The sequence below is a fragment of the Pseudomonas frederiksbergensis genome (assembly GCF_001874645.1).
Classification (GTDB): Bacteria; Pseudomonadota; Gammaproteobacteria; order Pseudomonadales; family Pseudomonadaceae; genus Aquipseudomonas; species Aquipseudomonas frederiksbergensis_B.
The window spans coordinates 169,795-227,465 of sequence record NZ_CP017887.1; the positions used below are offsets into that span (position 1 = coordinate 169,795).

General features: G+C 55.6%; 46 protein-coding genes and 14 pseudogenes (1 of these 60 running past the window's edge). 38 read left to right on the plus strand and 22 right to left on the minus strand.

Annotation, left to right across the window (positions count from 1 at the left end):
* Positions 1–226, minus strand: partial view of a hypothetical protein gene (locus tag BLL42_RS28280; protein ID WP_071556019.1) — the 5' portion only. It extends 461 nt beyond the left edge of the window; only the first 226 of its 687 coding nucleotides appear in the window; it begins with the start codon at positions 224–226; the stop codon falls past the left edge of the window.
* Between the two features lie 115 nt (positions 227–341).
* On the opposite strand from BLL42_RS28280, the pseudogene BLL42_RS29950 reads away from it, so the two are divergent.
* A pseudogene (locus tag BLL42_RS29950) lies at positions 342–716 on the plus strand (IS4 family transposase); the annotation flags it as partial.
* Between the two features lie 22 nt (positions 717–738).
* Here the strand turns inward: BLL42_RS29950 and BLL42_RS28290 are convergent.
* The 3 genes and pseudogenes from BLL42_RS28290 to BLL42_RS28300 all read right to left on the minus strand — a co-directional run.
* Positions 739–960, minus strand: a pseudogene (locus BLL42_RS28290) (transposase domain-containing protein); the annotation flags it as partial.
* Between the two features lie 104 nt (positions 961–1,064).
* On the minus strand, positions 1,065–2,726 hold the full coding sequence (gene ltrA, locus BLL42_RS28295; RefSeq protein WP_071556021.1) for a group II intron reverse transcriptase/maturase: 1,662 nt from the start codon (positions 2,724–2,726) through the stop codon (positions 1,065–1,067).
* Positions 2,727–3,303: 577 nt separating this feature from the next.
* Positions 3,304–3,672 (minus strand): annotated as a pseudogene (locus tag BLL42_RS28300) (IS66 family transposase); the annotation flags it as partial.
* 156 nt (positions 3,673–3,828) lie between these two features.
* On the opposite strand from BLL42_RS28300, the gene BLL42_RS28305 reads away from it, so the two are divergent.
* From BLL42_RS28305 to BLL42_RS28315, 3 genes are all read left to right on the plus strand, one after another.
* The gene (locus BLL42_RS28305) at positions 3,829–5,052 is read left to right on the plus strand and encodes a tyrosine-type recombinase/integrase (RefSeq protein ID WP_071556022.1); all 1,224 of its coding nucleotides are present in this window, start codon (positions 3,829–3,831) and stop codon (positions 5,050–5,052) included.
* 137 nt (positions 5,053–5,189) lie between these two features.
* Positions 5,190–5,993: a tyrosine-type recombinase/integrase gene (locus tag BLL42_RS28310; protein WP_236722033.1), complete on the plus strand. Its 804-nt coding sequence runs from the start codon at positions 5,190–5,192 to the stop codon at positions 5,991–5,993.
* A complete protein-coding gene (locus BLL42_RS28315) occupies positions 5,986–6,984 on the plus strand; it encodes a tyrosine-type recombinase/integrase (RefSeq protein ID WP_071556024.1) in 999 nt (332 codons plus the stop codon). The genes BLL42_RS28310 and BLL42_RS28315 overlap by 8 nt, the downstream gene beginning before the upstream one ends.
* Positions 6,985–7,060: 76 nt before the next feature.
* On the opposite strand, the pseudogene tnpC (BLL42_RS28320) reads toward BLL42_RS28315, so the two are convergent.
* The 4 genes and pseudogenes from tnpC (BLL42_RS28320) to tnpA all read right to left on the minus strand — a co-directional run.
* A pseudogene (gene tnpC, locus BLL42_RS28320) lies at positions 7,061–8,014 on the minus strand (IS66 family transposase); the annotation flags it as partial.
* A gap of 181 nt (positions 8,015–8,195) precedes the next feature.
* Positions 8,196–9,724, minus strand: a protein-coding gene (locus tag BLL42_RS29370; RefSeq protein WP_129587038.1) for an IS3 family transposase whose coding sequence is annotated in 2 segments (ribosomal slippage) — positions 8,196–9,265 and positions 9,265–9,724 — 1,530 coding nt in all. Because the reading frame shifts where the segments join, the coding sequence is not laid out codon by codon here.
* The gene (tnpB, locus tag BLL42_RS28335; protein ID WP_150128050.1) at positions 9,721–10,077 is read right to left on the minus strand and encodes an IS66 family insertion sequence element accessory protein TnpB; all 357 of its coding nucleotides are present in this window, start codon (positions 10,075–10,077) and stop codon (positions 9,721–9,723) included. Before tnpB (BLL42_RS28335) ends, BLL42_RS29370 begins: the two co-directional genes overlap by 4 nt.
* Positions 10,074–10,406: an IS66-like element accessory protein TnpA gene (tnpA, locus tag BLL42_RS28340; protein WP_071556152.1), complete on the minus strand. Its 333-nt coding sequence runs from the start codon at positions 10,404–10,406 to the stop codon at positions 10,074–10,076. Before tnpA ends, tnpB (BLL42_RS28335) begins: the two co-directional genes overlap by 4 nt.
* 101 nt (positions 10,407–10,507) lie before the next feature.
* On the opposite strand from tnpA, the pseudogene BLL42_RS28345 reads away from it, so the two are divergent.
* Positions 10,508–10,939: pseudogene (locus tag BLL42_RS28345) on the plus strand (transposase); the annotation flags it as partial.
* A gap of 36 nt (positions 10,940–10,975) precedes the next feature.
* On the opposite strand, the pseudogene BLL42_RS31215 reads toward BLL42_RS28345, so the two are convergent.
* Together BLL42_RS31215 and BLL42_RS28355 are read right to left on the minus strand one after the other, a co-directional pair.
* Positions 10,976–11,736, minus strand: a pseudogene (locus tag BLL42_RS31215) (alpha-hydroxy-acid oxidizing protein).
* Between the two features lie 114 nt (positions 11,737–11,850).
* Positions 11,851–13,501, minus strand: a pseudogene (locus tag BLL42_RS28355) (L-lactate permease).
* 894 nt (positions 13,502–14,395) lie between these two features.
* Here BLL42_RS28355 and BLL42_RS28360 point away from each other — a divergent pair.
* Complete coding sequence (locus BLL42_RS28360; RefSeq protein ID WP_071556027.1) at positions 14,396–15,382, plus strand: LysR substrate-binding domain-containing protein; 987 nt, start codon at positions 14,396–14,398, stop codon at positions 15,380–15,382.
* A 212-nt stretch (positions 15,383–15,594) separates the two neighbouring features.
* A complete protein-coding gene (gene katG, locus BLL42_RS28365) occupies positions 15,595–17,829 on the plus strand; it encodes a catalase/peroxidase HPI (protein WP_071556028.1) in 2,235 nt (744 codons plus the stop codon).
* 275 nt (positions 17,830–18,104) lie between these two features.
* Here the strand turns inward: katG and BLL42_RS28370 are convergent, their stop codons facing one another.
* A complete protein-coding gene (locus tag BLL42_RS28370) occupies positions 18,105–19,328 on the minus strand; it encodes an OprD family porin (protein ID WP_129587039.1) in 1,224 nt (407 codons plus the stop codon).
* Positions 19,329–19,554: 226 nt separating this feature from the next.
* On the opposite strand from BLL42_RS28370, the gene BLL42_RS28375 reads away from it, so the two are divergent.
* From BLL42_RS28375 to BLL42_RS28385, 3 genes and pseudogenes are all read left to right on the plus strand, one after another.
* On the plus strand, positions 19,555–20,475 hold the full coding sequence (locus BLL42_RS28375; protein WP_071556029.1) for a LysR family transcriptional regulator: 921 nt from the start codon (positions 19,555–19,557) through the stop codon (positions 20,473–20,475).
* 106 nt (positions 20,476–20,581) lie between these two features.
* Positions 20,582–22,024 (plus strand): annotated as a pseudogene (locus tag BLL42_RS28380) (YfcC family protein).
* Positions 22,025–22,112: 88 nt separating this feature from the next.
* Positions 22,113–23,958 (plus strand): annotated as a pseudogene (locus BLL42_RS28385) (CocE/NonD family hydrolase).
* Here the strand turns inward: BLL42_RS28385 and BLL42_RS28390 are convergent.
* Both BLL42_RS28390 and BLL42_RS30650 read right to left on the minus strand, forming a co-directional pair.
* A pseudogene (locus BLL42_RS28390) lies at positions 23,937–24,197 on the minus strand (phosphatase PAP2 family protein); the annotation flags it as partial. The pseudogenes BLL42_RS28385 and BLL42_RS28390 overlap by 22 nt on opposite strands.
* Positions 24,198–24,426: 229 nt before the next feature.
* Positions 24,427–24,762 (minus strand): annotated as a pseudogene (locus BLL42_RS30650) (hypothetical protein); the annotation flags it as partial.
* Between BLL42_RS30650 and BLL42_RS28400 the strand changes: the two are divergent.
* The 5 genes and pseudogenes from BLL42_RS28400 to BLL42_RS29965 form a co-directional block, all read left to right on the plus strand.
* Positions 24,758–25,048: pseudogene (locus tag BLL42_RS28400) on the plus strand (integrase core domain-containing protein); the annotation flags it as partial. The pseudogenes BLL42_RS30650 and BLL42_RS28400 overlap by 5 nt on opposite strands.
* An 89-nt stretch (positions 25,049–25,137) precedes the next feature.
* Positions 25,138–25,575, plus strand: coding sequence for a hypothetical protein (locus tag BLL42_RS30655; protein WP_236722013.1), 438 nt, complete (start codon positions 25,138–25,140; stop codon positions 25,573–25,575).
* Positions 25,576–25,924: 349 nt separating this feature from the next.
* Positions 25,925–26,329, plus strand: a complete 405-nt coding sequence (gene tnpB / locus BLL42_RS28410; RefSeq protein ID WP_236722014.1) for an IS66 family insertion sequence element accessory protein TnpB — start codon at positions 25,925–25,927, stop codon at positions 26,327–26,329.
* 18 nt (positions 26,330–26,347) lie between these two features.
* A complete protein-coding gene (gene tnpC, locus BLL42_RS28415) occupies positions 26,348–27,880 on the plus strand; it encodes an IS66 family transposase (protein ID WP_071556030.1) in 1,533 nt (510 codons plus the stop codon).
* Positions 27,850–28,203, plus strand: a complete 354-nt coding sequence (locus BLL42_RS29965) for a DUF6429 family protein (protein ID WP_129587040.1) — start codon at positions 27,850–27,852, stop codon at positions 28,201–28,203. The genes tnpC (BLL42_RS28415) and BLL42_RS29965 overlap by 31 nt, the downstream gene beginning before the upstream one ends.
* On the opposite strand, the gene BLL42_RS28420 is transcribed toward BLL42_RS29965, so the two are convergent.
* From BLL42_RS28420 to tnpB (BLL42_RS28430), 3 genes are read right to left on the minus strand one after another with little or no spacing between them, the layout of a single operon-like run.
* Positions 28,170–28,550 (minus strand): DUF6429 family protein, encoded by a 381-nt coding sequence (locus BLL42_RS28420; RefSeq protein WP_236722015.1) that lies wholly within the window; start codon positions 28,548–28,550, stop codon positions 28,170–28,172. The two genes, BLL42_RS29965 and BLL42_RS28420, sit on opposite strands and share 34 nt — an antisense overlap.
* Positions 28,520–30,052, minus strand: coding sequence for an IS66 family transposase (gene tnpC / locus BLL42_RS28425; RefSeq protein WP_071556030.1), 1,533 nt, complete (start codon positions 30,050–30,052; stop codon positions 28,520–28,522). Before tnpC (BLL42_RS28425) ends, BLL42_RS28420 begins: the two co-directional genes overlap by 31 nt.
* Positions 30,053–30,070: 18 nt before the next feature.
* Positions 30,071–30,475 carry an IS66 family insertion sequence element accessory protein TnpB gene (tnpB, locus tag BLL42_RS28430; RefSeq protein WP_236722014.1) on the minus strand — a complete coding sequence of 135 codons (405 nt, stop codon included), beginning with the start codon at positions 30,473–30,475 and terminating at the stop codon, positions 30,071–30,073.
* Between tnpB (BLL42_RS28430) and BLL42_RS30660 the strand changes: the two genes are divergently transcribed.
* Both BLL42_RS30660 and BLL42_RS29380 read left to right on the plus strand, forming a co-directional pair.
* Entirely contained in the window at positions 30,436–30,666 is a 231-nt protein-coding gene (locus tag BLL42_RS30660) for a DUF6429 family protein (protein WP_236722016.1), read from the plus strand. The genes tnpB (BLL42_RS28430) and BLL42_RS30660 overlap by 40 nt on opposite strands.
* Before the next feature lie 94 nt (positions 30,667–30,760).
* Positions 30,761–30,916: a portal protein gene (locus BLL42_RS29380; RefSeq protein WP_236722017.1), complete on the plus strand. Its 156-nt coding sequence runs from the start codon at positions 30,761–30,763 to the stop codon at positions 30,914–30,916.
* A gap of 130 nt (positions 30,917–31,046) precedes the next feature.
* Here the strand turns inward: BLL42_RS29380 and BLL42_RS28435 are convergent, their stop codons facing one another.
* The 4 genes from BLL42_RS28435 to BLL42_RS28450 form a co-directional block, all read right to left on the minus strand.
* Positions 31,047–31,256: a hypothetical protein gene (locus BLL42_RS28435; RefSeq protein WP_071556032.1), complete on the minus strand. Its 210-nt coding sequence runs from the start codon at positions 31,254–31,256 to the stop codon at positions 31,047–31,049.
* A gap of 158 nt (positions 31,257–31,414) precedes the next feature.
* Positions 31,415–32,164: a hypothetical protein gene (locus BLL42_RS29970; protein ID WP_129587041.1), complete on the minus strand. Its 750-nt coding sequence runs from the start codon at positions 32,162–32,164 to the stop codon at positions 31,415–31,417.
* 8 nt (positions 32,165–32,172) lie between these two features.
* Positions 32,173–35,169, minus strand: coding sequence for an HsdM family class I SAM-dependent methyltransferase (locus BLL42_RS28445; protein ID WP_071556034.1), 2,997 nt, complete (start codon positions 35,167–35,169; stop codon positions 32,173–32,175).
* Positions 35,166–35,621, minus strand: a complete 456-nt coding sequence (locus BLL42_RS28450) for a hypothetical protein (RefSeq protein WP_071556035.1) — start codon at positions 35,619–35,621, stop codon at positions 35,166–35,168. The genes BLL42_RS28445 and BLL42_RS28450 overlap by 4 nt, the downstream gene beginning before the upstream one ends.
* A 180-nt stretch (positions 35,622–35,801) precedes the next feature.
* Here BLL42_RS28450 and BLL42_RS28455 point away from each other — a divergent pair, with 180 nt between their 5' ends.
* The 5 genes and pseudogenes from BLL42_RS28455 to BLL42_RS28475 all read left to right on the plus strand — a co-directional run bounded on the left by BLL42_RS28455 (position 35,802) and on the right by BLL42_RS28475 (position 39,631).
* Positions 35,802–36,131 carry a hypothetical protein gene (locus BLL42_RS28455; RefSeq protein ID WP_071556154.1) on the plus strand — a complete coding sequence of 110 codons (330 nt, stop codon included), beginning with the start codon at positions 35,802–35,804 and terminating at the stop codon, positions 36,129–36,131.
* Positions 36,132–36,222: 91 nt separating this feature from the next.
* Entirely contained in the window at positions 36,223–37,191 is a 969-nt protein-coding gene (locus BLL42_RS28460) for a DUF932 domain-containing protein (RefSeq protein WP_071556036.1), read from the plus strand.
* Between the two features lie 74 nt (positions 37,192–37,265).
* Positions 37,266–38,271, plus strand: a pseudogene (locus tag BLL42_RS28465) (YqaJ viral recombinase family nuclease).
* Between the two features lie 97 nt (positions 38,272–38,368).
* The gene (locus BLL42_RS28470; protein WP_071556037.1) at positions 38,369–39,277 is read left to right on the plus strand and encodes a recombination directionality factor; all 909 of its coding nucleotides are present in this window, start codon (positions 38,369–38,371) and stop codon (positions 39,275–39,277) included.
* Positions 39,278–39,298: 21 nt separating this feature from the next.
* Positions 39,299–39,631, plus strand: coding sequence for a hypothetical protein (locus BLL42_RS28475; protein ID WP_071556038.1), 333 nt, complete (start codon positions 39,299–39,301; stop codon positions 39,629–39,631).
* Between the two features lie 14 nt (positions 39,632–39,645).
* Here BLL42_RS28475 and BLL42_RS28480 read toward each other — a convergent pair whose 3' ends face one another.
* The gene (locus BLL42_RS28480; protein ID WP_071556039.1) at positions 39,646–39,993 is read right to left on the minus strand and encodes a helix-turn-helix domain-containing protein; all 348 of its coding nucleotides are present in this window, start codon (positions 39,991–39,993) and stop codon (positions 39,646–39,648) included.
* Positions 39,994–40,134: 141 nt separating this feature from the next.
* Between BLL42_RS28480 and BLL42_RS28485 the strand changes: the two genes are divergently transcribed.
* The 3 genes from BLL42_RS28485 to BLL42_RS28495 all read left to right on the plus strand — a co-directional run bounded on the left by BLL42_RS28485 (position 40,135) and on the right by BLL42_RS28495 (position 42,135).
* The gene (locus tag BLL42_RS28485) at positions 40,135–40,494 is read left to right on the plus strand and encodes a hypothetical protein (RefSeq protein WP_071556040.1); all 360 of its coding nucleotides are present in this window, start codon (positions 40,135–40,137) and stop codon (positions 40,492–40,494) included.
* Positions 40,495–40,614: 120 nt separating this feature from the next.
* Positions 40,615–41,241 (plus strand): lipopolysaccharide core heptose(II)-phosphate phosphatase PmrG, encoded by a 627-nt coding sequence (gene pmrG, locus BLL42_RS28490; protein ID WP_071556041.1) that lies wholly within the window; start codon positions 40,615–40,617, stop codon positions 41,239–41,241.
* Between the two features lie 198 nt (positions 41,242–41,439).
* The gene (locus BLL42_RS28495) at positions 41,440–42,135 is read left to right on the plus strand and encodes a hypothetical protein (protein WP_236722018.1); all 696 of its coding nucleotides are present in this window, start codon (positions 41,440–41,442) and stop codon (positions 42,133–42,135) included.
* Positions 42,136–42,643: 508 nt separating this feature from the next.
* Here the strand turns inward: BLL42_RS28495 and BLL42_RS28500 are convergent.
* A pseudogene (locus tag BLL42_RS28500) lies at positions 42,644–42,926 on the minus strand (transposase); the annotation flags it as partial.
* A 490-nt stretch (positions 42,927–43,416) separates the two neighbouring features.
* Between BLL42_RS28500 and BLL42_RS28505 the strand changes: the two are divergent.
* The 13 genes from BLL42_RS28505 (at position 43,417) to BLL42_RS30670 (ending at position 57,435) form a co-directional block, all read left to right on the plus strand.
* The gene (locus BLL42_RS28505; protein WP_071556042.1) at positions 43,417–43,935 is read left to right on the plus strand and encodes an Hcp family type VI secretion system effector; all 519 of its coding nucleotides are present in this window, start codon (positions 43,417–43,419) and stop codon (positions 43,933–43,935) included.
* A 97-nt stretch (positions 43,936–44,032) separates the two neighbouring features.
* Complete coding sequence (locus tag BLL42_RS28510; RefSeq protein WP_071556043.1) at positions 44,033–46,786, plus strand: type VI secretion system Vgr family protein; 2,754 nt, start codon at positions 44,033–44,035, stop codon at positions 46,784–46,786.
* Positions 46,779–47,393, plus strand: coding sequence for a hypothetical protein (locus tag BLL42_RS28515; RefSeq protein ID WP_071556044.1), 615 nt, complete (start codon positions 46,779–46,781; stop codon positions 47,391–47,393). The genes BLL42_RS28510 and BLL42_RS28515 overlap by 8 nt, the downstream gene beginning before the upstream one ends.
* Positions 47,390–48,127, plus strand: a complete 738-nt coding sequence (locus BLL42_RS28520) for a hypothetical protein (protein ID WP_071556045.1) — start codon at positions 47,390–47,392, stop codon at positions 48,125–48,127. Before BLL42_RS28515 ends, BLL42_RS28520 begins: the two co-directional genes overlap by 4 nt.
* 64 nt (positions 48,128–48,191) lie before the next feature.
* Positions 48,192–48,335, plus strand: coding sequence for a hypothetical protein (locus tag BLL42_RS30135; RefSeq protein ID WP_161492370.1), 144 nt, complete (start codon positions 48,192–48,194; stop codon positions 48,333–48,335).
* On the plus strand, positions 48,328–50,472 hold the full coding sequence (locus BLL42_RS28525) for an alpha/beta fold hydrolase (protein WP_071556046.1): 2,145 nt from the start codon (positions 48,328–48,330) through the stop codon (positions 50,470–50,472). Before BLL42_RS30135 ends, BLL42_RS28525 begins: the two co-directional genes overlap by 8 nt.
* Entirely contained in the window at positions 50,472–52,070 is a 1,599-nt protein-coding gene (locus tag BLL42_RS28530) for a type VI lipase adapter Tla3 domain-containing protein (protein ID WP_330220789.1), read from the plus strand. Before BLL42_RS28525 ends, BLL42_RS28530 begins: the two co-directional genes overlap by 1 nt.
* 116 nt (positions 52,071–52,186) lie before the next feature.
* Entirely contained in the window at positions 52,187–52,333 is a 147-nt protein-coding gene (locus tag BLL42_RS30140) for a hypothetical protein (RefSeq protein WP_161492371.1), read from the plus strand.
* Positions 52,330–54,477 carry a T6SS effector phospholipase Tle3 domain-containing protein gene (locus BLL42_RS28535; RefSeq protein WP_071556048.1) on the plus strand — a complete coding sequence of 716 codons (2,148 nt, stop codon included), beginning with the start codon at positions 52,330–52,332 and terminating at the stop codon, positions 54,475–54,477. The genes BLL42_RS30140 and BLL42_RS28535 overlap by 4 nt, the downstream gene beginning before the upstream one ends.
* Positions 54,477–56,075, plus strand: a complete 1,599-nt coding sequence (locus BLL42_RS28540) for a type VI lipase adapter Tla3 domain-containing protein (RefSeq protein ID WP_129587043.1) — start codon at positions 54,477–54,479, stop codon at positions 56,073–56,075. Before BLL42_RS28535 ends, BLL42_RS28540 begins: the two co-directional genes overlap by 1 nt.
* 72 nt (positions 56,076–56,147) lie before the next feature.
* Positions 56,148–56,408, plus strand: coding sequence for a PAAR domain-containing protein (locus BLL42_RS28545; protein WP_071556050.1), 261 nt, complete (start codon positions 56,148–56,150; stop codon positions 56,406–56,408).
* Positions 56,409–56,799: 391 nt separating this feature from the next.
* Positions 56,800–57,156, plus strand: a complete 357-nt coding sequence (locus BLL42_RS30665) for a hypothetical protein (RefSeq protein ID WP_236722019.1) — start codon at positions 56,800–56,802, stop codon at positions 57,154–57,156.
* 12 nt (positions 57,157–57,168) lie between these two features.
* A complete protein-coding gene (locus tag BLL42_RS30670) occupies positions 57,169–57,435 on the plus strand; it encodes a glycosyltransferase (RefSeq protein WP_236722020.1) in 267 nt (88 codons plus the stop codon).
* Positions 57,436–57,671: the final 236 nt, after the last annotated feature.

Consider the following 57,671-nt stretch of genomic DNA (forward strand, 5'->3'; position numbering starts at 1 on the left):
TGAAGTAGCCGAAATATTGATATGTCGTGGCGCTTAACCATGATGATGATCGAAGATCATCACTAGATACCGGGACTGCTCGGGCGAGCTTTATGCTGGAGTAAGCACACACACCGAGGTAAGTCCAAAGCGCTGCAACCCCAAAAATGAAGACGACAATCGGCAAAAGTGTCGTAATTGAACGGTCATGCGGGGGCGTTGTTTTGTCTACGTTTGAAAGGGACATCGCGTAAATCCTTTAGCTGTTACCAATGCCCTCATGCTGAATGGTCCATGCTGCATGACGTACTACAAATTACCCCCTCTCAAGGGGGCATATCCAACGATCACGCTTGCATTATGAGCAGACGCTCCTCAGATCGATGCTCGATACGCTCAAGCCAGGCGATATCCTTCTGGGTGATGCCTATTACGCCACTTATTTTCTGCTCTACGAATTACAGCGCAGAGGCGTGGACGGTGTGTTTGAGCAGTACGGTATACGTCGGCGCAGTACGGACTTTCGACTGGGCCAGAGTTTGGGTACAGAAGATCACCTGATCGAATATCAAAAACCTGTACGCCGACCTGTGTGGATGAGCCAGCAGTATTTTGAACAGGCCCCGCAGCGATTGCAGATTCGGGAACTTAGAGTGGGTGGAAAAACCTTGGCAACCACACTGAAGTGCCCCAAGCAGGTGCCCAAGATGGCGCTCAAGTCGCTGTACAGTAAGCGTCCGCTTAACACACCTTGCGTGATTAAACGGGCACCCACCTGTGCGGCAACAGCTCGGTAATCTCACTCGCCCGCTGCGTCGGCAGGCGTGTAAGAACATCCTTCAAATAAGCATACGGATCATGCCCGTTGAGCCGCGCCGACTGGATCAAACTCATGATCGCCGCCGCACGTTTACCGCTGCGTAATGAACCCGCGAATAGCCAGTTCGAGCGTCCAAGAGCCCACGGGCGGATTTGGTTGTCGGGTAGTCAGACGCGGTTACCCGCGTCCAACCCCCTAAGAACCGTGCATGCGAGTTTCCCAGCACACGGCTCAAGCCTCTACAAAGGCACTGTTAAGTACCCGGCTATACCTCTTTAACATTGGCGTACTGCTGATCTCTGGGGCAACGCAGATGATAGATCTCAAGATTGACTGCGGCGTCCGTTCCGCCGTCGGCCAACTTTACGATGTGACGGCTATGCCACGGCGTATCTTTGGTAACGGGCTTATGACAAACAGAACATAGGCCGCCTTGCTGTCGCCAGACGCGATACAGCTTCGCTCGTCCCTTCGTTGATTTGAGCATTTTCTTGCCCCATCGGAACTCAAAATACTCATCCCAATTGGGGTCGTGCGGGTTGGCAGCAGCCTTGATCTTGATGTGCCGCACTATCGGCGTGTCCGATTCCTTCAGTAAGGTGTATTCCCTTGCCTTACCGTCTGCGTATTTTTCAACGGTGGAGAACACCCACCGGCGCGATCCTCGGACTTTAAAATACCTGTCCTTGACCCACCGGATTCCTTTGCGCGGATGCCGCCTCACCGCCCAGCGCCAGAGCATTATCCAGACTTCGCTGTCTACCTGATTGAAGACTTTTTTGGCGACCACGTGGCTATGATAGTTCGCCCATCCCCGTAAAATCGGGTTGAGCAGCCCAATCAAATTGACCTGTTTAATCGACTTGTTGGTCTTGATCACTTCCCGGAGCTTGGCAAGGTGAGCCCTAATGTTCGCTTTCGATGGCTTGATCAGGAGCTTGCCGTTGTACTTGCGCAAGTTCCATCCGAGGAAGTCGAACCCGTCCCCTATGTGCGTTATTTTGGTTTTTTCCGGAGAGAGGACAAGTCCACGCTCTGCTAGAAAATCAACCACAGCGGGCCTGACTTCATTCTCCAGCCACTCTTTCGAACAGCCAGTGATGATGAAGTCATCTGCATAACGCACCATCTGCATTTTTCGGGCTGTCCACTTTGCATTGGGAAACCTCTTCGCCAGCATCGCTTCCAACCCGTCCAGCGCCATGTTCGCCAACACCGGGGATATGATGCCTCCCTGCGGGGTTCCGGCGTGGCTGGGGAATAGCTCATTCCGGTAGACGTAGCCGGCTTTGAGCCATTTCTGCAAAATCGCCTTATCCATAGGGATGTGGGCGATCAACCAGCCATGGCTGATATTGTCGAAACAGCCTTGAATGTCGCCCTCTAACACCCACTCCGCGTTTGCTTTTCGTGACAGCACACCAAAGCACTGTGCGGCGGCATCCGCAGTTGAGCGTTCCGGCCTGAATCCATAAGAGTTCGGATCGGCGGTGGTTTCCGCTATCGGTTCCAGAGCCAGCAAATGGAGCGCCTGCATGGCCCGGCATTTCATCGCGGGAATTCCGAGAGGTCTCGTCTTGCCGTTTTTCTTCGGAATAAGCACTCTCCGAAGCGGAAGCGGCGAGTAGCCTCGCCGCCTCAATGACGCAATCGCACCGATCTTGGCCCTCGGTGTATTCCAAGTGACCTTGTCCACACCGGGGGTATTCTTGCCTTTGTTTTCAGACACCCGTTTCACGGCTAAAGCTTTGCCGCTAAACGAGTGAGTCAGCAGCCATTGCAAGGCTTTCGCCTTATTATGCCTGCCGTCTTGTACAGCCTTCACAATACGCGCTTGCAGCCCTCTTACTCGACGTTGAGCGTCGGCCCAATTGATGCCGTCCCACGACGTGCCGGAAGGTGCACACGCCAATGCTGCTGCGTTCATTTGCCCTCCCTCCGTTGAAAGGGTTCTACCTACTCTCTTGTGAAGAGAGACCATGAGGACGTCTGCCCGCTTTCGCGTGAAGTGATGTTTCAACTTCTATCCAGCCCGTTACAGGCTGGCGTTCGCTTTTTCCTCGTTCCTTCGCCCGCACCGCCATGGGCCGTTTTTGCAAATGGCTGTCCCCGAGGGGAGCGATACGGGATTTCCACGTTCCGCTTACTGAAGTACGTCGGGTTAGGTGCCTGCTATCGACCGGGAGGCATGTGGGTCACGAACGCGCGTGCAGAAAAACGCTGTTCCCACCTCCGCTACCTTTTGGTTCGAGCGTATAAGCCATTTCCGCTCGTTCAATTTAACGATCTTTACGCAGGTTCACATGTGTTCACCATACCGACTATCTAGCCCTTGTCCGGCCATGGCTGCCAGAAGAGTACGCCTCTCACGATTAGTACCCCACACCTTGCGGTGCCTCGTCACATTGTCGAAAGCGCTCTTGATTCAGCCTTCTAGATTCACCCGGTGACACGGGTGGTTCCCTCAAAGGGGAACAACTTCTGTAAGCGACTTCGTGTCGCACTTCAACCCAATTGTTGTCGATGGGCACAGCGCCGTCATCGAGATAGCGCGTCAGCGCTATCCAGCGTTTGAGGCTGTAATCCAACGCCTTGGCGATGGCCGATCCCTCAGGCACAAGCTGCCTCTGGGCGATCATCCAGGTATGAAGTGCGTCGATAATCGGCGCTGCTTTTTCCTGCCGTATTCGCTGCCGATCACACGGATCCAGCTCGCGGACTTCTCGCTCAACTTCGTACAATGCCGCGATGTAGTGCAGCGCTTTTTCGGCGATCTGGCTTTTGTTGGTCGCGTGCAAGTCGAAGAACTTGCGGCGTGCATGGGCCATGCAGCCGATCTCCGTGACGCCCAGTTCAAAGCCTGCCTTGTACCCGCCATTATGTGCTCCAACACATAATGGCGGTTATGTTGCGGCCTGAGTTATGTGATCCCGACCGGCCGAATAGGCAGTTTCTCTGTTGTCGATAGGTGATTGACGCAACATAAATTGCAGCGCCTTGGTAGACCTTCATCACCTGGAGTGTCTGCCATGTTCGAGAATATCTACTCTTCAAACGCTGCCTGTAAACGCCATCATGCGGGATCGCTGGCCGCTGAACGCGAGCGATACCTACAGCACTGTGCTGAGCAGGGCTGTACGCATGCCTCCCTTTACTTGAAGGCGTGCTGCTTGCTTTGGATTGCCGAGCGGGTGCAGCCAAGCGACCTCAATGCAATCAATTCGTCACGGCTGCGCCAGATCATTCACGAAGGGCCATTGCCGGCCAATTCTCCTGCAACTGCTACGACGTTGATAAACACCGCAAGACCTTGGTTTAAGTTCCTAGGCTGGTGGCAAGAGCCAACGGAGACAACTCCATTCGAGGAGAATCTTGAGCTTTTCGTCTCGTGGATGCGGGATGAACGCGGCTTGACACCATGTACCATCAGTCAATGGCGCAGTCGAGCGGCAACCTTTTTGCGTTGGTGCTTCAACACAGGCCGCAGATTTTCGACGCTTAGCCCCGAGGATATTGATGCCTACTTCATCACCTACGGTGCGCAACGGTGGTCGCGAATTTCGGCAGGGCACATCGCAACAATGTTGCGGGCATTCCTGCGCTACGCGGCAACGCAGGGAGCATGCAGCAGTACATTGGCCGACTCGATCCGCTCCCCGCGACATTACGCCCTAGAGTCACTTCCCTATGCACTGAGCTGGGAGGATGTTCAGCGAGTACTCGCAACTACAAATTCAAGCTCTGAACGCGATGTGCGAGATCGAGCCATCCTGATGCTTCTCGCCGTCTACGGTTTACGCCGGGGAGAAGTTGCCTCACTCCGGTTGGATCAGATCGACTGGGCTGCTGGCCAATTGCGTATTTGGCGATTGAAGCGCCGTCAGCCGCAGGTTTATCCATTGGCGTTCACAGTGGCTGAGGCATTAGCACAATACGTCGACACAGTGCGTCCGAAGGTACTGCACCCTGAGATATTCATCCGAACTCGGGCGCCGCGAATCCCCATCTCCGCTGCTGGTCTATACAACATCGTCAGCGGCAGATTGCATCTGCTCAACATACAAGCTGCACATTTGGGGCCGCACGCGCTTCGACACGCATGCGCGGCCAGGCTGCTCGCCAATGGGCTGAGCCTCAAGGAGATTGGCGACCACCTTGGCCACCGCAGCACATCGGCGACAATGACGTACACAAAGGTTGATCTGGTCTCGTTACGTGAAGTCGGTGACTTCGACCTGGGAGACCTGCTGTGAGAACCTTGGACGTAGTCAATGCCTACGTGGCAGTCCGTCGTGCCCAAGGCGTGGGCCTGAATAGCAGTGCTAGAGTGCTGCGTCAGTTTGCACGTGAGACTGGAAACCTACCGCTCCCCGAAGTTACTCCAGAGGCAGTGGCCGCATTTCTGCACGGGCACGGTGAGCTAAGTGCTACGTGGAAGACGAAGCGAGGATTACTTGTTAGCTTTTATCGCTTCGCAATCGCACGTGGCCACGCAACGATCTCGCCCCTGCCGGAACGACCACCACAGCTTCCACCGGCACAGACTCCCTATGTCTATGCGACCGCAGAAATACAGCACCTGTTAGATGCCACCGTCATACTGAGTACCTCGCTCAGTCGCCTTCAAGCTGCGACATACAGAACCCTCCTGCTGATCCTTTACGGTGCCGGGTTGCGCGTCGGAGAGGCGATCAGACTAAACCTCTGTGACGTCGACCTCGAGCAGCGAATCATCACCGTTCGTGACACAAAGTTTTATAAGACAAGGCTGGTGCCGATTGGGCCCAGGCTGGCATCGAAACTGCGAGTCTATCTACGACAACGTTGCGCGCTAGCACTTCCACTAGGCCAAGACTCTGCCCTACTGTGCACTCGTACTGGTCATCGCCTGAACTACCAATACGTCATAACTCTCTTCCAACGCGTTCGTTTGGCTGCGGGCATTACTCGCCCAACTGGCGAGCTACGGCCTCCGCGCCTCCATGATCTGCGGCATACAGCCGCCGTTCATCGTGTACTGGGATGGTATCGCGCCGGTAAGGATGTACAGCGGCTATTGCCGCAATTAGCAACGTATTTGGGGCATGTCGACATAAGGTCGACCCAGCGCTATCTGCGTATGACTCCCGAACTGTTGTACGAAGCGAGCCGCCGATTTGCCATTTATTCAGGCCAGGAGATTGATCATGAATGACCGCAATCGCCTCGGGGCATGGGTACGTCGCTTCTTGTTGGAGTATCTGGTCGCCGAGCGTAACCTTTCTCACAACACCCAGATCAGTTACCGCGACACGCTGACACTCCTGCTTCCATTTGTCAGTCGAAGAGCCTCGGTGGCAATCGACCATTTGTCGGTGCTCGACATATCGCCCGCCATCGTGCGCGCATTCCTTGAACACGTCGAACACGAGCGCGGTTGTGGCATCGTCACGCGCAACCAGCGGCTCTGCGCGATTCATTCATTAGGGCGTTTCATCGCTATGCGATCGCCAGAGCATTTGGCGTGGTGCACAGAGATCCGTTCTATCCCGTTCAAAAAAACTACCCAGGCAGTCATCCACTACCTCGACAAGCCAGAAGTGGAGGCTCTGCTCCGGACACCTAATCGGGCTACGAGCCAGGGTGCACGGGACTATGCGATTTTGCTTTTTCTATACAACACTGGCGCCCGCGCTGACGAAGCTGCCTGCCTCAACGTTGGTAATTTGCAACTTGGGACTTCACCCTCCGTGCGCATTCTGGGTAAGGGAAACAAATGGCGCGTCTGCCCCCTGTGGCCAGTAACAGCTACAGCGCTGCGGCCACTCATCGTCGAACGCAGAACAGAGGATCGCGTATTCATAGGTCGTACCGGGAATCCCATGACTCGATTCGGCATGTATCGCGTTGTGTCGGTGTATGGACGAGCAGCCGGCAAGCGGGTTAATTCCATGCAAGGCAGGCGCATCAGCCCGCACACTATTCGACACACGACCGCCGTTCACTTGTTAAGAGCCGGGGTCGATATCAATACAATTCGGGCCTGGCTAGGGCATGTCTCCTTGGACACGACCCACATCTACGCGGAAGTCGATCTCGAAATGAAGGCCAAGGCTCTTGCATGTTTGGACGTCACAAATGTGCCTGAGGCTGTGCGCCTGCGACCGAATTCAGCATCTCTCATGGCGTTCATGCGAGGGCTGTAGCATGAATTTATGTGCCACTTTTTGCGCCGAACTCCCGATTGGGAGGCGGCGCCTGTTACCACCGCAACATAACTCAGGCCGCAACATAACCAGCGAAGTCGTCGCAGACCAGCTTGCCATTCCAGTTGCCCAGAAAGGCTCGGGCATGTTCGCCAGCACGGCTCGGACTGAAGTCATAAACGACCGCAGCCATATCGGAGAACTGGCTGGTGGCGTAGGCCCAGACATAAGCGCGATGGGTTTTCTTCGCGCCAGGTGTCAGCATTTGTACCGGCGTCTCGTCGGCGTGGACGACGCCGTGCGTCAGCACGGCTTCGCGCAGCGCATCAACCAGCGGCTGTAATTGCACGCCGCAGTTGCCCACCCACTGCGCCAAGGTAGAGCGAGCAATCGACAGTCCGGCGCGGCCAAAGATTTTCTCTTGGCGATACAGCGGCAGATGGTCGGCGAACTTGGCTACCATGACGTGGGCCAGCAAGCCCGCTGTCGGGATGCCTTTGTCGATGACGTGCGCCGGTACCGGCGCCTGGATCAGTGTTTCGCACTGCTCGCACGCCCATTTTCCACGGATATGACGCTCGACAGTGAAGACGCCCGGTGTGTAGTCGAGTTTTTCGCTGGCATCTTCGCCAATACGTTTGAGGGCACAGCCACATTGGCAGTGGCTGTTGTCCGGCTCGTGATGGATCAGCGTGCGTGGAAATTGCGGTGGCAGTGGTGCGCGCTTGGGTTGCTGACGAACTTTGGTTTCGACAGCTGCTGGTTGCAGCGCCTCAAGCTCCGCTTCGATAGCAGCGATATCGGTGTCGATCAAATCGTCGAGCAAGCTGGCCTGATCCGGACTTAGCTGCTCGCTGCGCTTGGCAAATTTGAAGCGCTTGAGCAGCGCGATCTCGTGAGCCAGTTTCTCGTTAACCGACTTGTGATGGGTGATTTGCTTGTCCATTGTCTCGACGCGCAGGATCAACTGCGCCGCCAGGGCACGCAGTTGTTCAGGGTCTAATTGGTCGAGATTTGGATGCGAAGTCATGCCGCCAATTTTGCCAGAGAGGGCACATGGCTGCGACAGACTGATGGGCCAATTGCGCTGGCAAGCACGCCATGGCAGGAGTTAAAGCATCGAGATGATTCCGCCTGCACCGACGCGCTGCCAAGGTAAACCGAGCACAAGGGCGGCGTTTTTCAAGGTAGTTGTCGCGTCAACCGTTTTTCTATGCCGCTTTTCTAACGGCCTGCTGTTCCCGATCCGGGTTCAGCAGCACCGTTCCTATCGGCTCCCAGTTGCGTGTTTGTCCAGACCACCGCTCAGGAGTTTTCTGACGTGCCTGCTCATACAGCTCGCGTCGTCGTGTCAGGATCTGATGATCTTGCCCGAGATGGCGCTCTGACGGTGTGACGAAGCGGATCCGGCTGTGCCTGTGTTCGTTGTTATACCAGCGCATAAAATCCCTCACCCAACCCCGCGCTACGTCCAAGCTGGCGAAGCCTTCAAGGGGCCATTGCGGGCAATACTTGAGCGTTCTAAACAGTGACCTCACACGCGGTCGGCCACGAGATGGTGTGATGCCCAGCTCGTACATCTTGCTTAACAGCGTCAGCGATTTCATCGGTGCTCCGTTATCAGAGTGCAACACCAACGGCTTACGCAGGCACTTCTCGCTGATCACGCTGCGTTGCAGCAGAGCAGCTGCTTTCTCTCCGCTCTCTTCTTCATAAACTTCCCAACCCACTGCCTTGCGGCTGTGAATATCCAAGATCAAATACAGGTAGTAATACTTGCTGCGTATGGGCGCCGGAAGGTAGGTGATGTCCCACGACCACACCTGGTTGGGCTCCCGAGCCGCATGTGTTGTTGGCATTACAACCCGCTGAGGTCGTCGACTGCGGCCTCTATGGTGCTGTTGGCCGGCTGCTCGCAAGACGCGATAAAACGTCGCTTCCGACGCCAGATACCGCGCCTCGTCTGCCAAACGTGGAACGATCTGGCTCGGAGGCAAATGCGCGTACGTCGGGCTGTTGCACAGCGCCACGATGGCGTGTCGCTCGATTTCGCTCAGAGCATTACGCGGTTTTGGCCGCACGGTGGTGCTGCGCGCATCGGCTTGCAGCTCCGGCGGTTGGGTCCAGCGCTGCAAGGTTCTGAGCGATAGTCCGACTTCTTGGCAGGCCCGTATTTTTCGCGCTCCCGCTACGATCGCTTCGATCAACCAACCGACCAATAACTGCCGTTCCGGCAAAGAAGTCAGTTGTCCTCGTCGTCGGTCCCCCAGTAATCGTTGAGCTTTTTTCGCAGCACTAACAACGCTGCGGTTTCGGCCAAGGCAGCATCTTTACGGCGCAGTTCACGCTCCAGTTCCAGGATGCGTTTCTTGTCTTTGCGCGTCTGTTCATGATCAGCCATCTTTTGCGCCTGCACCGCTTCTTGACCGCTGATGCAGGCCTGACGCCAGGCATTAAGCTGTTCAGGGTACAGGCCGTTTCGACGGCAATATTCGCCCAACTCAAGCTGCGTCAGACTAGCCGTTTCAAGGACGGCAGCAAACCGGGCTTCAGCAGACCATTTATCAGAAAGCAGTAGGTCGTCTGGCACTTTACTTCCTTGGTTGGCCAACTTGCGCCAGAGGTACATCGATACATCACTGACTCCTTCCCGGCGACAAACCTCAGCCACGGTCAGGCTCAGCGGGGGAAGCAACATCTTCAGCAATGCGGCTTTACGTTCGGGTGAATAGTACGTCACAACCTGTCTCTTTCCGCCCTCGGTGTGCTTTTGGGGGTAAATCCAGAGAGGCGACAACTATCCTGACACCGGGGGAGGGCCTGAAGTTGCTCGGCATCCAACTCAACTTCGGAGCCGTGTCGCACACTCGGCCAGAAGAAGCGTCCTTGATTCAAACGCCGGGCGGCAAGCCAAACCCCCACGCCGTCATGCACCAGCACTTTCATGCGATTGGCACGGCGGTTGGCGAACAGATAGGCACAGTGCGGCTTCGCCGCACCGAACACCGCAACAACTCGCGCCAGCGCGGTTTCAGTGCCGGCGCGCATGTCCATGGGCTCGGTGGCGAGCCAGATGGAATCGACGCGGATCATCGCAGCAGGTCTCGTAGGAAAGCGGAACACGACGCTGCATTTTCTGTCGGCCAACTCACCACAACTACGCCTTTAGAATGAGGCACCTCAATCCGGATCGTAGCGGGAAGAGCTTGATGCGCTGCTATCGACGGCGCGGCTTTAACCGGGATAAAGGCAGTTTGCAGTGCCAGGTTTTTCTGCGCATGCACCCGAATCCATTTATGGACGAGGTTGGCATTGAGATTGTGGGTCAAGGCGATATTGGCAATCGAGGTGTCAGGCTGTGCGCATTCGGCGATGACCTGAGCCTTGAAGGACTTTGAATAGGAACGGCGTTCTTGTGGCATGGGCGTCCGCTTAAATAGGCTAAAAATGGTGTCCACTTAAATTTAGGTGGACACCATCGCCCTAAGCGATGGCATCAGGAAGGTGTGTTGCCCGGACGGTTACGCTGTACAAAAGCCGTTGGCATGTGGAACTGGACTTACGCAATCTCAAGACGACGCTGGGGTTGGGGCAACTGAGCTGCAAGACGCCGGATATGGCCATCAAGGAGTTGTGGGTTTATTTACTGGCGCACAACCTGATCCGAATGATCATGGTGCAGTCGGCCGCGCTGGCAGACTGTTTACCACGAGAGCTGAGCTTCAAACACAGCCTCCAGCTTTGGCTGGCGATGAGGCAATACGGCGCCCCCGAAAGAGACGATTTTTCAACATTGCTGAGACTGATTGCCCAACGACGTGTTGGAAATCGCCCAAGCCGCATCGAGCCGCGTGCTATTAAACGACGACCCCAAACCTACCCTTTAATGACCAAACCACGTTCGCAGGCAAGGGCTGAGGTAAAGGCGAACGGTCATCCGAAACACGTTAAGTAAGTGCCATTCGGTACAGATCCCTAACGATATAGCGTTTTAAACAGCGCTGAACTTCTTTGGAAGACAAACCTTGTACACTACGCCGGGCGACATAACTTTGGGTTTTGGGGGCACCATTGCAGTGGTCCACAGGGCGTTGTTCGCAGACCGATTCCCTCCTCGGCTTGAACGATGTAGCACCGTTTTACCCGAGGATGCTGGTAAAGGACTGAACCCACAGAGAGCGGCGAGAGCAGCTTCACTTTTTAAGCGCTCCGGGTTATCGCCTGCTGTCGAAATCAGCACGGCTGCCGTTTGCGAGCCTACGCCGAATTGTTTACGTAAACGGCGAGCATGTTGGCGAGTCAGGTTGTCCAGAATGGCGTCGAGTTTTTCAACTTCGTCTGCCAATGCCAGCCAGCGTTTGGCCAATAAGCACAGGGAAGTTGTTAAAATGCTCAGGAATGCAGTCGCGCACAATGAGACGATGGACATGGTGAATGGAATACCCTTGGCGGCGGTTGTGGCGGCTTGCACTTCGCCACGACGGGCGTACATACCGGTCAATCCGACGGGGGCAAGCGCGACAGGCATGGCCAAAGTCTCGCCAAGCAACTGGGATTCCAGACTCAATTGCGACATGCCACGCAGCACCCGCTGGCGCAGCGCTATATCGGCCAGGTCGCTGACATTACGGCGCAATGTGCGCGTGCGCGTGCGCGTTCCGCGTTAGCGCCTCCATCAATGTAATGAAACAAGAACGGGGGCAATTTTCGTTGGGCGGCGGCGCGGTAATCAGTAGACGCAGAAATAATCATGAAGTTCACCCTAATTCAGTAAGTCATGTAGTCGTCCAGCAGAGAGGTGCGGTCAACAGCTAGGGCGTAAGTTCGCGCCCCGCACTATTTGTGGGGCGCGAGTGGTGGTTCTGTTTAGTCACTCATAAGCGGGTCGGTAAGACCGAGTCCGTAAACTGCGAACAAAGTGATTAGCCCCGTAAATAGCACGTAATACAATGTTGGCCAGACAGTCTTACGCAAAATACTGCCCTCTCGGCCGAGCAACCCTACAGTCGCAGAGGCTGCGACCACGTTGTGAATGGCAATCATGCTTCCAGCAGCAGCGCCTATAGCTTGTACAGCAACGATCAAGGCGCTGGAAATACCTAAATTGGTGGCCACGCCAAACTGGAACTGACTGAGTATCATATTACTGACGGTGTTGGAGCCGGCGATAAAGGCCCCCAAAGCGCCGATGCTCGGGGCAAACAGTGGATAGATACTGCCTACACTGTCGGCTACAAAGCGTGCCATGGTGATCGGCATGCTCGCTAGCTCTGCAGAGTTGACGCCGGAGTTGATCAAGATGCGCACCATCGGCACGGTAAATAGCAACACAAAACCTGCGCCAAGCAGTACACGGGTTGATTCCCCGAAAGCGGCGCTTAACTGACGCACCTTCATACGGTGCAGTATGAAGGTTGCCAGTACAACCGCGACGAGGATACCGCCGGGGAGGTACAGAGGCATGAAGTCTGCCTTGATACCGCTTTCACCTAGAATGTTGGGAAACACCAAAACTACGGATTTAAGCGCGGCGCCAACTTCCTGGAATACCCGGCTGATCACCAGTAATGCCCCAACCAATACATACGGTAGCCATGCGCGCAGGGTACTCATAGGTTTAGCAGTGAGGTTATCGAGTTTCATCTCGATGCTACCCAGCCACTCGCTTGGCCACTCGCTAGCCGGAGCAAAGTCCCAGGTCTTTTTGGGTACTAAGAAACCGACTTTAACGGCGAGAGTAACAATAGCCAGACCAATCAGGCCACCCAATAATGAGGGAAACTCTGGACCGAGAAAAACACCTGTGATGGCGTACGGCAGCGTAAAAGCCAGACCGGCAAACAGGGCAAACAGGGCAAACGGCAGTACAGCGAAACCAGCCTTCCAGCTTTTTTCACGGCCGAATACTCGAGTTAACATCAGCACCATGATCAGCGGCATCACGGTACCAACAATGGCATGGATGATGACCACCTCACTGGTAATCAACTGAAGGAAACTATTCCAATTGGAACCTTTGGCTACCAGTTCAGTACCGATAGCAGCGCTATCCAGACCGCTATTGATCCCGATGATGATTGGTGTGCCAACAGCGCCAAAGGACACAGGGGTACTTTGTACCAGCATGCCAAGGATCACTGCCGCAAGAGCAGGGAACCCTATCGCTACCAGCAAGGGGGCCGCGATCGCAGCAGGTGTGCCAAAGCCTGACGCTCCCTCGATAAAGCAGCCGAACAGCCATGCGATAATGATCGCCTGAATACGTCGGTCTGGGCTCAAGGTGGCAAAGCCGGCACGAATAGTTCGTGATCGCACCCGAATGCTTGAGGGTGTTAAGCAGCAAGATGGCGCCGAAGATAATCCACAGCACGCCAGCAGTAATGATCAAACCTTGCAGAGTTGAGGCTAGTACACGATTGAAACTCATGTCCCAAACGGTCAAGGCAATGCCTGCGGTGAGAAGATAGACCAGTGGCATAGCCCTTTTGGCCGGCCAGCGAAGGCCAATAAGTAACATCGCGGCGAGAAGGCGAGTAGAGCGAGGAGTCCGGGTGACATACTGAGTCCTTCTCTTAGTGCAGTGTGGTGCGCGGAGGAGTAGAGGAGTCCAGTAGTGCGGTATGACAATCGGGCAGAAGAAACATGAGAGCGATCTCGGGAATTATTAGAATTGTTATAGCTTCACTATGGTAAATTGGTAAGATCAATATTTTATGCTGCCCGATCAGCCTAAAAGCACGGTTATGGTCTGTCAATTTCACACTGGATGAATTTGTTTCAAGTTATTTTGGTTGGCTCGGCCTAGGGTGAACCGCTTCAGCTCGTCCAATGCAACTGGAACTGTCGGCACACCTGCAATTGCGCATCGAACTGCTGGCCAATTGCAGCAGCTACGGAGCGGACAGTATGTCCATTGATCGTACAGCCCAACTCACACCCTACAGCTGCATGACATGACCAGTACCTGGCGCGAGCTGCTTGCCGAAACACCGACACCAACACTGCGACATTTTCGAAACCGGCAATGATTCGTTTTGCTTAAAACAGCGCAAGGAATAGATGAAAACCGCGTAGCCAACTGGAAACTATTGGACGCTGATTGACATCACACACACGCAAATAGAGCGGACGAGGAAAAAACCTTATGTTTTGCATGGTTAATTTTGCTTCGGTGCTAGCCTTGGTCTTTTCCAATTCAACGTCATTACTGCGTTTGGCCACACTGCTGCGAAAAAACGGAACCCAATTCGGTTATCACAAAAACTAAAGCACGCTTGGTTGAACCCATATGTATCTGCCAAACCTGCAGTGCGTTTGGGCAGACTGATTGACCGCGGGATGACACGCGTCATCAGTCACGATGAGTCGCATGCCTTGCCCCTCAGACAAACGCCTCTCAAATGAGACTCTCATGACCTTACGAGAACTACGTTATCTCGTCGCATTGGCGGATCACCGTCATTTCGGACGCGCCGCCGACGCCTGTCACGTCACTCAATCCACATTGTCCACTCAATTGCGCAAGCTGGAGGACTACCTCTGTCAGGTGCTGGTCGACCGTCAGAGCAAGCACTTCACACTCACCCCCACAGGCGAGCAAATTGTCAAGCGCGCGCGACACATTTTGGCTGAAACCGATACCATTCTGGCGTTGACACGCGCGCGTCGCGATCCACTGGAGGGCGTGCTCACGCTTGGCATCATCCCGACCTTGGCGCCTTATTACCTGCCCCATCTGCTGCGGGCAGTGGAAGCCGCTCATCCCAAGTTGCAGTTGGTGATTCAGGAAGGCTTGACTGCCGATTTATGCGAGCGACTGAACACTCAATCCATCGATACCGTTCTGCTGGCATTACCGCGACCTCTCGCACAAACAATGTCGCGGTCTGCCGAATGCCTACGGTGTGAAGCCGCCGTACAGGGGTTGCCGCATTTGCTTGATCTGGAAGCCCACGATGAACGGGTGTTGTTCGACGAGCCGTTCTGGGTAGCACTACCTCTGGGGCACGCAGCGGCCGCCCAAGCCGATGTAGCGATTGAAGCGCTCGGCGACCTCAAATTGTTGTTGCTCACCGATGGTCATTGCCTGCGCGGGCAAGCCCTGGAAGCCTGCGGGCGCAGTGAATTTCAGGTTGAAGATTCAGCGGACTGCCGCGCCACCAGTCTGGAAACGCTGCAACATTTGGTCGCTGCAGGGCGCGGCTGTACGTTGTTGCCAGCGCTGGCGACCCATTACGCAGACACCACCCGACTGAGCATAAAACCGCTGCGAGGAGATGAGCACCGCCGTATTGGGCTGGTGTGGCGCCGCTCGCATCCACGCGCGCATGAATTCGATCTGCTGGCCACCACGCTACGACGCACTGCGCCCGTAGGAACCGAGCCTTGGCGATCCTGAAAACATTGGCTGCCACGGTGTGAACAGGCAGACCCTAGCCATCGCAAGCATTTCACCGTCGGCATCCGCCAGTCAGGTTATCAATCGCGCCCATTGGCAACGTGAATTGTCTGAGAAATGAGGTGGACTTAGAGTCCGAGTCTGATTTGAGACACGTTTTAGGCCCAGTTATCGCTTGGCTCGGTCCATCTCAATTACAAGGATAAGCCCCCATGCGCATAAAAAAACTGCCCTTGGCGATCGCCCTGATAGTTGGTTTTTCTCCTCTCGTACACGCGGACAACACCGGTGCAGCCTCCATGGCTGACAAGCAGGAGCAAATGACCAACAAGGATTGGTGGCCCAACCGTCTCGATCTTTCTTTGTTGCGACAACACAACCCGTCTTCCAGTCCCGCAGACGCCAATTTCAACTATGCCAAGGCGTTCAACAGCCTTGACTTGGAAGCAGTGAAAAAAGACATCAAGGCCACGCTGACCCAGTCACAAGACTGGTGGCCTGCGGATTACGGCAATTACGGCCCATTCTTTATCCGCATGGCGTGGCACAGCGCAGGCACCTACCGCACGATGGATGGTCGTGGCGGTTCTGATGGTGCTCAGCAGCGCTTTGATCCGCTCAACAATTGGCCGGACAACGTGAGTCTCGACAAAGCACGTCGTCTGTTATGGCCTATCAAAGAGAAATACGGTGCCAAGATTTCTTGGGGCGACCTGATGGTGCTCACGGGCACCGTGGCGATGGAATCGATGGGCATGAAAACCTACGGTTTCGGTGGCGGTCGCGCGGATGACTGGGAACCCGATCTCGTTTATTGGGGGCCTGAAAGCAACTGGCTCGGTGATGAGCGTTACCACGGCGACCGTAAGCTGAAGAAACCACTGGCCGCGGTGCAGATGGGCCTGATTTATGTAAACCCGGAAGGTCCAAACGGCAAACCCGATCCAATCGCTGCCGCGCACGACATACGCGACACCTTTGCACGTATGGGAATGAATGACGAAGAAACCGTTGCACTGATCGCTGGCGGCCACACCTTCGGTAAATCCCACGGTGCGCACAAGCCCGAAGGCTGCCTGGGCGCTGATCCTGCAAGCGCCCCGACCGAACAACAAGGCTTGGGTTGGAAAAACACCTGTGGCAAAGGTAACGCCGAAGACACCATCACCAGCGGGCTGGAAGGTGCCTGGACGTCAAGCCCAGCAGCGTTCACCAATCAATACCTGTCCAACCTCTTCGGCTGGACATGGGTTCAGACCAAGAGCCCGGCAGGTGCGACGCAATGGATTCCGTCAGACCCGTCGGCTGCAGCGATGGTGCCTGACGCTCACATCAAAGATAAGCGCCACGCCCCTATTATGTTCACCACTGACCTTGCGCTGCGTTTCGACCCTGCTTACGAGAAAGTAGCCCGTCACTTCCTTGAGAACCCGAAAGCATTCGAACTCGCCTACGCCAAAGCGTGGTTCAAGCTTACTCACCGTGACCTTGGTCCACGCACCCACTACCTTGGCGCTGATGTGCCAAAAGAGGAACTGATCTGGCAAGACCCGATTCCAGCACTCGACCACAAACTGATCGATGCCAAGGACATCGCATCACTCAAGGCCGGTGCGCTCGCCTCGGGTCTGAGCACGGGTGAACTCGTGCGTACGGCGTGGGCATCGGCCTCCACGTTCCGTGGCTCCGACATGCGCGGTGGCGCCAACGGCGCCCGTTTGCGCCTTGCTCCGCAAAAAGACTGGAGCGCCAACAACCCGACTGAATTGACGAAAGTGCTCGCCAAGCTGGAAACCATCCAGAAGAACTTTAACGCCAGCCAGAAAGGTGGAAAAAAAGTTTCACTCGCCGACTTGATCGTAATTGCAGGTTCCGGCGCCGTCGAATCTGCCGCAAAAAAAGGCGGCTACGCCATTCAAATACCAGTCACGCTCGGGCGTATGGACACCACGCAAGACAAGACGGATATCAACTCATTTGCCGTACTAGAGCCCAAGGCTGACGGTTTCCGTAACTACTACAGCGCAGACGCTCGCCTCTCTCCGACCAAAATGTTGGTCGAAAAAGCCAACCTGTTAACACTGACCACGCCAGAAATGACGGTACTGGTCGGGGGGATGCGAACGCTTGGAGCGAACACTGACGGCACCAAAAATGGCGTCCTCACTACCCGTCCGGGCGCATTATCCAACGACTTCTTCGTCAACCTGATAGACATGTCGACTGTTTGGTCCAAATCATCGGATGAAGGCGTTTACGAAGGTCGCGACCGCAAGACCGGTGATATCAAGTGGGTAGCCACACCGGTTGACCTGGTATTTGGCTCCAACTCGGAACTGCGCGCAGTCTCTGAGTTCTATGCGGCAAGTGATGCCAAGGAAAAGTTCGTCAAGGACTTCGCCAAAGCCTGGACCAAAGTCATGAACCTCGATCGTTTCGATATTTAATCGAATGAGCGTGAGCCGCCCGTCACCGTACAACGCCCTGCCCACTGTCCGAGCAGGGCGCTTATCCCAGGAGACTTTTTCGTGTCTAACGCTTTATCGGATAGCCCGCCGCGTGCGGGCTTTTCTAGCCCTGCTGTCCACGCGTGACTCAGACTACCGGCGCTGGCTAAAGCAAGCCCACACACGCTGATGTTTTAGCCAACAGGAAGTAGAGAACACCCGCCACCGCCAGATAAGTGCGGGCACCCAGGCGTACTACTTCGTCAGGTATTGAATCACCACAACGCGATGTCATAAGTCAGGTACAGGCGATAATTATCTCGATCGCTGGCGTAGGTAGAACGATAAGTGGCTTTGCGCACTTCGATGCCTACGCCTTTGAACGCGCTGCTCTGTATGACATATCGCAGATTCGTATCGGATTCCCACTCCCGGGCTTCGCGTCCTTTGTAGTCCCCGTTCTCGCCCTTGTAGTAACGGGTCATCAGGCTTAGGCCGGGCACAAACGCAGCGAAGTCATAGTCGTAACGCAGCATCCAGGTCTGCTCACCGGCCTGGATGAACTTTCCGACGCCGGCATTGGAGAACGAATAGACCGTCGACACGCTGGTGTAGGGCAATGCCGTATCGCCGCTGACCTTCTGATAACCCAGACCAAGTGCATGGCCGCCGAGACGATAAGTGAAAAGGCCGCTGAACATATCGGCATCCACCGCACCATTGCGCGCCTCACCTGCATCGTCGCTGATGAAGTAGCGCAAATCGCTGGTCAGGCTGCCACTGCCCATCGGTAGTTTGTGCACAAGACCGAAAAACTGCTGCCGGTAGAACTCGCGCATCTCCCCGTAATACCAGGTGCCGCTGAGGGTTGGCGTGAACTTGTAAGTGGCGCCGGCAAAATCAAAGCCAGTGCCTTTGCCGCCGTTGTAGCCCTGTGGATAGATATCGACGCTGTCGGTGGAGTTGCGCTGCTTGAACCTGTCCAGATGACCGCTGTGCAAGTACAGATCGCGGATGCCGCTGTACTCGATTTGCGTACCGCGAAAGGTTTGCGGCAACAGGCGCCCATCGTTGTAGACCAGCACCGGAATCTTCGGCATCAGGTTACCGGTCTTGATCACGGCTTCGCCGATACGCATTTTTGCAGTGATACCCAGGCTGGAAAAACCATCCGCTGCATGGCCATCGTCGTGCACCGGCAGCAAACCGGTGCCAGCGTGCGTCGGACTGGAGTCGAGCTTCAGGCCAGCCAGGCCCAACGCATCCAGACCGAACCCCACCGTACCCTCGGTGTAGCCCGATTGCAGGTTGAGCAAGAAACCCTGCGCCCACTCTTTGCGGTCCTCACCACCGTCGCGATAACCATCGTTGAAGTAATAATTGCGCAAGGTCAGTTTACCTTGAGAATCCTCGAAAAATCCTTGTGCCATCAGTTCTGGCGACAGACCCACCAGCAATCCTGCGGACACAATGCCGCCTCTCGTCAACAGTCCACGCATGGTATTTTCCTCAGCCCCGCATTTATCGGCTTTATGGGCAGTCGCAAAGGTCCCGCAATCGGGATGGGTTTCGATTTTGTTGGTCTGCGAAGCTGGACTCAGCGGCGCATTGCGGCGGACACTAACGACTCGACAGCGCGCCCACAACGTTATGCGAGAAGCGCATCAGGCTATGCGAAAGCTTCCGCAGGCGTGCACCGTTGCAAAAACAGGGGGAATCGGCAGCGTGAATATTAAGCAACTCGAGGCTTTCAAAGCCATCATGACCACCGGTTCAACCATCGGCGCCGCCACTCGCATGGGGCTATCCCAATCGGCAGTCAGCCGCTTGCTGACGCAGTTGGAAGAGGCATTGGGCTTCGCCTTGTTCTTGCGTAAAAAGGGCCGTTTGATGGCTACGCCGGAAGCCGAAGATCTGCTCGTCGAGGTCACCGGCCTGGTGGATGGCATGCAGCGTATTCAACGCATGGCCGATGAACTGCGTATCGGTCGCTCGCGCAAAAGCCTGCTCAAGGTGGGTGTGCCGACCAGCATGACCCAGGAGCTGCTGCCGAAAATCGTTGCCGAATTTCTCAAGAGTCACGACGACATCGTCATCGAGTTGCTCACTGGCTCCTACGACACCATCGAGCGCGCCGTGCTCGACCGATCTGCCGATCTCGGTTTCGTGCGTTTGCCTACAGAGATGTCCGACTTCAACATTGAACCGGTACTGGAAACCGAAGGCGTCTGCGTCATGCCCGCGGATCATCTGCTGACCCGTCATGCAGTGATCGAAGTGCAGCATCTGCGCAACGTGCCGCTGGTGTTGCTGGGCCGGCAGCGGGCCCTGCGCACGGAACTCAATCAGGTGTTTCGCGCCGTCAACTTGACACCGCAAGTGCGCATCGAAGTGCATTCGGTCGGCGCCGCCTGCAGCTTTGTCGCCGAGGGCCTGGGGGTATCGATCGTCAATGGATTGCTGGCCAGTCACTTCACTCACTTGCCCATCGCCACCCGACCTTTTCGCCCGGCACTGCGCTACGAATTCGGTCTGGCGTTCCGTCAGGACGAGCAGCGTCCACCGATAGTGAGTGCCTTTGCCGCCCATCTTAAACAGCGTCTGAACGAGTCGATGAATACCGTCCACGCATCAAAAAACGCATAGTCCGACCCGATCCACGCATAACGTTGTAGCCCCTTGGCGTTTGCCCTAGTGTCTGCCTCATCGAAGTACTGACACTCAAAACAATAACACCCAAGGGTTCACCGCCATGTCCCAGATCAACCTCACACAAACGGGCGCTGCCGAAAGTCAGACGCAACCCGTCAAGCCGACTGTACGCAAAACCATCAATCCGGCCATCATCCTACTGAGCATCGTGTTGCTCGCGATCGGGTTCACTTATGCAGTCAACTCCGGCACCTTCCAGCGCCAGAACGGACTGGTGGTACCGGGCTCTTATCAAGTCATGGAAAAGAGTCATTCCCTCACTGATCTGTTTGCTGTCGAACCACGCACAGCCTAGGATGCGGTAGCCCGCCCGGTATCGCTGATCGAAGGTTTCATGGCGATCCCGCAAGGTATCGAAAAACGCGCGGGTCTGATTTTCATGGTGCTGTTCATCGGCGGCATGTTCGGCGTGCTGAACAAGGCCGGGGTAATCGACGCCGGGCTCGAACGCTTACTAGGCATGACCCGCGGCAACATTTATGTGCTGGTGCCGATGCTGATGCTGGTGTTCTCCGCCGGCGGCACCTTCATGGGGCTGGCCAAGGAATTCATCCTGATCGTGCCGCTGATGGTCGCGATGGCCAATCGACTGGGGCTTTCGAACCTGATTGGTCTGGCCATCGTCTGTATTTCAGTGAAGATTGGTTATCTGGCATCGATCACCAATCCGGTCGCGCTGTCCGTGGCGCAACCGATGGTCGGGTTGCCGATTTTCAGCGGCATGAGTATGCGCATTGCTGCTTACGCATTGTTCCTCGCCGTTGGCATTGTCTTCGTGCTGTGGAGCATTCGTCGCCACGGCTATGACACCAGCGCCGTCATTATTTTCGAAAGCCAACCGCTGCCGTTGCGCCATCTACTCAACCTACTGGCACTGGCCTTCGGCGTGGCCTTTATGGTGTTTGCGTCAAACCGCTGGGGCTGGAAGTACCACGAACTGTCGGCGTTCTATCTGCTGCTGAGCGTGATCTTCGCAGCAATCCACGGCATGGGCGCCAGCACTGCCGCCAGTGCTTTTGTCGAAGGCATGAAAAAAGTCCTGATCGCAGGTGTGTTGATCGGTCTGGCGACCGCGGTGGAAATCATCCTTAGCACTGGTCAGGTGCTCGACACCATCGTCAACGGTCTGGCCAGCGTGGTCAGCGATCACGGTCCAGTGGTTTCAGCCTTCGCGATGTTCTTCTCGCAACTGGGCCTGGATGTACTGATTCCGTCCACCTCAGGCCAGGCGGCCGTGACCATGCCGATCTTCGGCCCGCTCGGCCAACTCTCCGGCGTCAGCCCGCAAACCACGGTGTATGCGTTTTTGCTCGGCAATGGCCTGACTAACATGATCACCCCGACCTCCAGCGGTCTGCTGGTGCTGCTCGCCACTGCGCAAGTCGGCTGGGGTCAGTGGGCGCGCTACATCCTGCCGTTGTTCCTGATCTATACCGTGCTGGCGATGGCGCTGCTGGCGGTCGCAGTGACCACCGGTTACTGAGTTCCAAGGCGTCCACCCGCAATGGAACGGACGCCGGTTTTCACAAGGTTCTGATATGACTTCGCTGAATGAACAGGTGTTGCCCGTCATGCGCTTGCTGCGTGACCAGATGATCCGTCTGCGTGATGGCGTCCACCTCGCTACCGATATTTACCTGCCAACCGATAGCGCAGGGCCGTGGCCGGTGGTGATTGAGCGCACGCCCTACAACAAGAGCAGCCCCTCGCGCTCGGAAAAACAACTCGACGCCCAGCACATCTCCCGTGGGGCCATGGCCGCGCGTTTCACCGCGCAAGGCTTCGTGGCGATTTTTCAGGATTGTCGCGGGCGTTACGCCTCCGAAGGCGTGTTCACCAAATACACTTCGGAAGGCGAAGACGGTTTTGACACCCTCGCCTGGATCGTCGAGCAACCCTGGTGCAACGGACGGATCGGCAGCATGGGTTTGTCCTACGCGGCCCATACACAATTGGCGATGGCCTGCCTGCATCCACAGGGACTGAAAAGCATGGTGCTCGACTCCGGCGGCTTTGCGAACGCGTTCCAGTGCGGCATTCGTCAGGGTGGCGCGTTCGAATTGAAACAGGCGACGTGGGCCTGGCGGCAGGCCAAGGAGAGTCCCGCCGCGATAGCCAACCCAAAGATCCGCGAAGCCCTCGAGCAAGAAGACATTCACCAGTGGTTCGCCCGCATGCCGTGGCAGACCGGACACTCACCGATTCGCCATGTGCCAGAGTACGAAGCTTATCTACTGGAACAATGGGCGCAGGGTTCTTTCAGCGATTACTGGCGAAAACCCGGCATCTATGCCGAAGGACATTACGACAACCTGCCAGATATTCCGGTGCTGTTCATGTCCAGTTGGTACGACGCGTATGTCAGTTCAACGCTGGCCAACTACCGTGCCTTCAGCCGCCACAACCGCAGCGCCCAGCATTTGATCATGGGACCGTGGCTGCACGGCGATCGCAATATCAGTCACAGCGGCGATGCCGAGTTCGGTGTGGCGGCCAACTTCGATGGCAACGTCGCACGCACCTGGCTGGATTGTCGACTGGACTGGTTTGAATGCTCGCTTAAGGATCAGTCCCGCAAGTCAGCGGTCACGGCGCCGGTGCAGGTCTTTCTGATGGGGGGGCGACAGTTCAAAGGATCAGCACGGCCGACTGCAACATGGCGGGCGCTGGTTGAAGAGCTCGCAGTGGCCGCTTCCGGGCAGCCAGCCCCTGAGCCTGTATCTGAACGATCAGCGGCAACTGAGCACGGATCAGCCTTCGGCAAAGGTGTCGAGCCTGAGCTATCGCGCCGATCCCGATCATCCGGTGCCGACCGTCGGCGGCGCGCTGACCTCCGGCGCTCCGGTATTCGTCGGTGGCGCGTTCGATCAACGTGAGCGAGCGGATTTCTTCGGTACCCAAGGTAATGACCAGCCATTGGCCGAACGTGTCGATGTGCTGAGCTTCCAGACCCTGCCATTGACCGAGGATCTGATCGCCGCCGGCCCGCTAAGCATTGAACTGTGGGTGGAAAGCGACGGCCTCGACACCGACTTCACCGCCAAACTGGTGGACGTGTATCCAGATGGCTATGCGATGAACATCACCGACGGAATCGTGCGTTGCCGTTACCGCGACTCGTGGGAGAAGCCGCAGCTACTGACTCCGGGGCAACGCGTAAAAGTCGTGATCAAGCCGTTTGCCACCTGCAACCTGTTCAAACGCGGGCACCGTGTGCGGCTGGACATCGCCAGCAGCAATTTCCCGCACTTCGACGTCAATCCCAACAGTGGCGAGGCCGAGGGCCAGTCCCTGCACAAGCGCATCGCGACCAACACGGTTCATATGTGCGCAGACTTTGCCTCACGCCTGGTGCTGACCACCCTTGCACCCGCAGTGCTGGCGGATCTAAATCATCAGGCCACCGATTCAGACTGACGCAGGGCGGCCGGTGTTGCGGATTTGCGCCGCATCGGCAACGCCAACCGCGCCTGCCCATAAAACGCCAGCACCGTCAGCAAACACGCCAGCCACACAAAGATTCCGCCCCTGAACGTGTGGGACATGCAGTGCCCGTGTGGTGCCGTAGACGAAGCCGAGCAACAATGAGCCCCACAAAATGGCACTGGAAAACGTCACTGATAACGGCACGCAACAAAGTACAGCGCCAAAATGGTGACAGTAACGGCTGCAGCTGGCGTAGGTCATACGCTCGTTACGTACAACCCCGACTACGAAATCATAAAGGACTACGGCAACAACCAGTTCAAGGTTGTTTAATCGCCTGCTCAATGCCGACCAATACAACGCCCACACCATACTGGTATCGAACTCGTTTCGATATACTGCAGGACTACGGCAACCGCCCTACTCAGTAGCGAGCAGGGCGGTAGTTTTCCGACATCTTCACCCTCGACGAAGACGCTTCAGATACCCCATCCGCAAACATCGAGCACCCAACGGTTTGAGCCGCAACGACTGATCATCCTTGACCAGATAGCGCATCGCAGAATGGATATGACTGCGGATCTCCCGGTCACTACGAAGGATCATGGCTATACCCAGCTTGTACTTTTTCTTGTCGTGGTTACAGCTGTTGAAGTAGCCCTGCCCCCGAGTAGTACGCTCCCATAGTTCACCAATCTGCACAGCTTTGTAGACGTCAGCCTATACCTCGTTCCCGTTGAAGAAAAAAGCCGCATGAATGTGGTAGCCGCGATCCTCCCCCTCCTCCACTGCGCAATATGGCAGCCGTCAGTTTCGCCAACGACTCTGGCGGTATCGCATGCGCCAGAGCATGAGTCGTCGTAGAAACTGCTGGGAGAATGCACCGATGGAACGTGTGTTCCGGAGTTTGAAAACAGAATGGATACCGACCGTGGGCTACATGACAGCCCGAGAAGCACAACGAAACATCAGCCATTATCTGATGCATCGGTACAACTGGATTCGGCCGCACCAATTCAACGCTGGGCTGGCGCCAGCTCAGGCCGAGAAAAAACTTAACGTCGTGTCCGGGATTCGTTGACCACTACAATGCGTCAGAGATCATTGCTGAGAAGCTGGACACCGGCAGCGTGTCTCCCTCACTGCTGATGGCACTAGGTGATGCGCTCAATGGTGCGCGTCAATCCTGGGCGAGCGACCTCATCGAACCAGCATGAGGAGCTGTTTCTGTCGGAAGCGCTGTACAGTGCCACCATCGGTATACCGCAAGGCTATCACTCTGTCGCGAACTTCATCCGTGCGATGGTCTGGCACGCACCGGAGCGGGTCGAAAGCGTACTGGCGTGCCTGCCCGAACCAACACCGTTGATGCTGGACGATGACCAGAGCCGCGGTTCCTATGCGGAGATCATGCTGCTCGCAGCGGGCGTCGACGACAAACCCGTTTACCTGAACCGGGCTCTAGAAGCTTTTGAGACGCTGAAAGCGTCGGCCCCCTATCAGAAGCGCAAATGGGGCGAGACGCTTTATAAACTTGGTCGCTACGCGGAGGCAGACTATTCTCGAGACGATCAAAGACAAGAGCGGCCGGATCTGGTTGGTTCATAATCTGTCACAGGTGAAACTCGAACTGGGTAAGTTCGAGGAAGCTCTTGTTCTCGTTAACGAGTCCGTTGCGGGGGCGACGGGAGTGAACAAAAAATACCGCAGCAGCTTCCTTCTGCAGCGCGTCAAGGTGAGGATCAAGCTAAAACAGGATCCAGCCGGAGATATCGCAGAGGGCCATCGATACACAACCAACTCGGGCCTTCTCGATCAGTTTTCTGCGTTCGGACCTAGGCGTGTCCGAACTTTTGTGTAACCAGGGTTGAACTCAGTTCAGGGAATAGGTACTCCGAACTGGATGCTAAAACGAGTGTAAGCGCTCCATGAACCCCATATTCAAAGCGCTTAGCTGATGCCGGATGCTGTGCTCCCGATTTCTTTCTGGAGCCCATCCGCCATGATGCGACCCGACGCAAAAGTCGAAAAAGTGTATCTGTACCCCAAGCCCGTCGACTTCCGAAAATCCATTGATGGCCTGGCTGCGCTGGTCGAGCTGGACATCAAGGTCGCCGTGTTCGACCCGGTACTCTTCGTCTTCCTCAACAAGCCCCGCAACCGCGTGAAGATTTTGTACTGGGAACGCAACGGCTTCTGCCTTTGGCTCAAGCGCCTGGAGTCTGAACGATTCAAAACATCGCCCGATGTCACCGACGAGGCGATTGTCCTGACCGTCCAGGAACTCAACTGGATGCTCGACGGTTTCGACCTCTGGCGAAACCGCCCACATCAGGTTTTGACGCCGCGATTTGTGGCCTGATTCCGTATAATCCAGGGCATGATTTCGATGCCCAAAAATCTTCCTGATGACCCCGCGCGGCTCAAGCAATTGCTGGAGCAGATGTTGCTTGAGCGCGAGTCCAACAAGGGCCGCATTGTTCATCTTGAAGAAGAAAACGCGCTGCTGCGCCAGCGCTTGTTTGGACGCAAGTCCGAGCAAACAGCTGATCCGGCAACGCCACAGCTTGCCCTTTTCAACGAAGCGGAAAGCATTGCCGAGCCTGTCGACGAAGACGCCGAAGAAGAAGTCGTTGCTCCAGCCAAGCGTCGCGGCAAGCGCAAGCCGTTACCTGCCGAACTACCGCGTATCGAAGTCATCCACGAGCTTCCCGAGCACGAGCTGACTTGCGTCTGCGGTTGCCGCAAACACGCCATTGGCGAGGAAGTCAGCGAGCAGCTTGAAATCGTGCCGATGCAGATCCGTGTGATCAAACACGTTCGTAAAGTCTACGGTTGCCGCAACTGCGAGACGGCTCCTGTCACGGCGGACAAGCCCGCTCAATTGATTGAAAAAAGCATGGCCAGTCCAAGTGTTTTGGCGATGCTGCTGACCACCAAGTACGTAGACGGTTTGCCACTTCACCGCTTTGAAAAAGTACTGGGTCGCCACGGCATCGATATTCCACGCCAGACCCTGGCTCGTTGGGTTATCCAGTGCGGCGAGCACTTCCAGCCGCTACTGAATTTAATGCGCGATAACCTGTTGGTAAGCCGTGTCATCCACTGCGATGAAACACGCGTACAGGTCCTCAAAGAGCCTGATCGAGAGCCGAGCAGCCAGTCCTGGATGTGGGTGCAAACCGGCGGTCTGCCAGACAAGCCGGTAATCCTTTTCGACTACTCCACCAGCCGAGCGCAGGAGGTGCCGACGCGCCTGCTCGATGGCTATCGCGGCTATGTCATGACTGATGATTACGCCGGTTACAACGCGCTGGGCGCCCGGCCAGAAGTTGAGCGTTTAGGCTGCTGGGCCCACGCTCGTCGCAAGTTCGTTGAAGCACAAAAAGTGCAGCCCAAAGGCAAGACAGGGCGCGCCGACATCGCGCTGAACCTGATCAACAAGCTTTATGGGATCGAACGCGACTTCAAGGCAAGCGGCGACGCTGAACGTAAAACCGGTCGTCGCGAACAAAGCCTGCCGGTACTTACTCAGTTGAAAAGTTGGATCGAAAAGACACAACCCCAGGTTACCGCTCAGAACGCTCTGGGCAAAGCCATCAGCTATCTGGCAAGCAACTGGAGCAAGCTGGAACGGTATGTCGAGGAAGGCTACTTGCCGATCGACAACAACGCCGCCGAACGGGCCATCAGGCCCTTCGTCATCGGACGAAAGAACTGGTTGTTCAGCGATACGCCCAAAGGCGCGACGGCCAGCGCTCAGCTTTACAGCCTGGTCGAGACTGCCAAAGCCAACGGCCAAGAGCCCTATGCGTGGCTGCACCACGCACTTGAGCGTCTGCCAACGGCGGCTTCGGTTGAAGATTACGAAGCTTTGTTGCCATGGAACTGCTCGCCGATATCGCCTGGCTGAGCGCACTACTCAGATGGAAGTCGGTGGGGATTATGGAGTGCCCATTACAAACTCGACGATACCTGTCGAATATGAGCGGAGCAACGATCATGGAATACGACGAAAAACTGATTGAAGATGCCGTGCTTGCCCTGTTGGCAACCTTCAGTTCCGACAACGGCAATGCTTGGAAAGGGTTCGACTTCGAGACCATGAACCAATTGCATGGTAAGCGCTCCATAAACCCCACCGACTCGGCGCGCTCAGCTGGACGATACTCAGATACACCCAGCATGGCCGTAGTACGAAGTCAGGTATCAGGGCTGGATGCATGCTCCCCTTGAGTTCTCACCCCAAACAACCGGTCGGCTATCTGCCGACCTCGCTCCAGCCCTTCCGCCGTCAACCAAATCGATTTGTTCTTGTTCACAGGATTACTGATGAAACCATGTTCATGCAATTGGTTCATGGTCTCGAAGTCGAACCCTTTCCAAGCATTGCCGTTGTCGGAACTGAAGGTTGCCAACAGGGCAAGCACGGCATCTTCAATCAGTTTTTCGTCGTATTCCATGATCGTTGCTCCGCTCATATTCGACAGGTATCGTCGAGTTTGTAATGGGCACTCCATAATCCCCACCGACTTCCATCTGAGTAGTGCGCTCAGCCAGGCGATATCGGCGAGCAGTTCCATGGCAACAAAGCTTCGTAATCTTCAACCGAAGCCGCCGTTGGCAGACGCTCAAGTGCGTGGTGCAGCCACGCATAGGGCTCTTGGCCGTTGGCTTTGGCAGTCTCGACCAGGCTGTAAAGCTGAGCGCTGGCCGTCGCGCCTTTGGGCGTATCGCTGAACAACCAGTTCTTTCGTCCGATGACGAAGGGCCTGATGGCCCGTTCGGCGGCGTTGTTGTCGATCGGCAAGTAGCCTTCCTCGACATACCGTTCCAGCTTGCTCCAGTTGCTTGCCAGATAGCTGATGGCTTTGCCCAGAGCGTTCTGAGCGGTAACCTGGGGTTGTGTCTTTTCGATCCAACTTTTCAACTGAGTAAGTACCGGCAGGCTTTGTTCGCGACGACCGGTTTTACGTTCAGCGTCGCCGCTTGCCTTGAAGTCGCGTTCGATCCCATAAAGCTTGTTGATCAGGTTCAGCGCGATGTCGGCGCGCCCTGTCTTGCCTTTGGGCTGCACTTTTTGTGCTTCAACGAACTTGCGACGAGCGTGGGCCCAGCAGCCTAAACGCTCAACTTCTGGCCGGGCGCCCAGCGCGTTGTAACCGGCGTAATCATCAGTCATGACATAGCCGCGATAGCCATCGAGCAGGCGCGTCGGCACCTCCTGCGCTCGGCTGGTGGAGTAGTCGAAAAGGATTACCGGCTTGTCTGGCAGACCGCCGGTTTGCACCCACATCCAGGACTGGCTGCTCGGCTCTCGATCAGGCTCTTTGAGGACCTGTACGCGTGTTTCATCGCAGTGGATGACACGGCTTACCAACAGGTTATCGCGCATTAAATTCAGTAGCGGCTGGAAGTGCTCGCCGCACTGGATAACCCAACGAGCCAGGGTCTGGCGTGGAATATCGATGCCGTGGCGACCCAGTACTTTTTCAAAGCGGTGAAGTGGCAAACCGTCTACGTACTTGGTGGTCAGCAGCATCGCCAAAACACTTGGACTGGCCATGCTTTTTTCAATCAATTGAGCGGGCTTGTCCGCCGTGACAGGAGCCGTCTCGCAGTTGCGGCAACCGTAGACTTTACGAACGTGTTTGATCACACGGATCTGCATCGGCACGATTTCAAGCTGCTCGCTGACTTCCTCGCCAATGGCGTGTTTGCGGCAACCGCAGACGCAAGTCAGCTCGTGCTCGGGAAGCTCGTGGATGACTTCGATACGCGGTAGTTCGGCAGGTAACGGCTTGCGCTTGCCGCGACGCTTGGCTGGAGCAACGACTTCTTCTTCGGCGTCTTCGTCGACAGGCTCGGCAATGCTTTCCGCTTCGTTGAAAAGGGCAAGCTGTGGCGTTGCCGGATCAGCTGTTTGCTCGGACTTGCGTCCAAACAAGCGCTGGCGCAGCAGCGCGTTTTCTTCTTCAAGATGAACAATGCGGCCCTTGTTGGACTCGCGCTCAAGCAACATCTGCTCCAGCAATTGCTTGAGCCGCGCGGGGTCATCAGGAAGATTTTTGGGCATCGAAATCATGCCCTGGATTATACGGAATCAGGCCACAAATCGCGGCGTCAAAACCTGATGTGGGCGGTTTCGCCAGAGGTCGAAACCGTCGAGCATCCAGTTGAGTTCCTGGACGGTCAGGACAATCGCCTCGTCGGTGACATCGGGCGATGTTTTGAATCGTTCAGACTCCAGGCGCTTGAGCCAAAGGCAGAAGCCGTTGCGTTCCCAGTACAAAATCTTCACGCGGTTGCGGGGCTTGTTGAGGAAGACGAAGAGTACCGGGTCGAACACGGCGACCTTGATGTCCAGCTCGACCAGCGCAGCCAGGCCATCAATGGATTTTCGGAAGTCGACGGGCTTGGGGTACAGATACACTTTTTCGACTTTTGCGTCGGGTCGCATCATGGCGGATGGGCTCCAGAAAGAAATCGGGAGCACAGCATCCGGCATCAGCTAAGCGCTTTGAATATGGGGTTCATGGAGCGCTTACATTGCATGAACATGGTTTCATCAGTAATCCTGTGAACAAGAACAAATCGATTTGGTTGACGGCGGAAGGGCTGGAGCGAGGTCGGCAGATAGCCGACCGGTTGTTTGGGGTGAGAACTCAAGGGGAGCATGCATCCAACCCTGATACCTGACTTCGTACTACGGCCATGCTGGGTGTATCTGAGTATCGTCCAGCTGAGCGCGCCGAGTCGGTGGGGTTTATGGAGCGCTTACAAACGAGTGGCCATGCTGCGCATACCGCCGCCGTTGATGGGCGTGATCCCGCAGAAGGCAGGTAGGTTCGGAGCCGCATGTGACGCAACTCAGGTATGGGCTATGGATGAGCTTGCGCCAGAGCAAGCCAGACTGCTGAAGATCAATGAATCGCTGTGCAAGAAGTGACCCGTTTCAACCCGAAAGAGGTGCATGCCGGCAACAGAAACTGAGTCAGCGTAGAGAGTAAGCCGCCCTTTGTGGCGGCTTGTTTAGGTGGCGCTCTGCGAGAAAGGGCTAGGCCCAAGGCACCCATCCTTTACTGCGCTACACCCTCTTCCTCAACTGTGGTTCCGCACCACTCACAGCTGTCGCCGAAGGACTCGTCGTAGGCTCCCTGGCTGACAATTTGATTATCCTCTTTGGCTAGGGCGTCCTGCTCGACGCAGTCATTACACAGGGTCACAGTCGGGTATTGTTCGGTGGCACTGTCGGACTGCATATCCCCAAAGACGGTACAGGTTTTCATGGGTATGGCTCCTAGATAGTGGTCGTCCAGTGTAATCACATTTGCGGCTTCGAGGGTACCGGACTATGTCAGTCTATTGTAACTCGCCCGCATCAACCTGATAAATGCTCCAGCACCAAACCATCATCAAATATCTAAAATATAAAAGTTAGCCCAATCTAAGATGAGCCGCGACACCGGGACCGCTCGCAAGGCTGATCTGAATGGAGCCATAGGTGATGAATATTGATAACTCCTGCTTTCAAATCGCTTCCAGATAGGCAAAAATCACGATTGTGTTTCGATAAGCAGACAGAAGTGCCGAAGGCGGTCGGAGCAAGTGCCTCAAGATCACCTTGGGTGCTTAGTTGATTAGTTAATAAAACGCTATTAAAGCCCGACGCCAACCCTCCAGGAAGCCTACAAACATTTCGAACATACCCTAACATCATGGCACGATCCACTGCCCAAGCGTAATCGCCTTGGACAAAACGAATAAGGCCAGCATTGCAGTAAGTACTCACTACTGGATGAGCAGCATCAATGGGCTTGCACTCGATAAATATAGCAGTAGTAACAGAGTTAGTAGTTTGAATATGCCCGCGCAGGGGACGAAATGTAAGATCAGGTTGTCTATCCAGATGCTCGCCATTGTGATTGCGCAAATTGCCTTCTCTCACAGGCGTTTCGAACAAAAAAAATCCTGGAATCGGCACATCATCAGCAGCATGAAGATCCCCAAGAATCAACTGTAGCCGTTCAGTAATTTCGTCCTCGGTTGCAATACATAGCGAAAACGCACCAACCCGTACCTCGTCCATTAGTAACTGCCATGCCATGCACAGGACGTTTTGCACCACGACCAATAGGGAAGGCGATATTTCTGCTGTTTTTGTAATCGCTGATGGGCGCTGCCAATTTCGAGTCATGAGGCCGCTCATTGTTTAGCTCGCGCCTCCAACATTGCTCCGTACTGCCAAAGTAGATCTGAAGCTAGCAGGCGTGCCTGGGTTAGCGTCCAGTAACGATAGTGATCAAGCAAGCCGACTATAACTAATGGCTGATCATGATCGACTATCGTAATTCTACTAATTGCCAGGTCATCTGCGTGCTGAACCCATCCTGGAGGTACCATTACTGGCGCAATTTTCTCACCCAGAGAAATAGCGATGAATTTCCAAGGTGACAGAGAATCATAAACAAGCTCACGGATGTGAACATGATATCCACTGACGGAAAACACAGCAGATAACTCCGCCTGCAATCTCTCTTTAAAGCTATCTACCTCCTCTAAGATTGCTGGCTTACAAGAACGAGCTTTAGCAAGAGGAAAAGGAGCTCGCGTAGAAAGTGTATCGAGCACTGTTTCCAGGTCGTGTCGACCGAGACCATAGGTTTGCGCAACTACCTGATCTAATACATCCCATTCAGGTTGACCTTCAATCAAAGCACGAGCACAAGAACTAATCAATTTTCGATCATCCTCATTAATCCGCCCCACACTAACGAGCGGAAAACTCTCGACATCCTGCAGCTGGAGGGACTCGCGCTCAACACCAAACTTAGCACTAGTCATCAACGCCCAATACTCAAATAGCTTACTGTGCATGAGCACAAGTAAGTATTTAGATAAAAAGTCGCCATCCGGATGAGCACCAGACGAAAAGCCGTAATAAGATTCGGAATAAGCAACATCGAAGTCACAGATAAGCGCCCGCCCCTGCTCTCGATTTGCCTTGTATCCCTCACGAACCAATACTAATGGAGCTTTATATATTTTAGGATCTCTAGGCCACTGCAAGCCTTGCGGCACGTAAAGAGGTAGCGTTTCCACTTTTACGAAAAACGGATGTTCAGCATAACGCGCACCTAACTGTGGCATTCCTGCCAAAAAAGTATCGTCATCCGAGCGCTGGGCAACCTGATAACCTTGTCCGCTATGTAAACCTCGCTCGGGAATCCAGAACTCACCTATGGAGTAATCAGCACACGCCCGGATGCGCTGAACGATAGCCAAGTCCAATGCCGACCCACGATACAAAGTCTTTACGGCCGCAGGCTCGTTAACGACAAAATTCAAGTCAATAGGGACCGCGTCGCTGGCATCTATACGCATGCGACCTTTACCAGTTAGTGCGGGCTCATCCTCAGGGCTGACCAACACAAACTGATCACCCTCTTGTGGTCGACAATTATCTGCGAAAAGCAGGCAAAACGGTTGCTCTACGTTTGGCCAAACCTTCGTCTGCCGTACCGACGCACCATTCAAAATGCCGGTAATTGAAAGAGCTTGAAATATTGCCCGACGCGCAGAAAAGCCGGCCGGTGACATTTTGAAAAGCCAACGCCCAGCAACAGCCAAAGCAATACGCCCGCCAGGCTTTGCCCAATCCATAGCGCCCCAAACGAATGGTAAGTCAGTCACACGATCCGGATTTTTATAGGTCAATGCAATCTCGTGGAGCTCTCTCCGTGCTGCAACGGCGCGGCAACGACGAGTGAATACTTTATCAATCGCAGCGTAAGACGACTTAAGGCTAGTCCATGGCGGGTTGCCTATTACTAGGTCGAACGCCGAAAGAAATTCTTTTGATACATGGTCGCCTAAACTGCCTGCCATCGGTTTTATAACAGCCAAGTCGCTACCTGGATCGGCCACATCGATCAAGACCTTACCTTCAAGCTTATTGAACCTAAGCATTTCAACAGGCGCAGGGGCAGGATCAAGTTCTAATGCTGTTAGATATAGGGCCAATGCGGCAAGAGTACGAGCATGAGCATTGATGTCAAAGCCGGTCAATTGCTGTTCAAGGATTTCTCGTAATTCTTGTCGATCGGGCCGCTTCCCAGACTCGGTGAAGTGTAGCTCTGCTAACTTGCGGAAGCAGGCAACCAAAAACACCCCAGCACCACATGCAGGGTCAAGCACCCGTGCAGCCGCTCCCGCTGGATGCTGATGGAAGGCCTCTTCGACCATGTACTCTGCGATATGCGAAGGGGTGTAATACACACTAGTGTCACGCCGCGCCTCCGCATCGAAGCGATACATCAACTCTTCATATGTTTCACTCAATAATCCGATAGGCAGATGATCGAAATCCAAATCCCCCCAATTGAGTAGTCTTTGAGACATACCTGGAGTAATAGATTGATCCAGTCCAAGGATAGCCTCAAGTGGACGGGTTAACTGGTGACCAACCTTTTGAAAAAGACCGCTAAAATACTCGTTATAGTTTTTGTTAGGAAGTTTCAGTAAATCACCATTAAAAATCCGATCTAGCCATTCATTTGCCGCAACCAGACTGTCAATACTACTGAAGCATTCTTCCAATGATCGAGCGGAAGAGGAGATCGTTCGCAGATGATCATCACCGATAATTTTTCGCCCGATAAGGTAACGAAAGAAAAGCGCCCGACCAGTTAACGCGATGCTTTCGTCAGTTGACAGTCCAAAGCCTTTAAGCTCCTCGCCGGCATCCGTCATCAACCCAAACAAAACGTTGCGCAATATCAGGCTAGAAATTGGGGCAAGCTCTTCGCCGTGGACTAATCGAGGTAGAACACTCGGAGATTCAGCCTTTCCAACTAGAAACGATACCGGCATTGAATTGGGATCGGGACGAAGATCTGTTGCATAAATTTCTAAGCGACCAGGACGCAGAACTCCAAGCCATGCTGGATCACCTCGCATGGCTAGTTTCCGGCGCAAGTCAGCAATATCAAATCCGCTGGATACAACTCCCAGTCGGCTCGCATCTACCACATAAAGTAATGCTTGCCTCCGCTCCTCGATTACTACATCGATGATCGGCTGCCCAGTTTTCCGGACGAGATCCACGTAACGCAGAAGGCGAGGATCGTCTTGACGAGAAAGCTCCACACAATCCACTGGACGAGCGCCGAAGCCCGTCAAAATATCAAGAGTGTTATTCATTGGGAACGAGCAAGCATGTCGGCGATCAAGGGGAGCTCACGCTGAGGCGGCACGATTCCAAGATAAACATCGATACGATTTCGCTCTTCCGCCAAATCAAGAACCCAACCCGACTCACTGATCGGGTGGGCATGCACCAAACGCGTGGCACCGTCCGACCGGCGGATGAAAATCCACTCTTCGGCAGTCACTGACTTAAGTTCAGCTAAATACTTATGGATGCCCCCCGACAACTGGCCCAGCAACCGACTTTTCACACCGAACTGATCTTCCAATGTCTGAAGAACTGCCATCACTACCAAGTCAGCTTTGCTGAAGCGACGGGCACTACGCTCCATAGTGACCATAAAGGAGAAAGGTGGTAATTGGACCCATGCATGGACACGGGAGCGGCACACTCCTCCCAATGCACTGCACACGTCTTTAGCTGTAAAGGAAAGGGGCTTGATCATCTCTGCTCAGAACTCAGCTCAAAACTGTTTTGATTATAAAGCAGTTTCGCGATCTAGCCCAGAAACCTTTTTGGCCCTAAACGCTGCTTGTCGCCAGAACTCGAAGTGAGCGCTCTGCGTTTCCAAAAAAATTCAGCCATACATCACTGCTATGACATCACCACCATGGAGATTCAAACCATGTCATTGCAGTGCCCTCGCTGTAACTCACCCAAAATCGCCTCCTTCCACCAGGCCATGAAAATCGCCGCCGCCATCGGTGCGGTTGGCGGTGCAGCACGCGGCGTCAGTGCAGCACTTGCAGGTGGCCAGGCCGGCGCCACCGTCGGCGCCATGGCTGGCCCGTTCGGCGTCACGCTCGGAGCCGTTTCTGGCGCCATCCTCGGCGGGCTTGTTGGCGGCGCTGGCGGATGTGCATTAGGCGCTCAACTCGGCGACACACTGGATCGCCATGTGCTCGCCCACAATCTCTGCCTGATCTGTGGCCACCGCTTCAACCTGCCTGCTTAAACCGTTCTCCCCTTCTCTCTTTTAGTACGTCCGGACAGTACCACGCAATGCGTGGCACTTATGCCGGCTTGCACCCTAAGGAATCGTAATCATGGCTCATCAAATCGAACAAATGGCTTACGTTGGTGCGACACCGTGGCATGGCCTCGGCAGTCAACTAACACAAAAACAGCCGATTGAAATCTGGCAGCGTGAGGCCGGTATGGACTGGCAAATCCAGGAAAGCCCAGTGCATTTCAAAGCCGACGCTATCGGTCATCTGGGCAGCATCCACTCGTTCCCGGAGCAAAAGGTGCTTTACCGCTCCGACACTAAAGCGCCACTGTCCGTGGTCTCCAACCGCTATCAGATTGTCCAGCCACGTGAGGTGATGGAATTTTATCGAGATCTCACCGAGGTGTCCGGCTATGAGTTGGAAACCGCAGGTGTGCTCAAGGGCGGTCGTAAGTTCTGGGCGCTGGCGCGAACCGGTCACAACACCGTGCTGAAGGGCAACGATCAGGTCAACGGTTACTTGTTGTTGGCGACCTCTTGTGACGGCACGCTCGCCACCACTGCCACACCGACCACCGTTCGCGTGGTCTGCAACAACACCTTAACCATCGCACTGGATGGCACCACTCGTGCCATCAAGGTCCCGCATAGCACCCGTTTCGACCCACAGGTCGTCAAAAAGCAACTGGGGGTGGCCGTCTCGCAATGGGACGAGTTTATGTATCGCATGCGCGTGCTGGCCGAGCGCAAAGTCCAGTGGCGTGAGGCCATGGGGTTCTTCATGAACGTGTTGTGTGACGTCACGCCCAATAGCAAATTACCGGAAGTCCTGCCCAACGAACGCGCCCTGCGCAAGGTGCAAACCCTGTACGAAGGGCGCGGTCGCGGCGCCACGCTGGCGTCGGCGCAAGGCACTGCCTGGGGCCTGCTCAACGCCGTGACCGAGTACGTCGACCACGAGCGTCGAGCGCGCAACAACGAGTACCGCATGGACTCCGCCTGGTTCGGTCAGGGTGCGCAGATAAAGCAACGTGCGCTGGAGGCCGCCCTGCTACTCGCTGCCTGAAATATCTCCCTCCACCACAACGCCCGTTCAGCACTGCGCTCAACGGGCATTTTTGTGTCTGCAAGGTACCCCCTATGAAAGCGATTACCCTACATGAAACTACCTACAAGAGCCGTCCGGCTCTTCGTCTGATCAGCACCAAACAACTACCCCGCGAAGACTGGCTCGCCGTGCGCAAACAAGGTATCGGCAGCTCAGACGCAGGCGCAGCCGTTGGTCTCAACCCGTACAAATCGCAGTTGGAGTTATGGCTGGAGAAAACCGGCCGGGATGCCACGTTACCGAAAATCGATCCCCAGGATGAGGAGAGCCCAGCCTACTGGGGCCATGTGCTGGAGCCCATCGTGGCCTGGCATTACAGCAAACGCACCGGCAAGAAAGTGCGACGAATTAACGCCGTGCTGCAACACCCTGATCCAGAACTACCCTGGATGCTCGCTAATATCGACCGTGAAGTCATCGGCACGCCACAGGTCCAAATCCTTGAATGCAAGACCGCTGGCATAAACGGCGCACGCCTCTGGAAAGAAGGCGTACCCGAGTATGTGCAATTACAGGTCATGCATCAGTTGGCAGTCACCGGCAAACAGGCGGCTGATGTGGCGGTACTCCTGGGCGGCCAGCATCTGGAAATCCACCGCATCGAGCGGGACGAGCAGATGATTGCTCGCCTGATCGACCTGGAGCGGTTGTTCTGGGATTACGTCGTCAGCGATACGCCGCCCCCCCGCTGACGGTTCCGCCTCTGCGGATCAAGCCTTGCGCTGCCTGTACCCACAGGACACCGGGCACACCGTGGACTTAAGCCAGGACGTCCGACTCAATGCCACTTTTGCGGACCTGCAAAAAGTGCGCGAATCAATTGAGCAGAAAGAAACCCAGGAAGCCCAGCTTAAGCAGACCTTACAGCAAGCCATGGGCGATGCCAGTCACGCACTGTTCCAAACCGGCGCCGTCACTTGGAAGAAAGCCAAAGACAGCGTGGCCCTAGATATCCCACGGTTGTTGAACGACAACCCCCATCTACAAGTGCGCTACTCAACCACCAAAACCGGCAGTCGGCGTTTTCTGCTGAAGTGACGCTTGCTGATTATTCCAATGCCCCACCAACTCGTCGCCACCCAGACCGTTCACGCGCTTTCGGTGGCTTTTTAATTTCAGATACAGGAGTAGCGCCATGCTCAAAGGTTTGGCAATAACGCCGCCCGTGCTCGGTCGTATTTCTATCGGCAAAGTGGTCGAACGAAACGGCAAGCGTCTTCCCGAAAAAGACGATCAATTCACCATCACGTCCCAAGTGCAAAATCGGGATGGCTGGTTGCTGCATCCACTGGACGAAGAACTGCGCAAGGCTTCAGAAAACAAACTACGTAACATCCCAATCCGGTTGTTGTTCAACGAGCCTGACCTAAACTTTCGTGCCGACTACAGCTTGTTCGACCGCGCAACGGGCCGACCACGCTGCGTTGGCAACGGCGAGACCTGTAAACGTCAATGTGAGGATGGAATCAAGACGCTGCCCTGCCCATCACCGGATGGCTGTTCCTTGGCCCAGGGGAACGCCTGCAAGCCTTACGGACGCCTGAACGTAGTGATTGGCGATGATGATCCACTGGGCAGCTTTGTGTTCCGCACCACAGGGTTCAACAGCATTCGCACCCTGGCTGCACGATTGCAGTACTTCCAGGCCGTCTCAGGCAACCGTCTAGCCTACCTGCCCCTGGAACTGCGGCTACGTGGAAAATCTACACGACAGAGTCATGGCACAGCGATTTTCTACGTCGATATCACCCTGCGTAATGGCCTGGACATGGACGCCACTCTGTGTGCGGCGAGAGAACTGGAATCCATCCGCCAAGCAACTGGCTATGACCAAGTGGCTCTGGACAACGCAGCTCGACTAGGCTTGGGCAATGGCGCTTTCGAAGACGATGCGCAAGACCGCGACGCGATCATCGATGAGTTTTTCCCTGCGCCTGAACCGGAGAAAACTGGGCGCGATGTCTCTCCTACTACTCGGCCATCACTGGCCAACAAGCTGGAGTCATTGGCGACAGATGCCTTACCGGCAGAGCGTACTCACTAACCCAACCTCATGGGAGGCTCCATGGCCCAGCACTGCCTGATTTGCGACTCAACAGTTGTAGCGTCTAAAGATGTCACAACCACCGTGGTGATTCTCATAGGGACACTGGAGAACTTCCTGCTCGGTGTCACGGAGGTGCAAGCCCCTTTACCGGAAAACGAGCAGCACCACTATTTAGCTCAAATGCTCGCTAGGATAAGTAAGGGCGTTTCTCGTGCCACCTCTGGCTACATTGCCACGCAGGCCTTTGCCAACGACGTGCAAAAGTATCAGTTCAGCCACTATGACTATCTCTGTTTACGATGCGGGACCCTGTTTGATCAGGACTCCATCGACAACCCTCACGATCTATGAAAAGGATCTTGCGCTCAACCCTTTCTCAGACGCTCAGCCAAACGCTCCACCAGATCCACAATAAGCTGTCGATCGTCATGATTAAGCGCCATCAATAACCGGCTGATCCGAGTGGCTTGATCGTCAGGGCGTGAACTGGCCTCGGTCAATAAATCCGCCACTTCGCAATCAAAGATGTTGGCGAACTCCACCAGCCGTTCAATATTGGGCACGACGACACCTCGCTCGATACGGGAAACGGCTTCATTACCGATGCCCAAGCGTTCGGCCACCTCTTCCTGCGTCAAGCCACTGCGAATGCGCTGCTTAGCAATCGCACGGCCTACCACACCTGCCAAAAACTTCTGATCAGTTTCTATCACACCACCTCCCAATTCCCAACCTAGATAGTTGAGCATCACCCCATTGACATGAAGAACCCTAAAGACCGAAACTCAACCTGAAAGGTTGATAATCAGCAATGAGTCTCCTCCGCCAACTCACACCCAGGGAAATGTCAGGACATGACGCTATCGCTTGTCATCGGCCTCAATGAAGCACAGATCAATCACCAGCTAACGAGCCGAGCTTCGTTCGAGGTGATCGGATTACGAGGGAACTTCAACGCCAGCATCAAATACATCGAAACGCGCATTGAGCATCTCGGGCTCAAGTGTCGAGTAAAAGTCGATGCAAAAGGCGCTATCGCTCAGGGCGGCCTATTGGGCACCCTCATCGGCGCCGCGTCGCTACCGGCCAGCGTCGTCCTGGCCACAGCTGCGGCGGTCGCCAGTGCAGGCCATACGCTGGCGACGTACAACCCCGACTACGAAATCATCAAAGACTACGTTAATAAAAAACTCAAAGTCATCTACAAGAAATAGCCGACGACACGAATCAATCTTCGCTCCTCCGCATACCCCGCCGTTAAATAGGCCACGCATGAAGTCATGCCGGGCCGAAAGCAGAAGCTTTATAAAATATAAAAATGGACATTCGAAATAATGAATATCACCCCATTAAAAGCAATACTAAGCATTGGTTTTGTTGGCGTGCTCGTCTTTGCTTACGACGCGCTCACAAGAAACACTGTCGAAGATTTGGGCCCCACTAAAAAACTAGCCAGATCAGGTCTTTCTAACGACTGGAAAAAGGGGAATGTTATTGTATTGATCCGGCACGAAGAACGTTGCGACCGCTCAACCAACCCATGCTTGGGCCCAGACAATGGAATCACCGCACTGGGAAGCGAGCGAGCAAAAGAATTCGGAATTCGTTTAAAAACATATTTCGAGTTAGACAACACTGATATTTTCACCAGCCCGATGACTAGAACAGTTCAAACATCCGACTTTATGTTAGGCAAAGCAAGCTTGCTATCCGACAGGGAGACTATTTGCGGAAGCGACATCATTGACAAACTGCTAAAGCACAAGACCACTAATAGAAACCTTCTAGTAGTGACCCACTACACATGCATGACTGATTTAATAAGAACCAGCGGACACACACAATCTTGGAACCCTCAATATGGGAGCCTGCTCTTTGCAAAAATTACGAGCGACAACGGATTGCAGATTATCGGAAAATTAAATCCAGGCGACCTCCCTAAACAACCACCAGCGATTTAAAAGCCAAACCTCTCTACAAAAAAACCTACAAAACAATCCAACCTCATCATTCCGAACAACACCGAGCCTAATACATTGAATATAACATCAGTCGCACTCAAAGCGGCAGGCTGTTTGGCGCTTGCCGTTTCATTGAACGCGCACGCAGAAGTTGACTACGGCCACTTGTACTCACCGATGCTACCCAATGAGCAAACGATGAATGACTTGCCCTATGCCATTCCCTGCGCAGAGGCCAAAAATCAGTACGGGGCGAAATTCTACCGTTGCACTTGGTACCCCCTTCCGAGGAACATCACCCAGTGGGATGCGCAACAGCAGCGTAACATCACCTTCAGCAATCAACTCAGCGGCAAATGCCTGCGCGGCACCTGCCGTGCCTCCAACGGCTCTGGAATCTATGGCATGTACGGTCAAGATCTCAACTTTAGTCTGTCCATTTACTATTACCTTTATGAAAGTGAAGATGGCTACCCGATTGCCTATCGCAAAGATGGCGGACCCAACAAACAAGCGAAAGGGCTGACGTATGCTCAAGCCCGTACAACACTTCAAGAGTTCTTACTTGACCATGGTATTAGCCAAGAGAATGCGAAAGATTCGATTGCCGCCTACTCATTGGACACGAATGCAGCGAGTGGCTCGCCAGCCGATGACGCGCCTCAAGCCGAACACACGCCCATGACAAAACCCACAAAAAACATCGACATAAAAGAAGCCTGGTGTAACCCACGCGCGGACGATGAATGCACCATCAATGGCAAGAAAGTGCCCAAGACGCAGATCAAGCAATACCTACCCGCAGTCTACGAACTGGAAGTACTCAATGCAGACGGATACTGTGAACATCCGATTTGCTATGACAAAAACGATAAGCCGATTGGAATTCACTGAAGCAAAAGGCATGGAATATTCCGTGCCTTTATTTTTTAATTAAACTTTAATTTCATATGTTACACACCACAAAATGCTTATTTACACATGCGCAACAATAAAAAACGTTGGTGCGCTATGCTGGCGCCTGAACGCGTTTTTACACGTTCGGGCTAGGAACAGACATACCTCACATGCAGACATAGTTTGCTGACGACTTGTATCCTCGCCGACCCAGACGCCAATCTTGGGCGTCTGGGTCGGCGAGACGTTTAGGGATGGTCTGAAATAGCCATGTGTTTCTGGTTGACTTCGGCCACCGCCGATTTTGAAAGTGGAGCGTCGATGCAAAACGCTCAGATCACTCACTCATTCCTGTCTTTTAAGTTGCTGCAAGCACCTCGCGGCGGCGCGGCGGCTATTTCCCACATTACAGGCACACCTCTCCTGCATTGCTCAGTAAATCTCGGCGGGACATCCACAGATTCGATAGCACAAACAGCGTCACCAGATGCGCCGTATTCTTGACCAGGCTCAGCCCTGCAAACTGACGCACAATAGTAGTCTCGTACAATCCCTCATCCCTCGTTGGATCGCTGTAGCCGAACCAGTTTTGCATCAGATGAACCCGCAACATGGCCAGCAACGGATACGCCGGACGCCCCCCCTTCGCCCTTCGGATAATGCGGCTCGATCAAGGCAATCAAACCCTTCCAGGGCACCACCTGATCCATCTCGATCAGGAACAACTCTTTACGGGTCTGCTTGCGTTTGCCAGCGTACTCGGCATCAGTGAAAGTCATTTGTTTCATCGGAAAACTCTGCGGGTGGCGTCTGGTTTTTTTTGCCAAAATCATGAAGTCTTCTTCAGCGTTTCCCTTGCGATGCGAACCCGAGACCCGCACATGAAGCTGAGGAGTACGCTAACAAAGGGTAAGAGGACTTGCATGTGTCCGGATCGATTCAGCTAAGAATTACAGACCATTTGCTGGGGGGCCGCCAACTCTCAAGTTGCGCAAGAAGCTGCGCAGTCATTTCTTGAAATTCAGCACCTAACTCAGCTACAGAGCACACACTACGCAGCCTGCAGCCAAGTGCGCAAGAAGTTGCATAGCACTGCGCAACTTCTTGCGCAATTTTCCGTATTTTTACACGCAAAACGCCGAATAATTTTACTTGCTATTTAGCAACTAACTGGCAAACAAGTATATTAAATTAGTTGGCACGAACATTGATTGCTACTCCGGCACTCGTTAGCGATTTTGCCGATGAGTTTCTACTTTTTCAGCACGGAGAGCACCCATGGCTACGCCAGCGTATATGTCCATCACCGGCACCAAACAAGGCCTGATCACCGCCGGTGCGTTCACCGCGGATTCGGTGGGCAACACCTACCAGGAAGGTCACGAAGACCAGGTCATGGTTCAAGGCTTCAGCCACGAAGTGATCATTCCTCGCGACCCGCAGTCCGGCCAACCTACCGGCCAGCGCGTTCACAAGCCGGTGAAAATCACCAAGGTCTTCGACAAGTCCTCGCCACTGCTGCTGGCGGCCTTGACCTCCGGCGAGCGCCTGACCGAAATCACCATCCAGTGGTACCGCACCTCGGCGGCCGGCACCCAAGAGCATTACTTCACCACCAAACTTGAAGACGCAATCATCGTCGACATCAAGGACTACATGCACAACTGCCAGGACCCGGCGAACGCGCACTTCACCCACCTGGAAGACGTCGAATTCACCTACCGCAAAATCACCTGGACCCACGAAGTGTGCGGCACTTCCGGCTCTGATGACTGGCGTACGCCGGTCGCTGGCTAAGGTTGGCTGAGCGTTCGAATGCATCGGCCAGCGTTGCTGGTCGATGCCCTTTTACGTGTTGCCAATCACCTCACTCGTTCACATAAGGATCGGATCAATGCGCCAAAGGGATTTGAAGTTCACCTTCTCCGTACTCTCCGGCCGAATAGAGTTCGAGGTGGTGGAGTTCACGTTGGAGGAAGCCCTGTGTGAGCCTTACCGGCTGACACTGGAACTGGCCAGTGACAACGCCAACATCAAATTTGAAGACGTCCTTGATCAACCCGCGCTGCTCACGATCTGGCAGGGAACCACAGCGGTGCGTCATGTTCATGGACTGGTTTCCAGCTTTACCCAGGGCACGACCGGGTTCCGTCGTACACGCTATCGGGTCGTGGTTGAGCCGCAACTCGCTCGCTTGAACTTGAGTTCAGACTGGCGGATTTTTCAACAAAAGAGCGTGCCCGAGATCCTCAAGTCGGTGCTCAACGAGCATGGCGTCCTCGACTATCAAGCCCGTATCAACATCCCGCACCTGCCACGCGAACACTGCGTCCAGGCGGGAGACACCGACCTCTACCTGTTCGATCGGCTGTCTGCCGAAGAAGGCCTGTTCTATTTCTTCAAGCATGACGCGACCACCCATACGCTGATCCAAAGCGACAAGTTGTATGTCCAGGAACGTATCCAGGGCGGTCCCGTGCTGTACACCACACAACCCGCGGCTGATGCCATCCAGCCGGTGCTCTACGCCTTCAGCTACACCGAAAACGTGCGCACCGTCGAACAAACCCAGCGCGACTACACCTTCAAGCGCCCCACGTTCGACCAACAGCAACACACGGTCGGCGAAGACCTCGAACGCCAGGCCCCGCACTACGAGCGCTATGACTATCCAGGGCGCTACAAGGGCAGTGCCGCAGGCAAACCCTTCACCCAGGATCGCCTGCGCGGGCATCGTCGGGATGTCCAGGTCGCGATGGTCGAAGGTGACGATCCGCGTTTGATTCCCGGAATGTCCTTTCAACTTACCGGCCACCCACGCAACGATTTCAATCGCTGGTGGCGCTCAGTGCGTATTACCCACAAGGGTGTACAGCACACCAGCCAGCAAGAAGAGTCCGCCGACACCAACATGGGTGTGAGTTACGACTTCAGTGCCCAGATCATCCCCGATCATGTGGAGTGGCGCCCCGCGCCGCTGCCCAAGCCACGCATGGATGGTCCGCAGATCGCCAGCGTGGTCGGCCCCGAGGGCGAGGAAATCCACACCGACGAATACGGCCGGGTCAAAGTGCAATTTCCTTGGGATCGGGAAGGCAAGAACAACGACTTCAGCTCCTGCTGGATTCGCGTGTCGCAAAATTGGGCGGGTGCGCAATGGGGTCATATGGCAATCCCGCGTATTGGCCAGGAAGTCATCGTCGACTACCTCGACGGTGATTGTGACCAGCCGATCATCACCGGCCGCACCTACCGTGCGACCCACATGCCGCCGTACCAACTCCCGAATCACAAAACCCTCAACACCATCAAAAGCAAGGAACACAAGGGCGCACGCGCCAACGAACTGCGCATTGACGACACTACCCAGCAGATCAGCGCAGCCTTGATGAGCGATCACGGCAGCACCGCCTTGCACCTGGGTTACCTGACACACCCGCGCCCCGATGGCGGCGCGCCACGTGGTGAAGGTTTCGAGTTACGCACGGACGAACACGGCGCCGTGCGCGCGGCCAAAGGGTTGCTGCTCAGCACCGAAGAGCAACTGAACGCCAATGGTGGGCACCTAAACCGCGCAACGGTTGTTCAGGTGCTGGAAGCGGCGTTACAACTGGCCAAGGGGCTGGGTGACTACGCGGCGGACAACCAGGGCGTCGGCCATGATACCGAGCCACAAAAAGACCTCAGTGAAGCGGTCCGAGACCTGGGGCACGGCGCCAACGATGAGCCGGACAAGACCAACGGCGGCAAACCGGCGATTGCCCTGAGTGGCCAGGCCGGCGTAGCACTGGCATCGCCCAACAGCATTACGCTGGCGGCGGGCGAGCATATCGACAGCGTAGCCCAAGAGAACCAGCAACTAACCTCAGGGCAAAAGTTCGTGGTCAACGCCGGCACCGACCTTGGGCTGTTCGCCCAAAGTGGCGAGATGCGCCACATCACCCACCAAGGGCTGATGCTGTTGCAAGCGCAGAAGAACAACATCCGCCTGGAGGCGGATCAGAGTGTGGAAGTCAGCGCGAGCAACCAGCATGTGCTGGTGTCGGCCAAAGAGCACATCACGCTGATGTGTGGCGGGGCATACATCACCATCAAGGGCGGCAATATCGAACTGGGCATGCCCGGCAACCTGATCGTCAAAGCGGCCAAACACAGCCTGCTCGGTGCCACCAGCCTGGAAGCGGAACTGCCCAAATTCAAAGTCGGCGATACCCAGCGACGCTTTATGCTCAAGCAGATTGACGGGACGTCGGCGATGCCCAACATGCAGTACAAAATCACCCTGTCCAGTGGCGAAGTGGTCGAAGGAGTGACTGATGCTCAGGGCGCCACGCAGTTGTTGCAGAAAGATGTGATGAGCATTGCCAATGTGGCCATGCTCAAGCCGCCCTCCCCCGCAGCCGCGGGTGTCGCGGCAGGCGGTGCGGGGGCTGCTGCCAGTGTTGCCAGTGCCGATGATGATGCGGAGGAAATTGTGCAGTTCTTTGAATTCAAGGATGACAAAGGTGGACCCGCGCCGCACCACTTCAAGGTGATGTCCGCCGGTGAAGTCGTGGCCGAGGGTTCCGGTGAGCGCACGCCGGAATTCCCTGCTGACATGGAACTGGAGCTGGAGTCATGGCCGGTAAAGGAGAAACAAAATGCCTGATCTCATCACGCCACAGATGCGCAAGCTCGCGGCCATCGGATACGGCGAAGCCTCGACGGACAATAACCCGCAGGAAGTCCGCGCCATATGCTTTACGGTGACCAACCGTATGCGCGCGTGGGGGCTGGCCGACGTCGCCAGCCTGCTCAAGGAGGCAGGGGACAGTTACGTCGTTGCAATGCAGGGCAACAATGTCCGTTACAACCAACTGATGGCGGCTTCGGAAGCGGCCATCAATGCCGATCCGAACATGCGCTCGGCAGTGGAGAGTGCGCGGGATGCTCTCGCCCAGCGCGGCAATGATCCCTCCAATGGCGCTTACTGGTGGGATGGCATCGATATCAAGAAGTCGACCAACCCCCGACACTCATCTGGGTTCCACTACGGTTCCCCTTCGCACAACATCTTCGGTGTTGCGCAAGTCTCGAAGCCGGAGAAAATCACCTATTGGACGCAGTTCAACAAAAAGACCAACACAATGGTAAATACCCGCGAGCGGGGTCGTTATAACCACATATACCGGTCCACCGCCGCCATCGGCAAAACGATCTTCTGGACCACCAATCCGGAATACATCAAGGCAACCGGCGCCAAGGAATATCGATGAGCAAACTCACCCGTTGTCTGAGCCTGTTTCTCGGCGCGAGCCTGCCCTTTCTGGCGCAGGCATCCCCGGTACAGTTCACCGATTACCGTGCGTTTTATCAGTCGCTGGGCGACAACCTGTTTGCCGGACCCGGCAGAGAGCTGGCCAAGCCCTGCGCGGAATCGCCACGGCATTGCCTGTGGGTCAACGCCATGCGCCCGGCGTTTGAACGTTTTGAGGATGCGCAGTGGAGCGCGCCCGACGAACTGAAGCTCGACCCGCCCAAAGGCACACCCGTAATTGTCTTTGACGGAGAGGCCCTGACGGTCGGCAAACAACGCTGGCCACTGCGCGACGCGGTCAACTTCGCCTCGCCGCAATGGCCCGTCGGTGATCCCATCGACCCGGAAAACGTGGCGACCGCCACGGCCTGGCGCCAAGGTGCCTCAACGTGCCTGGAGTTGCAGTACGTCAGCAGTGGCTACGGTGATCGCTACCCCCTGGTGTTGCTGGTACACGGCCAGCATCTATACGCGTTACCGCGACTGTTCGCCTCTTGCTCGGCCATTCGCAAGGCGCCCGGCAATCAGTTCAGCTATCCGGAAAACGCCTACCTGGGGGCGGAGCTGGAAAACAATCCGACCGGGCTGAAAGTGGATTACCGGGTACCCAATACTAAAAACCCGGTGGCGCAGTACCTGTTGCACTTCCCGAATCAGGGCGATCCCTTCGTATTTGAGGCGCAGCGCCAATAGGCATCAGCGGGCGAATCCGTCATGACCTTGCCACGTGCAAGGGGCATCACCTGAGGGGAACAAAATGAAGATCCGAGACTCACTACGTCTGCTCATCACGACACCAGCCGACCTGCGTCGGGTAGCAGCCGCCAACCCGGACAGGCGCTCGACCCCATGCGTCGAGACCAATGGGGTAATTTTCAAGGAGGAAATGCGCGATGACTGACGCTGCCCAGCCGAAAAAAATCTGTTCCAGCCAATCGATCACCATGCCCAGCGGTGGCGACATCCACCTGATTCCACCTCCACCGAAGCCCTGTGTGACGATTCTCGTGCACGGCGTCAACGACCTGGCGGGTTGCTACGCACGTATTGAGCAGGGTCTGTGCGAGGGGCTGAACGAACGCCTCGATATGCCACGTACCTTCCCCAACGGCGCGAACAACCCGGGATACCTGTTGCCGGCCAGCTACACTGCTCCCGCCGATGATGACGGCGAAGCCAAGAATCCTGATGCCGTGTACTTCCGCCGCAAGGCCGGAGCATCCAGCAACGGCTGCCAGCCACGCAGCGTGGTGGTGCCGTTCTATTGGGGGTTTCGCGAGGAAGAAGCGTTCATTCAGAAAACCGAAGCGCACGGTCAGTGGCTGGACCGCAATGGCAACCGGCTCGACAAAGCAGGCACCAAGGAAGGCGGCATGTTCGCCAATGCCACCACCAACCTGCCGGACATGTGGGGCGATGGATTCAACGGCATGTTGTTCGGCTTCATTTCCATGGACTTGCTCGGTGGCTCCCCCAGCCATCCGTTGTTAACCAGCCCCAACCGTCGTTACATGGTGCTCGCCGCCATGCGTTTGGCCATGCTGATCAAAATCATCCGCAAACGTTATCCGAACGACACCATCAATGTGGTGGGCCACAGCCAAGGAACCATGGTGACCCTGCTGGCCCATGCCTACCTCAAGGAGGACGGCGTATCACCTGTGGATGCCTTCGTCATGTTGAACTCACCCTACAGCCTGTTCCAACCTTCTTTAGAAAAGGGTCAAGACTGGCTTGGGCAACAGACGACGGGGGCACGGATTGCCACCCTCAAGGGCATATTGCAGTTCATTGCCAACAGCCCCAATCGAGTGCCTGCCTTATCGAGTGTCGCCCTCAAAAACTGTCAAGGATACGGGGCTATCAGCGGTCCAGGCTGGACCGGGAATGCATCGTCTGTCACCGCCATCAAAGGGCAACAAGTCACCTTCGAGGAACGAGACAATCGTGGCTGCACCTACCTCTACTTCACCCCCCAGGACCAGGTTGTTGGCCTGCGCAACGTCCAGGGAATCGGTTGGCAGGGGATCGGGGAGACCGTTGATAAACACGCTGCTCGTACCGAACTGCCACTGCGCTTTTACCAACGCATCTTTACCCTGCGTAAACGCAATGGCCAGAAGGAAAAAATTGGCCTGCACGTCCCGCCCTACGTGTACCCCTTGCAACTCTCAGGCGAGCAAACCTGGGAAGACACTGGCATGAACTGGTTCGGCCGAGGCGTTAAAAATGCTTCGTTTGACGTTAATCAAGGCGTGATGTTAACGGCACCTCTATTGCCGGTGCCCGCTGAGGCCAGCTTCTCCAACATAGCCCCGCCGGTCGAGCCCGGTGAAGACTCAAAAAGTGGGGTGTATATAGTCAATGAACCGCTAGACCCCATCGATGCCTCCATTGCCATGAGCCGTGGCGGCTGGAAAGGCGATGACCCCAAACAGGTTCGCGTGGACATTCTGGATGCGCAAAATACGCTCAAGTATGGGCGCACCAATCTTGATGTCGAAAACGCGCTGAACGAAGGTAAAGAGACCGCCCAAAAGACCCATGTATTTTCAGTTCGCACGCTCGACGATGGCACGGTTCGAATCACTCGCGGCGAAACGCCCTACGAGGCGCGATTGCGTCATCAAGGTACAGACTTTCAGGAGCCGATGTCTTTTCACTCGGGCATTCCAAACAATCCGGAACACAGCCGCCAAGTGCTGGCGTATGACGTGGCGGTGGGAGCCGGAGAGAGCGTAGATGATCCGGCTTTTTATGCGTATTTGTGCCGGGTGGCGGATTGGCGGTTGGATTGGAAGAGGACTGATGGAGACATAACGGGCCAAGATGAAGATGACTTCGAACGTCCAGACGAAGAGGTTGAGCAACTCTATCTTCAAGATGAGCATAGGGCTCTGATCGACTCCACAGTGGGGTATCGAAAATCCGGTGCCCTGCCGGACGTCGTAATGAGCCCTCTGCCTTCTTTGGTAGCAACACAGACCTTCGGTGGCCAAAAGCTCGGTAAACCCATCCGTTTCGGGGGGGAAATCTAATGCGCTGCATACTCCCTTACTTGTCTATTACCGGCTTGCTGCTAAGCAGCCATTTAGTTCTGGCGGCAGAATCCTCTCTGGCATCCGCCCGTTGCTTTGCCACACCAGCCACCCCGGTGACTGCTTATACCTCGACCAAAAAGGCCTCTACTATGTCCGCTGACGCTCGTTATCATGCACCGTCCTCTTCGCCTCACCTGGAAACTCTGGACGTACTCAGCATTGGTATGAGCCTCGATGTATTTCGTCAGGGACAAATCTGGCAGACACTGCAAGAACAAAGTGCGTATCAACTGGAGGCGCTGCATCTGGGTAGTATCCTGCCCATGGATCCGAAGAAATATCCGATCACCTCCGATGACAAAAATCTGGCTTATTCCAAGCGAAAGGCCGATGCCCTGGAGTTGGGTTTACGGGTCTTTCTAGAAAAATGGCCAATTCCCACTATTACCGTAGTGCGTGACTGGAACTCCAATACGCCGAACTTACGCTTCACTCCTGAAAGAACTCGCGAAATGCTTACCAGTATGGTCGACAGCTTTCGCACTGACGCAGGGCTGCACTGGCATCGTATTCGTAACTTACAGGACGGAGTTGTCTGCAATGACACCCCCGAAGGCCTCATAGAAAACATCTTCAAACTGTTCGAACACAATCCTGATCTGCCTGCCGTGCTGGTTTACAACGTCGAAGGCATCAATATGGCAGGCGCTTTATCGAGTAGAGATACGTCTCTTAAATCACTCGGTGCTGTCGCTGGCCCACGCCAACCCGATAAACTCACCGACACCATGGTCGCCCTAGTCGTCGCCCGCCCCGAACGCGTCGAATGGCTGCGCTACTACGCCCCCTTCACCAAGGTCAACGAGAACAAAATCGACCCCGAATTCACCGGCTGGGGCTGGCGCAAACCGGCCGTCGAATTCCAACCCTCGGCGTTCATCCCCCAACCCTGGACCGAGCGCGCCTTTGAACAGTGGGACGCGTTGCCGGTACTGGCCAAGATCCATCGCCCCGTCACTGTCTCCCTGCAACGCCCGGACAATGGCGAACGCCTGAAGCGCGACGCTCTGAGCGCACAGCTGGCCATCGGTTGGAAAAAAGCCACTGACGGAGTCGCCCCGCCACCGGCCCGTGTGTTCTACGATGGTGGCTTGCACAGCGCGCCACTGGCCGAACTGGTCCCTGCCCTCGCCGTTGCCCACAGTTCCCTCGACCTGCTCGATTCCCGCGAAAGCTACGACCTCACCCAACGCCTGGGCGATACCGGCGCCGCTTCGCCCTTCGTTGGTATTGCCCTGGCCACCATGGCCAGCTACCAGAACGCCGACACCAGCGTGGTCATGCCCCTGCGTCGCCAGGACCAAGCAACGATCATCACCATCACCTCCCCGACACCTGGCAAGAAGCCGGTCGGCAACAAGTTCGGCATCAACCTGATGCCTCAAACCGCCAGCAGCAACCAAGCCCCACCCGCGCCCGTCACTACGAGCCCACCGCCGGTGCCTTCGTTGGCGGAGTTCGAGAACCACGATTACGCCATTGAGGAGTTCCTGGCCAGCCTGAAACCTAAAGCCGACTGGATGGATGATCTGTAAACCTCAGCCCAAGCACGACAACACCCGGACGGCAAACGCCGTCCTCCCAGAGCACACAGGACAGGCACAGCCATGGACATTATTCGACTTGGCGACTCCACCAGGAGGCTACGCAGGTGTTGCACAAGGATGCGATGAATGTGGGGCATGTGCAGATGAAACGCTTGAAAACACTGATGATCGCGGCCGCCGCCCTATCAGGTGCAGCGACGCTCGCCAAACTGGCGTACTCAGATCCCTCTCCTGAAAAAGGCCACCCATGACCGAAGCCGCTAGCATGCGCCCCCTCTGCTCCGCCAACTCCATCACCATGCCCGGTGGTGGTGACGTGCATCTGATCGCGCCGCCGCCCAAGCCCTGCGTGACCATCGTCGTGCATGGTGTCAACGATCTGGCCGGTTGCTACGAACGGATCGAAGCCGGGTTGTGCCAAGGACTGAACGAGCGCCTGGACCTATGGCCTAACTTACCCAATGGGATGGTAAACCCCGGCTATCTGAAACCGGCCCAATACACCTCTCCTAGCGATGATGGAGGCAAGGCACCCAACCCCGATGCCGTGTATTACCGGCGTAAATTCGGAGCATCCAGCACCGGTGGTGCAACCCGCAGCGTGGTCATTCCGTTTTACTGGGGCTTTCGCGAAGAGGAAGCACACATCAACAAGACCGAGCCTCATGGCGAGTGGTTGGACCGTAATAAAAACCGCCTGGATAAAGCCGGCACCATTGAGGGTGGCCAATTTGCCAATGCCACCACCAACCTGCCGGACATGTGGGGCAATGGTTTCAACGGAAAACTCTTTGGGTTTTTGCCCCTGGACTGGATTACTCGCCAACTGACCCACCCATTGTATTCGTCGCCAGGTCGCTACTATATGGTGCTGGCCGCCATGCGCCTGGCGATGCTGATCAAGATCATCCGTAAGCGTTATCCCAATGACACTATCAACGTAGTGGGTCACAGCCAGGGCACACTCATCAATCTGTTGGCCCATGCGTTCCTCAACGATGAAGGTATTGCCCCGGCCGATAGCGTGGTGATGATGAATTCGCCCTACAGCCTGATTGAGCCCTTTACCGAGAGATTTCAGAACAAGAATAGAAGCCAACAAACTACCGAGGCTCGAATTGCTACCCTGAGCGCGATCCTGCAGTTCATCGCCAAGAAGCCCAACCCCTACCCCGCGCTGTCCGGTATCGCCCTCAAGAACTGCCAGGGCTATGGCGCCATTGGTGGCCCCGGCTGGACCGGCAGCACGGCCTGTGAGGCACTCATTGATACGAAGAAAGTGGCCTTCGATGAACGTGATAACCGTGGCTGCATCTACCTGTATTTCACCCCTCAGGATCAAACCGTTGGGTTTGCCAACGTTCAGGGCATTGGCTGGCAAGGAATCAGCGACAAGCTCTACGGCCAGTCCTTGCGCACAACATGGCCACTGAGCTTTCACCAGCGGGTATTCACCCTGCGCAAACGGGATCATAAGAAGGAAGAAATCGGCGCCCATGTACCGCCCAGCGCTTACCCACTTTTGCTTAAAGGTGAGAAAACCTGGGAGGACTCACAACTGCCCTGGTCACAAAAAATCGGCCTCGTGCGAGCCGAACTCGAACCCGGAAGCCGCGTGATGCTCGCCGCACCGTTACTGCCCGTGCCTGTAGAAGCGGTCTTCACTACTGACGGCGACATTCAAAAAACAGGGGCAGACTCAAACAGTGGACTCTTTCAAATCAAGGAAAAACTAGCGCCCATCGACGCGGCCATCGCCGTAAGCAATAACGCCTGGGCCTACGACAGCGGCCAATACACTAAGCAAGAAGTGCTCGCCAGGGACGTCGCCTACAAGAATGGCCAAGACCTTACCAGCATCGAAAACGCCCGAAATGAAGGCAAAGACACAGCCCAATGCGCCCACGTCATTAGGGCTCGACCATTAGGCGATAACCAAGTGTTGATCACTCGCTCAGAAACGCCCTACGAAGCCCGCCTGCGTTTGCAGGAAAAGCATGAAGAACCGTTATCGTTTCACTCGGCTATTCCCAACAACCCCGAACATAGTCGACGAGTGATGGCCTATGACCTGGCGATTGGGTCTGGGGAGAGCGTGGATGATCCGGTTTTTTATGCGTATTTGTGTCGGGTGGCGGATTGGCGGTTGGATTGGAATAGATCTCATGAGAGCATATTCGCGCAGGCGGCGACTGAACTAGACCTTCCGGACGAAGATGTTCAAACACTCTTCCAGTCAGATAACAATCGGTCATTGATCGAGTCCACGGTGGAGTATCGCAAAACTGGCACGCTACCAACTGCCGTCGGGAGCAACATGCCCACTCTGGTAGCCTCACAAACCTTGGCTGAACGCGATGCTGGCAAACCGATCAATTTTGGAGGTGCAGCTTGATGCGTTCACTACTTTCCTGTCTGTCTCTGACAAGTTTGTTACTGGTCCAGTATTCAACTCAAGCTGCAGAGCCCCCTCTAACGCCCACTAGTTGTTTTACCAGCCCGGCAACCCCAGCAACTGTCCATCCTAAAGCCAAGAAGACCACTGATATGTCCGATAATACTCTCTACCGAGCACCAACCACTTCGCCGTATCTAGAAACCCTGGATGTGTTGAGTATTGGCGTGAGCTTGGACGTATTTCGTCAAGGACAAGTTTGGCAGACCTTGCAGGAGCAGAATGCAAGTCATCCAGACGCCCTGCATGCGAGCAGCATCCTGCCCATGGATCCAAAGCAATATCCACAATTAGCCGATGATAAAGATATGGCATGGACTAAGCGGATAGCCGATGCCCTGGAATTGGGGTTACGAGACTTCATGGAGAAATGGCCAATTCCCACCATCACCGTGGTGCGCGGATGGAAAGCCACCACACCGAACTTACGCTTCACTCCTGAAAGAACTCGCGAAATGCTTACCAGTATGGTGGATAGCTACCGCACTGACGCAGGGTTACACTGGCATCGTATTCGTAACATACAGGATGGCGTTGTTTGTAATGACACCCCCGAAGGCCTCATAGAAAACATCTTCCAGCTGTTCGAACACAACCCTGATCTTCCTGCCGTGCTGGTATACAACGTTGAAGGCATCAGTATGGCGGGGGCTTTATCGAGTAAAGACGTTTCTTTAACATCACTCGGTGCTGTCGCTGGCCCACGCCAACCCGATAAACTCACCGACACCATGGTCGCCCTAGTCGTCGCCCGTCCCGAACGCGTCGAATGGCTGCGCTACTACGCCCCCTTCACCAAGGTCAACGAGAACAAAATCGACCCCGAATTCACCGGCTGGGGCTGGCGCAAACCGGCCGTCGAATTCCAACCCTCGGCGTTCATCCCCCAACCCTGGACCGAGCGCGCCTTTGAACAGTGGGACGCGTTGCCGGTACTGGCCAAGATCCATCGCCCCGTCACCGTCTCCCTGCAACGCCCGGACAATGGCGAACGCCTGAAGCGCGACGCTCTGAGCGCACAGCTGGCCATCGGTTGGAAAAAAGCCACTGACGGAGTCGCCCCGCCACCGGCCCGTGTGTTCTACGATGGTGGCTTGCACAGCGCGCCACTGGCCGAACTGGTCCCTGCCCTCGCCGTTGCCCACAGTTCCCTCGACCTGCTCGATTCCCGCGAAAGCTACGACCTCACCCAACGCCTGGGCGATACCGGCGCCGCTTCGCCCTTCGTTGGTATTGCCCTGGCCACCATGGCCAGCTACCAGAACGCCGACACCAGCGTGGTCATGCCCCTGCGTCGCCAGGACCAAGCAACGATCATCACCATCACCTCCCCGACACCTGGCAAGAAGCCGGTCGGCAACAAGTTCGGCATCAACCTGATGCCTCAAACCGCCAGCAGCAACCAAGCCCCACCCGCGCCCGTCACTACGAGCCCACCGCCGGTGCCTTCGTTGGCGGAGTTCGAGAACCACGATTACGCCATTGAGGAGTTCCTGGCCAGCCTGAAACCTAAAGCCGACTGGATGGATGATCTGTAAACCTCAGCCCAAGCACGACAACACCCGGACGGCAAACGCCGTCCTCCCAGAGCACACAGGACAGGCACAGCCATGGACATTATTCGACTCGGCGACTCCACCACCCACGGCGGAACGGTAATTGAAGCGTTCAGCCAAACCGATTTAAACGGCAAGCCCATGGCCGGCGTTGGCCACCAAGTCGCGTGCCCGTTGTGCAAAGGAGTATTCCCCATCGTCGAGGGTGGTGCGCTACTGGATGTGGGCGGCATCAACGTCGCACTGCACGGCATGAAAACCGCCTGCGGTGCCAGCTTGATCGCCAGCGGCCCAAATGGCAGTGCCGCGGCCTGATGCGCTCGACATTCACCGGTCTATCCATTACTGGACTACCAAAACGCCGACACCCGCGTAGTCATGCCCCTGCGCCGCCAGGAGCAGGCCACGATCATCACTTTCACCTCGCCTACACCCGGCAGACGCCGCTCGAGAAGATCGACAGCTACGTCGCACCTGCCTGGGAAGCCGCCATTGAGGCGGAAAAACCCTTGCAGCAGTTGCTGGCACGGCTCAAGCCGGACGTCATCGTGCCCGATAACGGGGTGCTATGCCGGGTGTCCCTGCGTGCGGACGGTGTCCTGCGCCGAAACCGAACTGCCCGACAACGCGGTGCCGCTCTACCTGTCCGGCAGACGCAGCACCGACACGGCGGCGCTAGGACTTTGTCGAGCACTACCAGGGCGCCGTGGCGCACGCCCACAAACGTTTTTCCCGGTTCCTCGCCAGCCACCACACCGCGTCCTGCCCGCTGGGCCAGTTCCTGGTGGATTCGCCCTGGCTCAACCTGCTGCTATCGCAGACGCCAGTGCGCTATGAGCGCGAGCAACCGCTGGCCCTACAACACTACGTCTACCTCGACGGTTGCGTGCGCCGCGAGGCGCCATACCGGGCGCCCGACTTCCCACGGCACAACGACGCGCCGACGACCTACGTCAGCTTTGGCAACCTCGGTGCCGCCGACACCGAGATGATCAAGCGCCTGATCAGCACCCAGGCAACCTTGCCCTATCGTTTTCTGGTCAACGTCGGTGCGTACCGCTAGACCCACACCACGGTGCCCGACAACGTCTATCTGGACAGATGGTTCCCGCAGCCTGCGGTGCTCAAGCAATGCCAACTGTTCATCCATCACGGAGGCAACAACAGCTTTTGTGAAGCCCCGTTCTTCGGCTTGCCATCCTTGATCATTCCCTACTGCTGGGACTGCCACGACAACGCCATGCGCGGCGAAGAAGCCGACATCGGACGCTACCTGCCACACTTTGCCGAACCCCAGCCCGACGCCCTGGCCCAACTGCTGGGCGACAGCGCCATGCAATAACGCCTGGCCGCCATCAGCACGTCGATGCAAGCCACCCGTGGCACCGAGATCGCCGCACGGGCGATTCTGGATTTGCTCACGCCCTAGTCAGCGACCCACGAGCAGGGAGTGCGCCATGCCCCCATCAGCCCTCGAGAGCCTCAAGCGCGCGCCCCCGGCCCTTTTGGCTGGACACCGATCCCCCCGGCCCCAGCCGCGAGCGGCAGATCGGTGATATCAGCGCAGACCTGGTGATT

Coding starts and splice junctions, on each gene's coding strand:
- BLL42_RS30135 (WP_161492370.1), top strand. CDS start 48,192: ATGAAGATCCGAGACTCACTACGTCTGCTCATCACGACACCAGCCGAC.
- BLL42_RS29380 (WP_236722017.1), top strand. CDS start 30,761: ATGCTGCGCATACCGCCGCCGTTGATGGGCGTGATCCCGCAGAAGGCA.
- BLL42_RS28315 (WP_071556024.1), top strand. CDS start 5,986: ATGAATGACCGCAATCGCCTCGGGGCATGGGTACGTCGCTTCTTGTTG.
- BLL42_RS28520 (WP_071556045.1), top strand. CDS start 47,390: ATGAGCAAACTCACCCGTTGTCTGAGCCTGTTTCTCGGCGCGAGCCTG.
- BLL42_RS28455 (WP_071556154.1), top strand. CDS start 35,802: ATGTCATTGCAGTGCCCTCGCTGTAACTCACCCAAAATCGCCTCCTTC.
- BLL42_RS28370 (WP_129587039.1), bottom strand. CDS start 19,328: ATGCGTGGACTGTTGACGAGAGGCGGCATTGTGTCCGCAGGATTGCTG.
- BLL42_RS28515 (WP_071556044.1), top strand. CDS start 46,779: ATGCCTGATCTCATCACGCCACAGATGCGCAAGCTCGCGGCCATCGGA.
- BLL42_RS28540 (WP_129587043.1), top strand. CDS start 54,477: ATGCGTTCACTACTTTCCTGTCTGTCTCTGACAAGTTTGTTACTGGTC.
- tnpC (WP_071556030.1), bottom strand. CDS start 30,052: ATGATTTCGATGCCCAAAAATCTTCCTGATGACCCCGCGCGGCTCAAG.
- BLL42_RS28420 (WP_236722015.1), bottom strand. CDS start 28,550: ATGGAACTGCTCGCCGATATCGCCTGGCTGAGCGCACTACTCAGATGG.
- BLL42_RS30660 (WP_236722016.1), top strand. CDS start 30,436: ATGGGCTCCAGAAAGAAATCGGGAGCACAGCATCCGGCATCAGCTAAG.
- BLL42_RS28525 (WP_071556046.1), top strand. CDS start 48,328: ATGACTGACGCTGCCCAGCCGAAAAAAATCTGTTCCAGCCAATCGATC.
- BLL42_RS30655 (WP_236722013.1), top strand. CDS start 25,138: ATGGTGCGCGTCAATCCTGGGCGAGCGACCTCATCGAACCAGCATGAG.
- BLL42_RS28485 (WP_071556040.1), top strand. CDS start 40,135: ATGACGCTATCGCTTGTCATCGGCCTCAATGAAGCACAGATCAATCAC.
- BLL42_RS28460 (WP_071556036.1), top strand. CDS start 36,223: ATGGCTCATCAAATCGAACAAATGGCTTACGTTGGTGCGACACCGTGG.
- ltrA (WP_071556021.1), bottom strand. CDS start 2,726: ATGAACGCAGCAGCATTGGCGTGTGCACCTTCCGGCACGTCGTGGGAC.
- pmrG (WP_071556041.1), top strand. CDS start 40,615: ATGAATATCACCCCATTAAAAGCAATACTAAGCATTGGTTTTGTTGGC.
- BLL42_RS28545 (WP_071556050.1), top strand. CDS start 56,148: ATGGACATTATTCGACTCGGCGACTCCACCACCCACGGCGGAACGGTA.
- BLL42_RS28535 (WP_071556048.1), top strand. CDS start 52,330: ATGACCGAAGCCGCTAGCATGCGCCCCCTCTGCTCCGCCAACTCCATC.
- BLL42_RS28495 (WP_236722018.1), top strand. CDS start 41,440: ATGAATGACTTGCCCTATGCCATTCCCTGCGCAGAGGCCAAAAATCAG.
- tnpB (WP_150128050.1), bottom strand. CDS start 10,077: ATGATCCGCGTCGATTCCATCTGGCTCGCCACCGAGCCCATGGACATG.
- katG (WP_071556028.1), top strand. CDS start 15,595: ATGCGCATAAAAAAACTGCCCTTGGCGATCGCCCTGATAGTTGGTTTT.
- BLL42_RS28530 (WP_330220789.1), top strand. CDS start 50,472: ATGCGCTGCATACTCCCTTACTTGTCTATTACCGGCTTGCTGCTAAGC.
- BLL42_RS28360 (WP_071556027.1), top strand. CDS start 14,396: ATGACCTTACGAGAACTACGTTATCTCGTCGCATTGGCGGATCACCGT.
- tnpA (WP_071556152.1), bottom strand. CDS start 10,406: ATGCCACAAGAACGCCGTTCCTATTCAAAGTCCTTCAAGGCTCAGGTC.
- BLL42_RS28505 (WP_071556042.1), top strand. CDS start 43,417: ATGGCTACGCCAGCGTATATGTCCATCACCGGCACCAAACAAGGCCTG.
- BLL42_RS28445 (WP_071556034.1), bottom strand. CDS start 35,169: ATGAATAACACTCTTGATATTTTGACGGGCTTCGGCGCTCGTCCAGTG.
- tnpC (WP_071556030.1), top strand. CDS start 26,348: ATGATTTCGATGCCCAAAAATCTTCCTGATGACCCCGCGCGGCTCAAG.
- BLL42_RS28305 (WP_071556022.1), top strand. CDS start 3,829: ATGTTCGAGAATATCTACTCTTCAAACGCTGCCTGTAAACGCCATCAT.
- BLL42_RS28470 (WP_071556037.1), top strand. CDS start 38,369: ATGCTCAAAGGTTTGGCAATAACGCCGCCCGTGCTCGGTCGTATTTCT.
- BLL42_RS29965 (WP_129587040.1), top strand. CDS start 27,850: ATGGAACTGCTCGCCGATATCGCCTGGCTGAGCGCACTACTCAGATGG.
- tnpB (WP_236722014.1), bottom strand. CDS start 30,475: ATGCCGGATGCTGTGCTCCCGATTTCTTTCTGGAGCCCATCCGCCATG.
- BLL42_RS28510 (WP_071556043.1), top strand. CDS start 44,033: ATGCGCCAAAGGGATTTGAAGTTCACCTTCTCCGTACTCTCCGGCCGA.
- BLL42_RS29970 (WP_129587041.1), bottom strand. CDS start 32,164: ATGACTCGAAATTGGCAGCGCCCATCAGCGATTACAAAAACAGCAGAA.
- BLL42_RS28475 (WP_071556038.1), top strand. CDS start 39,299: ATGGCCCAGCACTGCCTGATTTGCGACTCAACAGTTGTAGCGTCTAAA.
- BLL42_RS28450 (WP_071556035.1), bottom strand. CDS start 35,621: ATGATCAAGCCCCTTTCCTTTACAGCTAAAGACGTGTGCAGTGCATTG.
- tnpB (WP_236722014.1), top strand. CDS start 25,925: ATGCCGGATGCTGTGCTCCCGATTTCTTTCTGGAGCCCATCCGCCATG.
- BLL42_RS28435 (WP_071556032.1), bottom strand. CDS start 31,256: ATGAAAACCTGTACCGTCTTTGGGGATATGCAGTCCGACAGTGCCACC.